Genomic DNA, 57,671 nt, shown 5'->3' with positions numbered 1-57,671 from the left:
TTCCACTGCCGGATATCGGGCTAAAATAGCTGTCGGTGAGTGGCTCAAAAGATACTGTTTTTGTCCTGCCGTCTTGATACAGCCAAAAATCTTTTTTAAAAAGCTCCAGTACTTCCGGAGCTTTTGCGGGCAGGTTGGTGTTGGGTTTGGCAAGAAAATAAAGCCCAAAGGAGCTGTTTCCGAAGCTGGTCAATAGTTCGGGCGAATGCCCGAAATCGGCTAGCGCCCTAAAGTTGATGATAGCATCCCAGGCTATAAAGTTGGATGTTTGCGAAATATCTCCGACCACTCCATTTACAACACAGGAGACGCCATCAATTTTTATCAGTTGGTGCATGGGCGAGTCCGAGCCAAAAATGCGGTTGGCAAATTCGCGGCTCAGCACCACAGAGTTACGCGTTTTCAGTGCCGTTTCTTTCTCACCTTCGATAAGATCGAAATTAAAGATATTGAAGAAGGTAGAGTCGGCAAGCAAATAATTAAACTTGACCTTTACATCATCAGTGGTGATCAATATCCCGCCGTTTGTAGAAATACGTGTAAAACTTTCTATTTCCGGAAACTCCCCTTGTAGCCATTCGCCGATAGGTGGCGCGAAGCCGGCATAATTTTCGTTTATCAAACGGTAAATCCTGTCTTTATTTGGTTGCGTATCGTTTACGGATAATTCATTTTTGATGTAAACGCTCAGCAGGATTACAAAGCTCAACGAGATGGTAAAGCCCAAAACAGTCACCGCTGTGTAAAGCTTGCTATTATAAAGATGCTGCGTAAAAGACTTCAAGTTTTTTAGCCACATGGTTTTGTTTGTTTGTTGTTAAGATTTTAATAAGTATCCAGTCCACCGTCTTCAGTCCGGCGGGGTTTTAATTCGACATTCAATCGGTCATCGTTGATTGTTAATCGTCAATGATCAATAGTCCTTCGTCCTTCTAAATTGATGTCGCCCATTTGGGGCTTTAATTCAAAATTCTGTATTCGATATTCGATATTGAAAACACTTCATTTGTCAATCGTCAATCGTCATTAAAGACGCATGGCCGTGCGTCTCTGCATACCAAAATCATTTGTCATTTTTAAATATTTATAATTTATCGAACATTATTCGTCATTTGTCCTTCGGCTGGCTACTGCTTTTTCCGTAATTACCTCCCCATCGAACAGGTTAATTATGCGGTGTGCATAGCTGGCATCGCGGTCGGAGTGGGTAACCATGATGATGGTGGCGCCCGTTTGGTTGAGTTCTGTGAGGAGGTTCATCACCTCGGTTCCGTTTTTCGAGTCGAGGTTTCCGGTAGGCTCGTCGGCCAGGATGAGTTTCGGGTTGGCCACCACCGCGCGCGCAATAGCAACTCGTTGCTGCTGTCCGCCCGAAAGCTGCTGCGGGAAGTGCTTGGCGCGGTGGCCGATTTTCATTCGCTGCAGCACGTCGTTCACTTTTTGGCGGCGCTCGGAGGCTTTCATTTTGAGGTACATCAGCGGAAGCTCCACATTGTCGAAAACATTCATCTCGTCGATCAGATTGAAACTCTGAAAGACAAACCCGATGTTGCCCTTGCGAAATTGCGTGCGGTCTTTCTCTTTCAGATGCGTTACATCTGTACCGGCAAAGGAATACCGGCCTTCGGTGGGATTGTCCAGCAGCCCGACAATGTTGAGCAGCGTGGACTTGCCACAACCGGAAGGCCCCATTACTGCTACAAATTCGCCTTTTTTCACATGGATGTCCACATTGCGCAAAGCCAGTGTTTCCAACTCGTCGGTGCTGAATACCTTTGTTAATTTTTCTGTTTTAATCATTGTTTTTAATGTTAAATGTTACTTTTTAGATTTTTCAGTCTTACTCATATCGCAACGAATCCACCGGGTTTTTGCGTGCTGCCCTCCAACTGTACCAGCTCACGGTAGAAAGTGTTATCGCGAAAGCTACTATCCCGGCCACTATAAATATCCACCAGCTTAGGTTGGTTCGGTAGGCAAAATTTTGAAGCCATCAGTCCAATACCAAATAGGAGATGGGCACAGCGATGCAGAAAGCGATGAACACGCCTTTTACAAAATCCATGTTGAGCATGGTGACAATTTCCGAAACTTTGGCGCCATTTATTTTCCTGATCCCTATTTCCTTCACCCGATATTCACACATAAAAATGATAACTCCCAGCGCACCTATTATTGAAATAATAATAGAAATCATACAGAAGATAAAGATCAGTTGTGCTTGTTTATCTTCTTGTTTGTACTGTGCATCGAGTTGTTCATCCAGAAATGAAAGCGTGACGGGGTACTTGCTTTCAAATCGGGCATATACATCCCTGATATGATCCAATGTTGCTCCTTGATTTTCTTCTTTAATTTTCAGGCTCATGAGGTCATGTTGTGTTTTGGTCAACCAGAAAGCCATGGGTTGAACTTCTTCGTGCAGAGAAGCGTATTTCATGTTTTTGACTAAACCGATGAGCTTTCCCTGAAAATCGAAACCAGGGATGATCTTACCCAGATAGCCTTCATTCCAGCCAAATTCATCCAGGGCTTTTTGATTGAAAATAAAGTTGTTCTCGTCGGCATCTACGTTCGATGAAAAGGTGTTTCCTTCAATAACATCGATTCCCATAAAGTCTAAATACCGTTCATCCACAGGCCAGCAATAAAAACTCACCTGTTTACCATCAATTTCCCCGCCCCAACTCATGCCAACTCTTCCCGGCTCAAATTGCGAAAAGGCATAATCTGTGATGTTTGGGTTTCTCATTATTTCATCTATGAAAGCTGCTTTCTGGCTCTGTATCGAAGGGGTAGTTTCCAGTAAGACGATGTTTTCTTTATCGAATCCAAGGTCATAATTTTTTAGAAATGAAATTTGCTTTTCAATCACCAAAACACCCAGGATTAATAAAATGTAAATGGAATACTGAATTACTGTCAGTATTTTGCCTGAATAGGATCGCTTTGCCGAAAACGTAATCATGCCTTTGAGCGCGAGGGCAGGCTGAACGCCAACAATAATCCTGGAAGGATAAACCGAAAACAATACACCAAGCACGACGAATAACAGCCAACAAGTCAGGAACAGCGGTTTATAAAGATTCAGGTCGAGTACGTAACCAAAAATATCCGGCCAATAATGTATGGTGAGAAAGCAGTAAAAGATAGCCAGTAAAAATGAAAGCGTCATAAGTACCACCGATTCGATGCCAAGCATCACCAATAAACTGCGCTTCGATTCTCCTACAATTCGCCGCATATTGACCGACCGGATTAGCTTGGGTGCATTGGCTATGGCAAAGTTGAGGTAGTTGATAAAGGCCATGAAAAGGACCAGGATTGCAACAAAAATGAGTGTTTTGGCAAAAACAGAATTTCCATTTCCGCCCTGGCTGTCAAAGTGATAATCTTTAAGTGGAGTAAATGTAAAAATGATGTTTTCGTCAGGATTTCCCTTGACTATATTTTTTACTGATGGGATTTCAAGTATTTTACCCTTCATCAAGGTCATGTCAGCATTCGGCCTGACCTTGAAAAAATGATTAAAACTATATTCTGACCAATTGTCTATCCAGTCTGTAGCTGGAAATGAGCAAAATGCATCGTATTTAAAACTGGTGTTTTCTGGCAAATCATAAAAAACGGCGTCAATAATATAGGGTTCCTTGTGGTTGGCCAGCAGTGTTTTTCCAACAGGATTCTCGTCGCCAAATACTTTTTTTGCTGTTTTCTCGGAGATGATCATGCTGCTTTTTGCCCTTAGCGGGTGCTGATTTCCGCTTTTGATGCGGACGGTAAAAATATCGGTAAAGGTGGGATCAACGGCTCGGGTTTTTATCTCAAAATTGGTGAGTTGGTCTGATTCCTTCGCATAATTTGAGGGTCCCCACCCAAAAGAACATTGGCTTTCAAATTCTGATAAATTATCGAGGATATCATCGGCTAAAGGGTTGGGAAGAAAAGAGCTCAAATGATGCTGTCCATCAAACTCCATTTCCATATTCAATCGATAAATCCTTTCGTAGTCTTTGTTGAATCGGTCGTAGGTAAATTCGTTGAATACATAAATAGAGATAAGCATAAATGCGGCAAACGACACCGATAATCCAATCAGATTAAACACGGTTGTTTTACCTGATTTCTTTAAATTATTAAAGATAAATTTTAAATGTACTACCCTCATAGCCGTTTTTTTTATAGTTTTAATTTATTTGAGTACGATCCGTTGGTTGTCACCAAAATTCTCGTAACCCGACACAATGACGCGCTCGCCTGGCTGCAGGCCTTCCAGCACTTCATAATAGCCGGGGTTTTGCCTGCCGATTTTTATCATTCGCCTTTCGGCATATTTGCCATCGGGCGAAAGCACAAAAATCCATTGCCCTCCCGTTTGTTGGAAAAAGTTGCCACGCGGCAGCAGCAGTGCTTCTTCGGGGCTGCCCAGTTGCAGGCGCGTGTAATAAGTTTGTCCGGTGCGCATATTGGCGGGTGTTTCGCCCGTAAAAATCATCTCCACCGAAAAACGGCCATCACGCACTTCGGGCAATATTTTTCTAATTTTTAATTGGTATTCCTGTCCCTGCCGGTCAAGGATCGCCATCAGGCCGGCTCGCACCTGGTCGATATAATGTTCGTCGATTCGTGCCACCACCTTGTACGACGACAATACATGGATTTGTCCGATCCTGCCGCCTTTGGGAACCGATTGCCCAAGCTCTACCTCCAGCGTGGTTAGCTGCCCATCAACCGGAGCCGTTACATCCAGGCTTTCCTGGCTTTGCCTGATCAGCTTCAGGTTCATCTCCATATTGCTGAGGTTATCCTCCATCTGATCTACCTGAATTTTTCGATAAATCGAATCCTGCCGCTGGCGCTCCTGATAAAGCTCGAAACTTCGCAGTGCAAACTGATAATCTTCCTCAGCCATCAGGAACTCTTCTTTCGATATTAGTTCATCCTGATACAAAACCTGCTTTTGGCCATACACGCGCTTTTTGCGTTTGATGTCGAATTCCAGGTTCAGCAGCTCGCGCTTGATCTGCAGCTTTTCCTGTTCCATCACCACCATGGTATTGCGCAAAAAATTGCTCTTTTCGGCCAGTTGTGCTTCACTGTTTAAAATGTTTAGTGTCAGGTCGGGATTGCTCAGTCGCAGGATTACATCGCCTTTGGTGACCATACTTCCCTCTTCGATCACTTTTTCCTCCACGCGTCCGCCTTCGCGGGCATCCAAAAAAATGGTTGCAATGGGTTCTACATTTCCGGTAACGGTGATGTAATTATGAAAAGTCCCTGCCGACACCGTTTCGATCTGCAACTTGTCGGCATCCACATTCAATGTCGACAAATGAACTGCAAAAAAGGACTGATACGCAAGGAAAGCAAATAGTAGTGACACCAAAATTATTACCAGATGTTTCCTTTTAAAACCTTTTTTCTTCACTTTTGGAATATCCATGATCTTACTTTTTTTGCTTTTAATCTCAATCTGCTCAATCGCGGTGCCGCTAATTGTAAAGCACTGACAAGGTGATGTTTAAACCTAAAACATAAATTTTTTGTAGAAAAAAGTGTAAAGAACCCTAACACCGGTGTGTCGTTCATTTACAAATTGTATAATTTCGCTGGCTATGAAAGGCAACATTCTCATCCTCGACGACAACAAGAGCGTGCTTACCGCGCTGGAGATGCTGATGCAAACGGAATTTGATCAGGTTGTTGCGCTCAGCAATCCCAATGTGCTGCTCACGACGCTGCAGCAGCAAAACATTGATGTAGTGCTGCTGGATATGAATTTTAAGGCGGGCATTAACACGGGCAACGAAGGGATTTTTTGGTTACACCAAATTCAAAAACACGACCCTTCGGTTGTGGTGGTTATGATTACAGCTTATGGCGACGTAGAGCTGGCCGTGAAAGCTGTTAAAGAAGGAGCTTTCGATTTCGTCCTGAAACCCTGGGACAACCACAAATTGATAAGCACACTCCACGCAGCCATGAAATTGCGCAAGAGCCAGACGGATAATCGAGCGTTGGCCAAAACGGCGCAAACATTAAAACAAGCGCTCCGGCCTCCAGCACAGCCCCTTATCGGGGATTCAGAAGCCATGAAAAAGGTGATGACTGTCGTAAAAAAAGTGGCTGCCACCGATGCCAATATTCTTATTGTGGGTGAAAATGGTACCGGTAAAGAATTGATTGCGCGTGAAATCCATCAACATTCTTTACGAAAAAATGAGGTTATGATGAATGTGGACATGGGCGCCATCACCGAGACACTTTTTGAAAGCGAACTTTTTGGCCATACCAAAGGTGCTTATACTGATGCCAAAGAAGAGCGTGCCGGCAAATTTGAGGCGGCACATAAAGGCACTTTGTTTTTGGATGAAATCGGGAATCTTCCTTTAGCATTTCAGGCCAAATTGTTGGTGGTTTTGCAAAGCAGAAAAATTGTAAAACTGGGGAGCAACAAACCTATTCCTGTCGACATTCGGCTGATAACGGCCACCAACATGGATTTACCGAAAATGATTTCCGAAGGTCTTTTTCGTGAAGACTTGCTCTACCGCATCAATACCATCACGATAGAGGTGCCGCCACTGCGCGAACGTGGAAACGACGTGGTGCTGCTCGCCGAATTTTATCTGGAGAAATATGGAGCGAAATACAACAAGCCCGGCATCAAATTAACGCGTAAAGCGGCCGCGAAACTGCTGCTGCACAGTTGGCCCGGCAATGTGAGGGAATTACAACACAGTATCGAAAAAGCTGTGATACTGGCCGACAACGATCAGCTGACCGAAGAGAGTTTTGCTCTTCAGTCTCCAAAATCCTCTGCCAGCCATCTTCACAACAAAACCATCGAAGAGATGGAGAAGGAGATGATACAAGCCGCCATACAAAAGGAAAATGGCAACATGAGTGCAGTGGCAAGAAATCTGGGCATTTCGCGGCCTACGCTTTACAAAAAACTGAAGTCGTTTGATGAATAAAGTTTAAGAAGGAAAACCATGCCGTACAAACATTTTTACCGGGCAATCTTATCCAGACTGATCATAATTATCCTGCTGGCTGCAGCGGCAACTTATTTTTATATCGACGATCAGACGACGCTGAGCCTGCTATTGGTTTTGGTGTTAATAGGCGCCGTCATCAATATCATCAACTATTTTAACAAAATAAACCACTGGATTGCCTCCTTTTTGATGGGAATTGAAAATGACGACACCACCCTGAAAACGCCTCGCAGATCAGGTAATAAAGCCATCGATGATATTTATAAAGGCATCGACCGGCTGAACGAGATTTTTAAGAAAACAAAAATCGACATCAACTCCCAGGAGCAGTATTTCCGTTCGGTGATCGACCAGTCGGCTACAGGGCTATTTTCGGTAAACGAAAAAGGCCGTGTGATAAATATCAATCCTGCTGCTACGAGGCTTACGCAAATTAGCGCGTATCATCATGTGAATACCTTGCTGGCCATCGACGAGGTATTGCCGGGGTTTATTTTGGAAAGCTCCGGCAAAAACCTGCAGTCGGCAATATTCGAAAATAAATATGGGCAGAAATTACTCTTTAAGCTTTCCGAAATAAAAACCCACGACGAAACGATAAAACTGGTGGCGGTTAGCGATATTACCAAAGAACTCGACAACCGCGAAATCGACGCCTGGATAAAACTGGCGCGCACGCTGGCACACGAAATCATGAACAATATTGCGCCCATCACTTCGCTCACGCAGGTAATTTTGGGATATTTTACGACCAACGACCAAATAATAAAGCCTGAAAATGTGGATGCCGCCATGATTGCAAACACGGTGAAAGGTCTGGGTGTGATTGAGGAGCGTGGCGTAGGGCTGATGAGCTTTGTAGAAAACTACCGGAAATTTACCAAGCTTCCCGAGCCACATTTTAAGCCAGTCGATCTTTCCAGTCTCATCGAGCGTATGCTGATTGCCGCCAGCGCGTATCCGGGATTTACAGAGATACAAATCCGAAAGTTGATACCCGAAAACATGATGATATCTTCGGACGAGCAGCTTTTGTCGCAGGTAATTTTAAACCTACTGAAAAACGCCTGCGAAGTGCTCGTTGATGAAGGGGCCGAAACGCCCTTCATTTCGATCAGACTCACACAATACGGAAACAACATAAAACTGGAAATCGGCAACAATGGTCCACACATACCGCCCGAAATAAAAGAGCAAATATTTGTACCCTTTTACACCACCAAAGAAAATGGATCGGGCATTGGCCTAAGCCTGAGCAGACAAATCGTTTTGCAGATGGGTGGGGATATCACGGCTTCGGAAAGCAGGGATGGGCTTACAATTTTTACCGTGAATTTGGTTGATAGGGTGGGGTAATTGATACTTATTCTCTACCAATCGTTTTTGTGTTATTTCCCAATTATCATCGGTATTTTGGTCTTCTTTGAGCTATTTTACCTAAAGAGCAGAAAATCATAAAAGGTCTCCAATTCCTTTCTGGCTTCCTGGGAGAGCAGGTCGAGATTGATAAATGCTGAATGTTCCATAGTAAAATGTTTTGAGCAAAAATAATCAATTTCAAAAAATGGCTGCATCAATCATCCAGAAAATTAAGACGTCCAAACAGATTTTTTGTCGAAATTTGGCGCTTGATCAATTTAAAAGATGAATTAATTTTTGCTTCATACTGAAAACGCTACACTTTACTCTGCCCGAAAATGCCTGTTTACATGCTCACCGATGATTTGATTTTTCCGCCGCCGGAACTTGCGGAGGACGACGGGCTGTTGGCCATTGGCGGCGACCTGAAACCTGAGCGGCTTTTGCTTGCTTATTCGATGGGTATTTTTCCGTGGTTTAGTGATGACTCGCCAATTATGTGGTGGACGCTGGATCCGCGTATGGTTTTGTTTCCTAGTAAATTAAAGGTCTCTGCCTCACTTCGGCAAACCTTGCGGAGTGGTCGTTTTCAGGTTACTTTTGATGAGGCTTTCGATAAGGTAATCACTGCCTGCGCAGAAATAGATCGCCCGGACCAGGATGGCACCTGGATCGGTGATGAGATGATAAAAGCTTATCAGGCGCTGCATCAGGCCGGTTATGCACATTCGGTTGAAGTTTGGAGAGAAAATCATTTGGCGGGTGGACTTTACGGTGTATCTTTGGGCCGGATTTTTTTTGGCGAATCGATGTTTTATCACGAAAGCAATGCCTCTAAAGTTGCTTTGTGGCATCTCGTCGAACGCCTCAGGGGATGGGACTTTCCGCTCATCGATGCGCAACAGGAGACACAACATCTGCGAAGCCTCGGTGCCGAAACAATCCCGCGAAAGGCTTTTGAGAAACACCTTCAGCAGGCCTTGCAGCATGAAACAATCAGCGGAAGCTGGTCATTAAAAATAAATAGAATATTTTATAAAAATAAAAAGTACGATCCATGAGCTACGAAATTACAGGTACATTAATAGAAAAGTACGATGCGGTGCAGGTTACCGACCGCTTCAGGAAAAGAGAATTTGTAATCGAAAAACGCGAGACAGTAGGCGTTAATGAATTTATCGAGACCATCAAATTTCAGCTTACGCAGGATAAATGCGAAGCCATCGAAAATATTCCTGTTGGTCAGCAGATAAAAGTTGTCTTCAACATTCGGGGACGCAGGTGGGAAAAAAACGGTCAGGTTTCTTATTTCAACAACCTGGAAGCCTGGCGTGTGGAGCCACTCCAATCGCAGGCAACGCAAGCCAATACGGCGCCACCGCCATCGATGAATGAAATACCTCCCGAAGGGCCTACCGACGATCTTCCATTTTAACTAAGAGCTCTTTTATTCATCATCATAACTTTAGAAACTTGAAGCAACCCAAGCAACCCAAGCGATCCAGGCCTCCCAAGCGATCCAAAGCACCCAGGCGATCAACGCCTATGAACAGGCAATCGAAAATAGCCCTTGTTTTTGGAGCCACAGGCCTTACCGGACATCACCTTACACAGCAGTTGCTCACCAACAAAAATTATCGTGAGATAATTTGTATCAATCGCCATGCGATGGGTGGAAAACATGAACGACTCACAGAGATCATCGATGATTACAGCAATTTGCAAAGCTTAAACTTAAAGCCACCCATCGACGACGTTTATTGCTGCATCGGCACCACCATCAAGAAAGCCGGTTCAAAAGAAAGTTTTAAAAAAGTCGATCTCGATCTGTCGCTGGCCATTACAAGGCTTGCCGCCGACAAAAAAGCCGGGAAGCTGCTGGTGGTATCTTCCATTGGCGCTAAAGCAAAATCGGGCAACTTTTATCTGCGTACCAAAGGCGAGATGGAGCAGCAGGTTCTACAAATAGATGGGCCGCTGAAAACGATCGTGCGTCCGTCGATGCTGCTAGGCGAACGAAACGAAAAACGCACCGCCGAAACCCTCGGCCAATGGCTGATGAAAACAATTAGTTTTTTGATGATTGGCAAACTGCGAAAATACAGACCTATCCCGGCTGCCGACGTCGCTCGCGCTATGATTGCCATCGCCAATAGTGAACCAACAGCGCAGATAATCTTTGAATCGGATGATCTGCAGGAAATTTCCAATGGAGAATAGTATCACTGCTGGATGTTTTTAAAAAAGCAATTTGGGCGTAGCAGGGATTACGAATCCAACACTCGATAAAATGTAGAGACGCCCAATTTGAGCGTCTCTACGTTAAATCTTTATGTGAAGATTCATGTTCTTTATTCCTTTATCACCTTTTGTACGAAAGTGCGATTTCCATCATCAAAAACGATAAAGTAAAGTCCCGGCACAACAGCCTCGCCCGTGTCGGTAGTTCCGTTCCATTGCAAATCGAGAGTCGTTTCTTTAAGAGTGATATCGCCCAGATCGGCAATGCGTCTTCCTCCGGCGGTAATCACATACAAACTCCCATTGACCGGCTTTACGGATGATAATGTTACGGTTGTGAAAGTAGCGAAAGGATTGGGCGAACAGTGCATGCTAAAGGCTTTCTTGACGGGTTCTTTTGCAGGAATAGAGGTCCAGGAATCGAGACCACCCGAAAAGCAAGTTACCAGTCCTTCGCGACCGCCAGCCACCACTTCCGGTGAGATGTCGCCGGTGATGTCGGGAATCACGGCCAATGCATCTAGGGCCTGGTTGTAATTGATCCTCATAATTTCTTCGCCGGTAACGCCATTAAGAAATACTACCTGGTTATTTTGAAAAATAGTTCCTACTACCACGTCGTTGATGGCATCGCCGGTGATGTCGCCGATGCGATCGACGCTGAAACACTGATCGGGTAGAGATGCATACCAAATGTTGGTGCCATCCAGCCCGCTCACGGCCACGCAGCTGCTATTGCCCGACGAGAGCGTAAAATCGGCTATGCCGTCATCGTTCAGGTCGTCGAGGAGTATCATGTCACGAATAATGGTGAAACCGCCACCCAGGCTGCCACTGAAAAGTATTTCGCCATTGGTAGCGTCGTAGGCGTTAAAGTCGCCGCTGCCAAAGTTGCCTGCAGCCACATCGGCAATGTCGTCGCCATTGATATCTTCGAGCTGCAACAGTGCCCACACGGAGGTGCCACTGGTGTTTTGTCTCCATATTTCGTAACCATTGCTACCGCTGATGCATACCACTTTTCCCACCGTTTCGCTGGCATTGGAAGCGCCGGCCAGTGCGTCGGGGATTCCGTCGCCATTTACATCGTCGATAGCGATGACTGAAAATCCAGGGCCTTCCAGGAAATAATGCCACAGTAGATTACCGTTTTCACCATCGAGCAGAAAAGCACGCACTGGACCATTTCCACTGCCGTCGTTGCCGGCACAGGCCAAAACATCGATGATGCCGTCGCCGTTAAAGTCGCGACTGCCGTCCACCTGATATACCCAGCCGCCGTCGCCCCAGTATGTGGCTGTGTAAAATTTCCAGAGCTGTTCGCCAGTCCTGCCCGAAAGCATCGTTACGCTGCGGTCGCTACCCGTGGTGCCAACAACTACATCTTCATAACCATCTCCATCGATGTCATCTACTATCATTAATCCTTGTTTCCGATACACGTTGCCCGAATAAATTTCGTGCTCCCACAGGACATCACCCGTTACGTGGGCATTGCCATTAAAACAACGGATAAAATTATCTTCAGAAGCTACAATCACGTCGCTGATTTCGTCGCCATTGATGTCGGCTATCGGGCTGATGGCTTTGGGGCTGTTGTCGTAGGCCACATCAATGGTGTATTGCCACAACGCATCGGCAATAGGATAGGCCTGTATAAAACCAGTACCGGAAACAGTAATCTGCACAGCAGGGTTTTGCGGATCGTTGTTTTCGATGGTAAAAATGCCGTTGTAGGTTTCCTTACCTGTCGGATGAAACCAGATTTCAAGCTCTGCGGAGCTGAGCGGAGCAATCATCAGCGGAAGCTGTAACTGCGGATCGGAAGTAAAATATTCGCTGTTGCTGTCGAATGAAGTGATAATGAGCGTTTCGTCGCCATCATTTTGAGCCGTGACGGTGCGGCGTGTCATTGCACCTTTTCTCACCTGACCAAAATCGAGATTGGTGGAAAGCATGTGGATGACAGGGCCGTTAAGCACGCCTTCGCCCATGAGATCTATTCCGACTTCGGGGGTCACCGGGTCGTTGGATTGTATGAGGATGGTTGTGCTGAGCGTATAAACTTCTGTAGGTCTAAAAATTATTTCGATTTCTATGGAACTATCTGGCTCTATTACCTGCGGGAAGGTTTCTCGTGTAAATACCGGCACAGCATTTTGTATCACCAGATCGTTGATGGAGAGATCGGCGGTGCCGGTGTTGTGTATGGTGATGTTCCACACCGCTGAGTCGCCGGCAGCCACTGTTCCAAAATTATATTCTGTCACCGGCACGTTTATTTCAGGCGTGCCAGCCCCACCCAGGTCAATTTTGTAAAGCACACTCTGGCTGCTCAATTGTCCGTCGACATACCACAAATAGCTGCCGTCGTAAACAACACCGGAGGGTTTTATATTTTCGCTTGGGTGTTCTTCGAGAAGCGCACCGGTGAGGTCGGTTTTGTAGATTAGGTGAGCGTTGTAATCAACAAACCACAGAAATTCATCCTGAAGACACACATCCCATATTTGATTGGCAACAGGAGGTGCAAACTGACTAAGCACATTGCCCTCAGCATCCAGATGATACGTCATGCCCGGATCGGGATAATAGGTGCAAGCCCACAAAGTGCCGTCATCGTAAGCAACGCCCGACATGTAATGGTCGGGTAGGGGCAGGCTGGTGATAATATTTCCATCAAAATCAAGCTCCATAGCCAGTGACGGATTAGAACTTCCCGAAGGCTGGTGTCCCACCCACAGGTGTCCGTTGCCATAGCTCATGCCGTAGCTGTCGTCGATTGTTGGGTGGTTAAAAAGAAGGGTGGCTAATCCGCTGTCGGTGTCGAAACGATAAAACTTATCGCCACCGGAGCCATAGATGCCAAAGTATAGGTATTCACCGTCAAAAGCCAAGCCTGAAGCTTTACCCGGAATGTCGTAGGTTTTTACAATCGTCCATTCACCTTCCGCGGGAGCTTTTTGTGCCTGCATCGAGCAAAGGCAAAGGGATAAGAACATTACAAATAGTGTAATTTTTTTCATTGTACTAAATCTTTTGAGGTTACTAAATTTGAAAATCGAAGTAAAGGTAAAAAGTTTTTTCAGGATGCTGCTGATTTAAGACACAACATTTTTGTAGAGAAGAATTAAAAGTCGCTGCAAATGGCATCGGGACGAGGAAATGGTATTATGTTACTCGTTGATAAAACCTGTGATAATCCAAACCAAACTTCAACACACAAGCCTGCCAATGACAAATATATTTCAAGACACAACTTTCAAATAATTCGAAAAAAACTCTATTTGTAATTTTAATCCATTACAATTTACATCTGAATAAGATTTTTATCCAAATCGGTCGTTTGAAGAAAAAATAGTTCTATTTTTGTTTTTTTCCACATCACTCATGAGTAAATACCATTTTCTAATGAATCCTGCTACGCTTGGACAACTGCTGGGAATAATACTTAACGACCTGAACACGAATAATGAAGTATTTGACATTCCTGGGAAACTTTTTTATAAACACTGGCACAATCACGTTTTGTACTCCAAAAAGTATGGTCAGGAATTACACAATCCCATTGGCCTTACTTCGGGGCCGCATACTCAATTGGCGCAAAATATCGTAAGCGGCTGGCTGTGTGGTGCCCGCTATATCGAATTGAAAACAGTAACCCCTGCGCCGGCTACCGGCATTATCAAGCCAAGTATCAGTATTTATGAGGGCGCACATCATTGTGAAACAACTATCGAATTGGATGTTGAGCAGGCTTACGATCAATTTCTCAATGCCTGGATCATTATTCATATTTTAAATCATAAACTTTTTACACGCAAAAAGCATGTAAATGCCATCGGAACCATTTTTAACATGAGTCTGGGCAATACACTTGCCGACATTCGCAGCGAGAAGATGCAATGGTTTGTGGACAAGATGATTGATTGCAGTGTGGAAAAAACTGAGAAGTTACAATCAATCAAAAGCATATATCCTGATATTGATCAAATAAGTATACCGGATCAGATTTCCAACAGTTTTACGGTTAACACCTCCAAAGATTGTTCTGCACGCGAGATCGAATATATCTGCAAACTCCTGATGGTGGATAAAAAACTGCATCCTGTTATAAAATTTAGTCCCACCTTATTGGGTTATCGTTCGGTGCGTGCCATTGTGAGTGCTGAGGATGCTTTGTATGTAGAAATTGATGAGGAACATTTTGAAGAAGACGTTCAGTATGGTGAAGCGATCGATCTGATTGATGCCATCAAGGCAACTGCCGCCGAAATGAAGCTGGAGTTGACAATAAAAATATGTGGAGGCCTGCTCTGTCGCAATGTTACCACTCAAATCCCTGAGGCTGCCAGCGATGTTTATCTCACCGGCAATGCGCTTCATCCGGTTGCTGTGAATCTTGCTGCAAAGTTTCAAAGCCGTTTCGAGGGTTCGCTCAATATCTCTTTTTCAGGTGGAGCTGATTGCTACAATGTTTCGCAGTTACTTCTCAATGGATTTAGCACCATAACGGTATGCACCGACCTGCTGAAACCCGGTGGCTATGGGCGGCTTGCACAATATTTCCAGGAGCTTAGCCGTACCTTCGCTAATTATCAGGCCAAAAATATACGCGAGTATATTCTCAAATCGGGAAGCGCCTACAGCGTACAGGAAACGGCACTCGAAAACCTGCGCAATTATGCGATTCGTACCCTTAACAATCCGGCTTATAAGAAAACAGAGCTTACTCATCTTAGCATAAAAAACCAGCGTCCGCTATTCCTGTACGATTGCGTGCATGCTCCCTGCGTGGATGCCTGCGACACCCATCCCAATATTCCGGGCTATTGCTGGTTTGCTGCCAACAACGATCCCGAAAAAGCCATCAAAACCCTTCTAACGGATAACCCGTTGCCTTCGCTCACGGGCATGCTTGCCAGCGATCCCTGCCGGCTTAAATGCACCCGCATCAATTACGATTATCCGGTGTTGATGAAAGAGATCGAGCGATTTATAGCGGAAAACACTTCCGGAGAGGCGCTTGGCGCGATGCCCGCACCCTCCAACGGAATAAAGGTAGCAGTGATCGGTGGGGGCGTGGCCGGACTGTCGGCGGCATGGTTTCTTACCAAATATGGTTTTTCAGTTGAAATCTACGAGGCTGCTGCCGAAGCTGGCGGCATGGCGCGTAACGTTGCACCTGATTTCAGGCTCGACCAGGCTGCCGTCGAAAAAGACATCGAGCGCATTAAAGCGGCCGGCGTTAAAATTCTGAACAGTGCCCGCGTCGACAGCGAGCGTTTTGAACGCATCCTTGAGAGTTCACAATATATATTTATTGCCACAGGTGCTTCCAAGCCCCTGATGATGGGGATTCAGGGAGAAGATTCCGAAGGCGTTGTTGACGGAATCAGTTTCCTGCAGCAGATCCGCGCAAATACCTTACAGCTCACAGGGAATCATTATGCTGTGGTGGGCAGCGACGATTTGGCTGCTGATGCGGCACGTGCAGCTCAGCGACTGATAGATGACAAAGGCAGCGTTACTTTGATATCTCCTGTTCCCGCAGAGGAGATGCATATCGATCAATCGATAAAAGATGCGCTTGCCGACGAAAATATTGAGGTGATTGACGCCACCGATACGGTTCGTGTTATTGCACGCGCCGGTCAGGTTTCCGGACTGGAGCTTGCCGAAATCTATGAAGATGACTACGCACAGTCTTATATTCTTGAATTTGATACCGTCATTACCTGTCTGGGCACAGAGGCCGACATCGACTTTTTTGACATCTACAAGCTGAATCCGCGCAAAGGCTCCAACGCCACCCGGATGAAGCGCGTATTTGCAGGAGGCTCGTTGCTCGACCCGTCGGCTACTACCTTGCAGGTGATTGGCGATGCCCGGCGCGCTGCTTACGAAATAGTAATGGACTCAGGCGTGGTGCTTCCGGCCAATCTATTCAGGCAAACCAAAGATGTGGACATCAATAAACTAAAAGTACAAAAGTCGCAGCGTGAAAACCCTTATTACGCTGAGATTGTCCCTGTTGCAGAGCGAAGAGGTTTTGAGCTGATCACCAAAACACTCAAGCCGCCCCGCGCCGTGAAGGAAGCCGCGCGTTGTCTGCAATGCGATACCATCTGCAACGTGTGTGTGGCAGTGTGCCCGAACCGTGCTATGCTGGGTTTTGAAGTTGCCGACGACGACCGGCTGATACCTGCAGTAACTTTTGCAGGTGAGAAATTTAAAGTCGCATACCATCACAAAATTCCCATCAGGCAAAGGTTTCAGGTACTCAATATCGCTGACTGGTGTAACGAGTGCGGCAACTGCACTACTTTTTGCCCCACTGCCGGCGAGCCCTATCGCGACAAATATCGCTTGTATTTCAACCACCAGAAATTTAATACCGACAACAACCCCGAGGCATTGCTGCTTACCGGATCGGGGAATTACCGTGTGCTTACGCTAAAAAAAGATGGCAATCTGACCACGCTCACCGAAAACTGGGACGCCCTGATTTTTGAGGATGACAACTGCATGGCAGTACTCGACAAGGTGAATTTCAAGATTCAGCACATCGACATGTTTATCGATGTTGAGGGCATCTATGAAATTCCCGCAATCGCCGAGATGAAAATCCTTTTTAAAGCTGTAAAAGATTTGGCTGCAACGGCATAGACTGGTTGCTTCATAATTTCATAACTCCTGCTCCAGCACGATTTGTAGATTTCTCCCTCCAAATTACCTTCGCGAATTTTTCAGTCGGAATGACATAACTTTTTGTGTAAATGGTGAGCCGGGATCGGGCGCAAAGCGCCCGATCCCGGCTCACCACAGATTTGCACTCGCGCGTGGTCATTCCAAACGAAGAGAGGAATCTCATAAACTTCCTCATCAGCTTAGAGAAAAGAGGTCTAAATGGCATTTCAATCCATAAAAGGATTACTTTAGTACACTCTTTTTATTATTAAGAAATCAAAATCATGAAAAAATTCTACTTCTTTTTGTTTGCCCTATTTGCAATAAGCGTCGCAAATGCCCAAGGCTGCCTGCCCCAAGGTATCACCTTCACCACACAAGCACAGATTGATAATTTCCAAACCGATTATCCGGGATGTACGGAAATCGAGGGAGACGTTACAATAACAGATTATTCGAGTGGTGCTATTTCTAATCTTAACGGATTAAGTGTTTTAACTTCCATTGGGAAAACTCTTAGAATTTTTCGTAACGATATCCTGATGAATTTATCTGGGCTGGACAACCTCACTACTATCGGGGAAAATCTTGATATTGATCTTAACCACTCCCTGACCAGTTTATCGGGGCTGGACAACCTAACTTTCGTTGGAGGGGACTTTGGTATTACTTTCAATAATGCCCTGACCAATTTAATAGCGCTGAATAAACTGACTTCCTTAGGAGGTTATCTTTTGATTGATGTTAACAAAGCCCTGATCAGTTTATCGGGGCTGGATAACCTGGTTTCCATTGGAGGAGAACTTAGAATTAGTTGGAACCCTCTCCTGACCAGTTTATCGGGGCTGAGTAACCTGACAACCGTCGGGAATGATATTACTATTGAGTATAACGCTGCACTGACCAGCCTAACGGGATTGAATAACCTGATTTCCATTGGGAGAAATCTTAATATTGGTGCCACCGAAACCCTGACCAGTTTAATGGCACTGGGTAACCTCGCTTCCATTGGTGGGAGTCTTGATATTAACACTAACCTTTCCCTGACCAGTTTAGCTGGGTTGGATAACCTGACTTCCGTTGGTAATAGTATTTCTATTCGATCTACCTCTATTCTGACCAGTATAGCGGCGCTGGACAACCTGACTTCGATTGGAGGAGGTCTTTTTCTTGCTTATAACAATTCCCTCAACAGTTTAACAGGGCTGGATAACCTCACTTCCATCGGGGGGAATCTTAGGATTGGCCTTAACGATGCACTGACCAATTTAACGGGGCTTGAAGGTTTAACTTCCATCGGAGGGAATCTTTGGATGGAGCAAAACTTTGTTCTGACCAGTATAGCGGCGCTGGATAACCTCACTTCCATCGGGGGGACGATTAGGATTAGTGATAACTCTGTTCTGACCAGTTTAACGGGCCTGGGTAATATTGCAGCAAATTCCATAGAGGGATTAACAATTATCGCTAATGATTCTTTATCAACCTGTGAAGTACAAAGTATTTGTGCTTACCTGGGCAGTCCCAATAGTACCGTCGAAATTTGGGGCAACCTCACTGGCTGCAATAACCAACAGGAAGTGATAGAGGCTTGTGCACATGCAGCAGTAGAAAGTACCACCATTGGTGAGGGATTTAGCACTTATCCCAACCCCACCACAGGGCTTATCATTATTTCACAGCCCGAAAATTCAGCACAAAGTCATCTTTCCATCATAAACCTCAGCGGACAGGAAGTGTTGCAACAAACCATTACGAAACCAACAACCAGTATCGACATCACCTCGCTGCCACAAGGCGCTTATTTCGTGCGGATTCAAAATGAGAAAATCGTGACGGTGGAGAAATTTATAAAACAATAGCCATTCATATCGCATTTATTCTCAGAGTTTGGACGAGGTTGTACCTCGTCTGCTTTATTTTTCCAGGCTTTGCCTGTTTCCATGATCAGGAAAAGCAAAGGGAAAGTTACTCGTGAATAAATCCCAGCAAGTCCTTTTTTTGAATAGCTATGAATAGGATATTTCAATCCATAAAAGGATTACTTTAGCACACTCTTTTTTTTGTTTGAAAATCTGCCATGTGAAATGAAATATTTCCACCTCTTTATTTTCCTTCTTATTGCCAACCACCTCCTGGCCGATTCGCTGAGTGTATCCGGCTTCAGGGAAGTTCCCAACGATATTTCAGCAATACAGCATCAGCGACTCGATGCCAACGACAAAGCTTGTTCGTTGATCAAAATAAATTCTGATCTTGACGGACTCTATTTTGATAGCGGAGTACGCATCGTGGGAGATATCGAAAAGAAATCCGGCGAATACTGGATTTATCTTTCTCCCGGAGAGCGCCGTCTGAGTATTTGGGGAGCTGATTTGTTAAAGTACCACTTCAATTTTCCGGTTGTAATAAAACCGGGTGTTGTTTATCAAATGGTGGTAACCCGCCATGGCGCAGATGGGGTAGGGGGGCTGACTACCGGATTTATCCTGCTGAAATCTCATCCATCCCATGCTAAGGTTTGGGTTGAGGATGAGTACATGGGCTACACTCCTTTTACCATGGAAACCTCAAGTGGATATTACGAATACCGCCTCGAAAAAGAGATGTTTCATTCCATAGAAGGAGACTTTACCGTAAAAGTGAATGAAACGGAAACGCACGAAATGATTCTTAATCCAAACTTCGGTTCACTTTCCGTTAAGAGCAGCCCGCGCGATGGCGCAAAAATATCCCTGGATGGTGTTCCTACAAATTATTCTACCCCGCATACTTTCGATACTTTGAAAAGCGGCAGCCACACCATTTCGCTTTCGCTTGAACTTTACGAACCCGCGAGCCGCGAAGTTTCCATAAAGGATGGGGAAAGCACTCCGATGAATTTTGAAATGAATCCTGTGTTTGGAAACGTGCACATCACCACCAACCTTGCGGCAGATATTTACATCGATGGAGAGCGAAAAGCATCCGGCGCTTTCGATGATATTCTGCGCAAAGGCGTGCATACCATCGAGGTAAAAAAGGACAAGCATTACAGCCAGACACGAAAAATTGATATGAAAGCCGGAGCCACCGAAACATTGACTTTTACAATATTGCCCATCAATGGCAGCCTCTCCATAGCTTCCGACCCGCCCGAAGCTGAAATTTTTATTGATGGAAAATCTTACGGCCTAACGCCGAAGATTATTCCTGAAATAATTATCGGCACGTCCGAGATTACGCTTAAAAAGGCAAACTATGCCACCGTAAAAACTACCGCGGAGGTGAAAGAAAACGAACGCACCACAGTGAATGAGGACCTCAGTAATTTTAAAGAGATCACCATCACAAGCAATCCATCCGGAGCCAGCCTTTATTTGAATGGAAAAAACGAAGGAACAACAAGCAGAAAGTTAACCACCAACTTTGGCAAGAACACCATCCGGCTGAAGAGAACCGGTTACAACGATTTTGAGGATTCCTTCTCCGTTTCCGAGCAACAAAATACATACAACTTCACGATGGTGTCCGATCAGAAGGTAATGGCGCAGATAGATTTTGACAAATACAAAAAGCGGAAAAACATTTGGCTCACCGCAACTTTGGCAACAGCCACTACTGGTGCGTTTTTCGCTTACGCTTCCGATAAGGCCGGTAAAGACTACCCAACCGCTACTACTGAAGCAACCAAACTCTACGACCGGATGGAGCGAAATCAGATCATTTCTTATGCTGCCTTTGGTGCAAGTGGTTTTTGCGCCATCATGACCATCATCAATGCTTCCAAACAAAGCAAGGCAAAGAAAAGAATGGATATTTCGGCTGTGCCACTTGATGGCGGCGCAATGCTGAGTTTGCAAATAAGTTTTTAATTGTGATTAAACTATTGAATACATTTCTAAAAATAGCAGCCATGAATTTTAAAGGCATTCAACCAATCATTTTCGCAATATTGGTGCTACTGCTTTCCTGCGAAAAACCTGAACGCGACAACCCCTGGGACGAAAAAGCCAATATTGATCCTGCTGCCTGGGCACCTCAAAACCTGCAAGTTGAGGACATTTCACCAGTTGAGAAAAAACTCTACTGGACTTATGACAATAAAAGCATTGAAGGCTTTAAACTTGATCGCAAAAAAGGCGATGAAGCATGGCAGATTGCATATCAAACGTTTCCTAAAGAAGTCCGAAGCTGGAATGATACGGAAATCATTCCCGATTCTTCATACACCTATTCTTATCGGATTTATGCTTTTGCAGGAGACCACAGCTCTATAAAACAATCTGTATCGGTGTCTGCTGAATTTGTAGTACCAGCCAATTTAAAAATAACTAACAACTCAATTACCTCCATAACCCTTTCCTGGCAGGTAATTTACAGTGGTGATGTTGGTTTTATAATTGAGCGGAAATACGAAGGCGGCAATTGGGAATTGATTACAACTGTTACTGGAAACAGCGTGGAAGATAATAATTTCGCCCTTAACACCCAGGTTTATTACCGGGTTTGTGGATTTTTTGGATCATACACCTCAAATTGGTCTGAAGAAAATTTTGATTCATCCATACCGGTACCTGAAAACTTTAATATTATTCCAAACTCCGTAACTTCAGTACAATTAACCTGGGAATACAGCCATACAGGCCATGATGGTTTTAAAATCGATCGCAAAGTGAATGCAGAAGCATGGGTAAGTATTGCAAGTGTCATTGCGGGACAAAATGATTTCGCCGATGACGGAATTAATTTAAAAAATAACAGTTATTCATATCGTATTTGTAGTTTTCATAAAAGTTACTCATCACAATATAAAGAAAAAGCAATTGAATTCGTCTGTGGATTCACATTAATTACAGACAACAGAGATGGCAAGCAATACGAAACTGTACAAATAGGGAATCAATGCTGGATGAAGGAAAATCTGGTTTATCTGCCCAGTGTAAGCCCTTCGTTTAGTGGATCAGTTGCGTCACCCCATTATTATGTTTATGGTTATGAGGGAACAAGTGTGCCGACAGCCAAGGCTACCAGTAACTATCAAACTTATGGTGTACTTTACAATTGGCAAGCAGCATCCACCGCATGTCCTTCAGGATGGCATTTACCAACAGATGATGAATGGGCAGTCTTAACAAATTATCTGGGTGGTGAAAGCGTAGCAGGCGGTAAAATGAAAGAAACCGGCATGTCCCATTGGAATAGCCCTAATGAAGGTGCAACAATAGCAGTGGTTTTACAGCTCTGCCCGGTGGCCTCCGCAGTATTAGTGGGTTGTTCGACTATCAGGGCAGCGTCGGCTACTGGTGGTCTTCGTCCGGGTACGATGCTTCCCGTGCCTGGTACCGCTACCTGTCCTACAGTAACGCCCAGGTGTACCGCAGCAACTACAGTAAGTCGCACGGCTTTTCGATCCGATGCCTCAAGGACAATTGATTTTTTTTTTGACTATTCGACTATTTTCCTGCTAAATTCTGATAGGCTATACTGGTTTACTGTTACTTTTTATTGAGAGGAAATAGTGAAACATTCTTCTGTGCCGTCAGGCACAAAATACGGGTAGAAAAATCGTGTCTGCTCAAAACCTCGTCCTGTATGGGACGAAATAATTCTTTGTAATCAATCATTTCTACCCATATTGGATCCCTACGGGATAATTGTCTTCAGATTAAACCATGAAATGGCCGCAATCTGAATAGTAATCAATAAAAAAATAGATAGGCAATAAAGATGGCGGCAACGATTCCGGCAAAGTCAGCAATGAGGCCGCAGGTTACGGCGTAGCGGGTCTTGCGGATGCTTACCGAACCAAAATAAACAGCCAGAATATAAAAGGTGGTGTCGGTGGAGCCTTGGAAAGTAGAGGCCAGGCGCCCTACAAAAGAGTCGGCGCCAAAGGTATTCATGGCGTCCACCATCATGCCGCGCGCGCCGGCGCCGCTCAGAGGTTTCATAAAAGCCGTGGGCAATGCCGGCACAAAGTCGGTGTTGAGACCGGCTGCTCCTGCCAGCCAGCCTATTCCATCAATCAGCCACGACATAGCTCCCGAAGCCCGGAATACGCCGATAGCCACCAGAATGGCTACCAGATAAGGAATGATTTTAATAGAAATCTTAAAACCATCTTTGGCACCTTCGATGAAAGTTTCGTACACATTTACACGCCGGTAAAGCGCAAGTCCGATAAACGAAACGATGATAGAAAACAGGATGAAATTGCTTGCCACCGAAGAGATAAGCTCCACCCGGCCCTGTGGGATGATGGTAAAATACCAGATGATAGCAGCCACCAGCAGCGTGAAACCGCCCAGGTAACCCAGCACTACTTTATTGAATAAATTAAGTTTTTGAAAAAAGGACACCGCAAGTATGCCGGCCATGGTCGAGAAAAAGGTGGCCAGCAGAATGGGCAGGAAAACATCTGATGGGTCGGCGGCGCCAAGCTGCGCACGATACACCATGATGCTGATAGGGATAAGCGTAAGCCCCGAAGTGTTGAGCACCAAAAACATGATCATGGGATTGGAGGCCGTGTCACGCTGCGGATTGATGCTTTGTAACTCATCCATCGCTTTCAGGCCGAGGGGCGTGGCAGCATTGTCGAGCCCCAGCATATTGGCTGCAATATTCATAAGAATGGAACCTGTGGCGGGATGATCGGGCGGAATGTCGGGAAATAATTTGCGGAACAGCGGGCCAACCCATCGCGCCATAATTGCTACTACGCCGCCGCGTTCGCCAACTTTCATCAGTCCCAGCCACAGCGTCATCACTCCGGTAAGGCCGAGCGAAATCTCAAACCCCAGCTTTGCCATCTCGAAAGTGCTGCCAACCATTTCCGGAAAAACCTGCGCATCGCCAAAAACCAGCAGCTTGACCAGTCCTGTAACAAAGGCAATCAGAAAAAATGCAACCCAAATGTAGTTGAGTACCATGCTTTATTTGTAGCAGCTTCCGCAGATGATTATTGAAACATTCTTTTATGAAAATCCAAAAGTAGCATTCTTTGCGAAAAGCGGACATCAGTGGTATTGTTGTTACCAAAATCAGGAATCAATAAATGTCCTATAATTAATATTATGTTAAATAAAGTATTTTAAAGTTTACCCCCATTGGTATTATCGGTTGTTTTAATCTAGTAGTGATTTCCTAATAGAAAAAAATGGCGCGGCACAAGAAAGCCTATGCGTTTAGCCTCTCGTTGATGCCTTTCGCCTTGTCGGAATGGTTCGTTATGGTATAAATCTCGCGAAGCATTGTCAGGTTGTCGCGATTGCCGGGTTTTATCTGGTCGGCTTTCTCGAGATGTTCAGCCGATTGTTGCAGCAATTGTTTAGCCGATGATTCCGGGCTGCCTTCCCTGGAGGCCTGCTCATAATAGAGTTTTCCCATCGCGTAACGAGGCTCAAATTGTGCAGGATTGTTGTCGATTTGTTTTTGATACTGTTTCCGTTTTTCTTCAAAAGTTTCCATAATGTCAGGTTTTAAAATGTTAATATAAAAAAAATGGAGAGAATCATTTCTGATCTCTCCATTTCGTTTTTTATTAAAAACAGTATTTAGTTTTAATTGTTCAGGCGTTCGTTCACCCCTTTCACCTTATCCATCATGCCCAGGCGGGTGTAAATTTCCTTGAGTGTTTGCAGGGTGATCTGATCGCTTTCCTGTATAGAGTCGGCTTTTTCGAGGTATGGCAAAGCTTTCTGCATCATTGCCTTACCTTCTTCCATCATCTTATCGTATTTGGCTGTTTCGTTGAGCGGCAGGTTTCCGGCTTCTGTAATTATTTCGACAGCTTTGTTAAAGTAAAGCGCACCCAGGTTGTAGTTGGCGTCAAAATAATCGGCGTCAACGTTAATAGCATCCTGGTAAAGGTCGCGTGCCTTCTCAAAGTTGCCCATTTTGTCGTAAATAGTTCCGGCAGCGAAAAACAGCGATGGGTTGGATTTATCCTTTTCGATGGCCAGCGTCAAAACATCCAATGCCTCCTGACTAAGTCCTGTGGCAAGGTAAAGATTGGCAGCGTCGATAATCAAAGCGTAATCATCGGGAAATACTTCGCGGCCTTCGTTGATTACCATAATGGCTGCGGCAGTATCGCCTTCCACTTTGTGCACACTGGCCAAAATACTGTAGATGGCAGGTTCGGGATAGTTTAAATCCTTCGCCTGAATCATGTGTTTTCGTGCATTCTGGTAATCTTCACCCAGAAAAGCGCTTTGCCCGGCATAAAAGATTGACAAAGTGTCGATGGAACCCATTTCCTGACGCGTCATTGCTGATTTCGCAAAAGCTTCGGCGGCTTTTTTGTAATCCTTTTCGTTGTAATCGGAGACAGCATTGTTAAAATATTGCTCCGAACAAACCAGGATTCTGTCTCTAACCTGATCAACATATTCGTTCTTGGTGTCGAGTTCAATGGATTTTACATACGCCTCATAGGCTTTATCCAAAGGATTTGGGTCGAGATCTTTGTACTCTTCTTCATCGGTCAGTTGTATCGATAAATACACATTGCCATAATAAAACCAGGTTTTAGCATCAGTCATTGTTTTTTGATGCTCAACGGCTTTGTCAATGGCCTCTTTTGCTTTGTCGAGTTTGCCCCGGTTCAGGTAGTTAAAGGATGCAACCACGTTGTTTGGCTGGGCATAAACTCCTGAAAAAGCAAGGACTGTAATTAATAACACTACGAATTTTTTCATTTTCCTGAGAAGTTTAGTTGTTAAAGTTTATTTGTTTTTCAATAGTCGTGCCAGAATGAAACATTAGGCTGACTTTTATTTTTAATAATACTATCCTTTATTCTTCTGCTGGTGTTTGCTCGTCGTCGTCAGTCACCATATCTTCTTCATTCAATTCAATATCCTCCGTAATGACCTCCTCTTCTTCTTCCTCTTCGCGCATCACATTGGCCACAGCAGCTATGGAATCATCGTCGCGCAGGTTTATCAGACGCACGCCCTGGGTAGCTCGTCCCATTACGCGCAGCTCGCTTACAGCCATTCGTATTGTAAGGCCTGATCTGTTGATGATCATTAGGTCGTCGTTGTCTGTCACGTTTTTGACGGCAATGAGTTTTCCGGTTTTTTCGGTGATATTCAGCGTCTTCACTCCTTTTCCGCCGCGGTTTGTTACGCGGTAGTCTTCAAGTTTGGAGCGCTTACCGTAGCCATTTTCCGAAACTACAAGAACATCGTAATCCTGGGTTTCCATGCAAATCATTCCTACTACAGCATCATTTTCGTCGGCCAGTCTAATGCCTCTTACGCCGCTGGTATTACGCCCCATCGGACGCACTCTATTTTCGTTGAAGCGAATGGCGCGTCCTGACTGCAATGCGATAACAATTTCGTTCTCTCCGTCGGTCAAGCGTGCCTCGAGCAAAGCATCTCCTTCGCGCACCACGATGGCGTTGATACCATTTTGCCGTGGCCGTGAATAATTTTCAAGTTTGGTCTTTTTGATAATACCCTTCACCGTCACCATGGTGATGTAATTGCTATTTACGTAATCCTCATCTTTCAGGTCTTTGGTATTGATGAAAGCTTTGATTGTGTCATCCGGGGCGATATTGATCAGGTTTTGAATTGCTCTTCCTTTGGAGTGGCGGGTGCCCTCAGGAATTTCGAAAACCCGGAGCCAGAAGCATTTGCCGCTTTCGGTAAAAAAGAGCATATAGTTGTGATTGGTAGCCACAAAAAGATGCTCCAGGAAATCCTCGTTACGCACAGCCGAAGCTTTCGATCCGCGACCTCCCCTACCCTGCACTTTATACTCGGAAAGGTCTGTACGTTTGATGTAACCCATATGTGAAATGGTTACTACCACCTCGTCATCGGGAATGGTATCTTCAATGCGGAAGTCGCTGGCGGCATATTCTATCCGTGTGCGCCGTTCGTCTTTGTATTTTTCTTTTATCTCGAGCAATTCGGTTTTTATCAGCTCCATGCGCATAGTTTCATCATCGAGCAGACTCTTCAGATAAGCAATGCGTTCCATTAATGCGGCGTAATCTTCCTTGATTTTGTCGCGTTCGAGGCCGGTAAGACGTTGCAATCTCATCTCGAGAATGGCTTTGGCCTGCACTTCTGACAATCCAAAGTTTGTCATCAAGCCACTTCTTGCTATGTCGGGAGTCTGCGAATTTCGGATCAAAGTAATTACTTCATCAATGTGATCTAATGCTATGAGCAGGCCTTCGAGAATGTGGGCACGTTTCTCAGCTTCGCGCAGATCGTATTGGGTACGCCGTATTACAACCTCATGACGATGATCTACAAAATGCCGGATCATATCTTTCAGGTTGAGCTGCATAGGCCTGCCATGTACCAGTGCGATATTGTTGACACTGAAGGAAGTCTGCAAAGCTGTTTGCTGATAGAGCTTGTTGAGCACCACATTGGTAACGGCATCTCTTTTAAGTTCGTAAACAATACGTATGCCGTTGCGGTCAGATTCATCGCGGATGTCAGTGATTCCCTCAATTTTCTTATCGTTCACCAGGTCAGCCGTCCTTTTGATCATATCAGCTTTATTTACCATATAGGGAACGGAAGTTACAATGATTTGATCGCGTCCGTTGCTGGCTGTTTCGATGATGGCTTCGCCTCTGACAACAATACGGCCACGGCCTGTCAAAAAGGCTTCTCTTACGCCGTCGTAGCCATAAATAATTCCTCCGGTAGGAAAATCAGGAGCTTTTACATATTTCATCAATTCCTCGATGGTAATGTCACGGTTGTCGATGTAAGCAATTGTACCATCCACCACCTCTCCCAGATGATGCGGCGGCATATTGGTAGCCATCCCAACTGCAATACCGGAAGCTCCGTTGATGAGCAGATTAGGAATCTTGGAAGGCAGCACAGTGGGCTCTTCGAGAGAGTCGTCGAAGTTGAGCTGGAAGTCGACAGTTTCTTTATTGATGTCATCGAGCATGTCCTCGGCCACTTTGCGCAGACGCGCTTCGGTATACCGCATGGCTGCCGGGCTGTCGTTGTCGATAGAACCAAAGTTTCCCTGCCCGTCGACGAGCGGATAGCGCAGCGACCATACCTGTGCCATACGAACCATGGCATCGTAAACCGAAGAGTCGCCATGGGGGTGATACTTACCCAGCACTTCCCCTACTATTCTGGCTGATTTCTTAAAACCCCGGTTGGAAAGGATGCCCAGATCGAACATCCCATATAGAATCCGGCGATGTACCGGTTTTAAGCCGTCACGAACATCGGGCAAAGCCCTGGAAACAATAACCGACATCGAATAATCGATGTAGGCCGATTTCATTTGATTCTCAATATTTACTCTTACTATTTTTTCGCCTTCTTGATTGTTTTCCATCTACTAACTTATTCAATAATAATACTTTAATACAAAAGTGAAATGACCAGCAAAAGTAGGCATTTTTATGGTTATCAGCTACAGCTAAATCTTTTATTAACTAACATCCTTTGTTGATAAAATCAGCATTGTGAAAGCAATTACCACCATCAAACTCCCTTACTTTTGCCAGATTATCAATTGGAAAAGTAAAATCATCGCCGGGAAACTATTTAACAGTTGGAACGTTATTTGATTTGTACAACGTTTTTAAGCTTATAATAACGAAAGGAATAAAAAATAATGGAAGCAAAATTTTCACAACGCGTTAAGGATGTCCTTAATTACAGCCGGGAAGAAGCTTTGCGTCTGGAGAACGATTATATTGGAGTTGAACATCTGATACTTGGCATTCTTCGCGAAGGCGAAGGTCTGGCCGTACAAATATTAAATTATCTGGGAGTCGATCTGAAGAAATACCGGGGTACCATCGAAACTTCTATCGGGAAACAGGGTGCAGCCATTAAAGGTGAGAAAAAAATGGTGAATCTGCCTTTGGTAAAGCAAGCCGAACGTGCGCTCAAGCTTACCTATCTCGAAGCCAAACTCTTTAACAGCGATCTTATCGGCACCGAGCATCTGCTCCTGGCCATTCTCAAAGATGAAGACAACATTGTGACGCAGGCTTTTGCCTCGTTGGGTGTTGATTACGAAAATGTAAGGGAAGAATTACAGGCCATTATGACAGGCAACCATCCCGACAAGACCGAAGAGAGCAGCGCTAATCAGCAATCAGGACCGGTGGATGAATTTCCCGGATCGATGGACGACGACTTTGAAGAAGGCCGTGGCTTTGAAAAGCAAAGTAAAAAGCCCGGTGAAACGAAATCAAAGACTCCTGTTCTCGACAATTTTGGCCGCGACCTTACCAAGGCTGCCGAAGATAACCGGCTCGATCCCATCGTGGGCCGCGAAAAAGAACTCGAGCGCATTGCACAGATTTTAAGCCGGCGCAAGAAAAACAATCCTATCCTGATTGGTGAACCAGGCGTAGGCAAAAGCGCCATCGCCGAAGGGCTGGCATTGCGAATAGTAGAACGAAAAGTGTCGCGGGCTTTGTTCAACAAAAGAGTTATAACCCTCGACCTGGCCTCTATTGTAGCAGGTACCAAGTACCGCGGCCAGTTTGAAGAACGTATGAAAGCTGTTCTGAATGAGCTGGAAAAAAACCCTGACATCATTCTTTTCATCGATGAGATACACACCATTGTGGGTGCCGGTAATGCTTCCGGTTCGCTGGATGCATCCAATATGTTTAAACCTGCGCTGGCACGTGGCGAGATACAATGTATCGGTGCCACTACCCTCGACGAATATCGTCAGTACATTGAGAAAGATGGTGCGCTGGAGCGCAGATTTCAGAAAGTGCTGGTCGATCCGACCACTGCTGAAGAAACTGCCGTCATCCTGAATAATATTAAGGAAAAGTACGAAGACCACCACCTGGTGAAGTATACTGATGATGCCATTAAAGCATGTGTGCATCTTACCAATCGGTACATCAGCGATCGTTATCTGCCCGACAAAGCCATCGATGCACTCGATGAGGCCGGCTCGCGCGTACACATTACCAACATGCATGTGCCGTCGCAAATTATCCAAATTGAAAGCCGTATCGAAGAGGTGAAAACTGAAAAAGCCAAAGCCATCGGCGCGCAGAAATTTGAGGAAGCCGCACGGTTTAGAGATCTGGAGCGCAAACTGCTGCAGGAGCTGGAGGTGGAAAAGAAAAAATGGGAAGAAGATTCACGCATCAATCGTGAAGCAGTGTCAGAAGAAAATGTGGCCGAGGTAGTGGCCATGATGACAGGCATTCCCATCAAGCGTATCGCACAAACGGAGGGCAACCGCCTGGTGAAAATGGAGTTTGAACTACAGGAATCAATAATTGGTCAGGATGATGCAATCCAAAAAGTGGTTAGTTCCATCCGCCGTAACCGCGCCGGACTAAAAGACCCGAACAAACCTATTGGAAGTTTCATCTTCTTGGGACCGACAGGCGTTGGTAAAACATATCTGGCAAAAGTGTTGGCACGCTACCTTTTCGATTCAGAGGAAGCACTTATCCGCATCGACATGAGCGAGTATATGGAGAAATTCTCCGTTTCGCGCCTGGTGGGTGCTCCTCCGGGATATGTTGGATACGAAGAAGGCGGACAGCTTACCGAGAAAGTGAGACGCAAGCCCTACTCCATCGTACTGCTCGACGAGATAGAAAAAGCACACCCCGACGTGTATCACCTCCTTCTTCAGGTACTCGACGACGGTATTATTACCGACAGCCTGGGGCGTCGTATCGACTTCAAGAATACCATCATCATCATGACCTCCAACATCGGGTCACGTCAACTGAAAGATTTTGGCCTTGGTGTGGGCTTTAACACCGCGGCACGCGAAACATCAAAAGGAAAACATTCGCAAAGTGTGATCGAAAACGCTTTGAAAAAAACCTTTGCCCCTGAGTTTCTCAACCGTATCGACGACGTCGTAATCTTCGACCATCTGGAGCGTGAAGATATTCATAAGATCATCGACATTGAGCTTCGTCACCTTTACAAACGCGTGAGAGAAATTGGCTACACCATCGAAATTTCGGAAAAGGCCAAAGATTTCATCGTCGAAAAAGGATGGGATGCCCAATACGGTGCACGTCCGCTGAAGAGGGCCATACAGAAATATGTAGAAGATCCGCTTGCCGAAGAGATCATTAAAACTAATCTCGCCGAAGGCGACCACATCATGGTAGATATGGAGGAAGGAAAAGATGAACTGATAATAGGTATCAATAAAGAAAAGGTTGTAGCCGAAAAACAGTTGCCATCCGCCAATTAAAATTTAAGATTATTTGATTAACAAAAAAAAACTGCATCGTTCCACTTGGAGCAATGCAGTTTTTTTATTGGATACAGAAAACGCACGAATCGGGCGCCTGTAAGTTTTATAATTTATCCATCAGTTCGGCCTGTAGTGATGGCTGCTGGATGGTGTGGCTCTTGATGCTGCTGTTCCAGTGTTCATCCACCAAAGCAATGAGGTCGGCATCAGCACGCGAAATGTAGCTGAAGATGAGATAAAACCCGTTGTATTCGCTGCGCAGAAAGCTCTGGTTTTTGCCTCGAATCAAAAAATCTGTTGCCGGAGTTTTTAGTCCGTTGAGATATTTTTTTTGCAATACGTTAATCACCTCAGCGCGGCTTTCAACAGTGGAGTGGTTGAAAGTAATTTGTCCCAGAAAAAATCTGCCATTGGCAAAAAAGAAATATTTCTTCATTTCATGGCCAAACACCTCACTTTTATACCCCAGCACCTGGAGTTCGAAAGCCTTTAGACGATTAGCATTTATGCAAATGGGCGAAGGGAAGGCTTTGATAATTTCCTTAAATCTTTGCCCATATTCTGCATCCGAAAACTCAATTTCTACATCTGTATCGAAAGTTGGCAGCTCAGGTGAGAGTTTGTAGTGGCTCGCCAGATGATTGATAAAATCATCTTTGATGCAGTAAGAATAAGGGCTTTGGCGGATGTATCGCTTGTAAGTGGCTACATAATTTGCACTGTATTTGCCAAAGAATAAGCGCGCTCCCAGAATGTGAAAACGCGGATACATTCTGATCAATATGACCAATACTAAGAGAGCAACAGCGGCTATAATAATAAGTTTCATTTCTATTTGATGATTTTGTCCGTTGCAAAATAAATCATTTTCCCGATGCCCAAGAGCGTTCATCATTACAAATGATCAAAAAGCGGTTTTTAAAGATTTATCGCAAAAAAACCGCCGGAGCTTTTGAGCGTCCGGCGGCTAATATTTTCTGCAATAGCAGTATGATCTTATTTCACGATGTCGATAAGTTCAACGTCGAATATCAGTGGAGAAAAAGGTGGAATATCGCGTCCGGCACCACGTTCGCCATAACCCATTTCACTCGGTATGATCAATCTGGCTTTGCTGCCCACGTTGAGCATAGCAATGCCTTCGTCCCAACCTCTGATCACACGACCCTGTCCAAGCACAAACTCGAAAGGTTGGCCGCGGTCGACGGACGAATCGAATTTAGTACCATCGAGCAGCATGCCGGTATAATGCACTTTCACATTGTCGCCGGCAACAGGTTTTGGACCATTGCCCTGTTCGGTTACAATCACGTACATGCCCATTTCGGTAGGAATAGCGTCGATATTGTTTTCCTGCACATAAGCCGCAATTTTTTCGCCTTCTTCGTCGCGCATTGTGTTGCGTTCGGCTTCCATTTCCGCCATCACTTCTTCTTCAGTTTGAATTTTGGTAAGCATCACGTGAAACTCCAGATCTTTCAGATCTTTGGCAAAGTCGGGAAGTTTGGGATATCCTGCTGTCTTCACAAAGAAAGAATCGGCATTCAAAATAAAAGTAGCGCTGTCGCCCTGGTGCAGCATTGCCATCATTTCATAGAAATCACCGGGATAGGTCGACTCCTGCATGGCCAGCATCATATTCTGTTCGGGCATCTCAGTCGAGTTAAAAAACAAAGTGTCAGGAGTTCCGTAGGTCATTTTCATCGAAATGATGTCGCCAGCCTCAGGAACAGGATTATCTTTGTTTAACACATGAATTTTGTACTGCAGGCCGCTGTCAGTAGTTTTGTAGGCTTGTCCGTTACACGAATTCATCACAGTCATCAGGCTGACTGCAACCATCATAAGCATCAGTTTGCTTCTCATCATAATTTTACTTTTTAAATTTACTAATAATTGTCAGTTTATAAATAGTTAAATCAATTCACAATTTCGATTATCTCTACATCAAAAATCAGTGGGCTATAGGGTTTCACACCTTCGCGTTCGTAGCTTCCGTAGGCCAGCGACGAGGGCACTATCCATCGTGCTTTGCCGCCTTGCTTCATCATCAGAATAGCTTCTTCCCAGCCTGCCAGCATCTCGCCGCTGCCGGCCACAAAAGTAATTGGCATCCCGCGGTCGTACGACGAATAATAAACCGAGCCATCGAGCAATGACCCGATGTAGTGAACTTTAACGGCGTCACCATTTTTCACATTTGGTCCGTTGCCTTCCGTCATGGGGATATAATACAATCCACTTTCGGTGGGATTTTGTGTGATGCTGTTTTTTTCGACATAATCGGCGATTGCCTTATTCTCCGCCGACTTGCGTTCGGTTGCTTCCAGGCGGCGGGCTTTCACCGCAGGTGTTTCGGTGATAATATTTACCACCTTCAAATCAAAATATAATTTGTCTTCGCCATTAGCATAATCCGGAATCTGCGGCGATTGCATCATTTTAATAAAAAAATCTTCGGTATCAATAATGAAAGTGGCGCTGTCGCCCTGATGCATCAGCATGATGCCTTCGAGCAAATCGCCTTCGTAAATAGGATCAATTTGAAATGGTATTGTGTGGTAACCGCTTTCAAAGAGCACACTGTCCTTTGTGCCATAGTTCATCAATACTTCCACAATGTCGTAGATTTTCACTGCTCGCGCCGTGTCGTTTTTGATATGAAACTTGTATTGCAGTCCGCTGGCTGTTTGCTCAAATTGCTTCTCATTACCACATCCGAACAACAAAAGGATAGCTGAAATCCATAAAAATTGCTGTAGCAAAAAACCTTTTTTCATCATTATTTTTTAAAATTATTTAAGCTCAACGAGCTGTATATCATAGATTAAAGTTGATTTTGGAGGAACTTTATTTTGATCACCAGTAAGCCCAAAAGCAAGGTGCGAAGGTAGAATAAATTTGGCACGGTCGCCTTGGTGCAACATTAATATTCCCTGATGTAACCCCGATGGAACGGCGGCATCCTGCCCGATTCGGATGGTCAGCTGCCTTGATTTACCGGAGCTGAGAACGGTGTCTCCATTGAGCAAAGTTGCCTGATAATCGATGCTCGCAAGCATTCCATCCAGTGCCTGTTTGCCCTTGCCGTGTTCGTAAATCATGTAACGCAACCCGGTGCCTGTGGTTTTCAAATCCCATTTATAGCGTTTAACGAAATCATCAATCTGTTGCTCCTCTATCTTCACAGCCCGACGATTGGCATCGAAAAGCTGTTCCTGAAGGGCTTTGCCTGTTGGCTGATGATTTTGGGATTTGTCATTTTGTGAATGCTGATTGCATCCGAAAAAGATAAATTCAGAAATCAACAGAAAAAAGATCAGTTTTTTGAGAAACATCCGGCTTTTATCAGATTTGATATTGCAATTCATTTAGATACAACGGCAAAACGGTTTTAATCTTTTCGATGGTTTCCTGCATAGAAATCTCTGAGTTGCCTCCAGCCGCATTGCGATGCCCGCCTCCGTCGAAATGTTCGCGCGCCAGCTTGTTCACTTCAAAGCTACCCTTAGACCGGAACGAAAGCCTTACCAGACCATCACGCTCGGTAAGTAAAATGGAAACATTGATGCTGCTGATCGACAGAGGAAAATTAACAATTCCTTCGGTATCGCCGGGTTTATGATCAAAACGCTCAAACTCTTCTTTGGTGAGCCAGATGATGGCCGTACGAAAAGGATGCAGTACGAGCAGCTTCTGATCAAAGGCATAGCCCATCAGCCGTAGTCTTTTTTCTGAAAAGGTGTCGAATATGCGCCGGTGGAGCAGCTCAGCATCCACACCGCGCTTTATCAGGTCGGCTGTGATAAGATAAACGTCGGGATCGTTGCACGCAAAACTGAATGACCCGGTGTCGGTAATAATGCCTGTGTAGAGGCTTTCTGCTGCCGCTTTATCAATGTGTTTTTCCAAATGCAACTGCTGCAGAAATTTATAAACCAGCTCGGCAGTAGACGATGCCGATGGCTCAGAATACAAATAATCGAAAGCGCTGATATCAGGCTGCGGATGGTGATCGATAAGTATTTTAACGGCAGGCGAGGCTTCTAGTGGCTTTTGCATCTTTTCGCCCACGCGCCGGGGAGAATTGTAGTCAAGACAAAAAATCAACCCAGCCTCTTCAAAAACCTGTTCAATTTTGGAAGAATCCTGCTCATCAAAAATGAGGATTTTGTCACCGCCTTCAATCCAGCTTATCGACTTCGGAATAGTGTTGGGCACTACAACCGTGCTTTTTATTCCCGCATTCTTCAGCGTATGATACAGTGCCATGCTGCTGCCAATGGCATCGCCATCAGGATTGTGATGTGTGGTGATGAGAATGTTTTTGGTATTTTCCAGCAATTTCTTAATGGCAGCGATTTGTGTAGTAGTCAAAATGAACAGATTATTGGCGGTTTTCAATAATAAAAAGAAGGCAGCAAAAGTATAATAAAAAACGTTAAAACACTGACCCCGTTGGTGGTTTTGCTATTTTTGTCCAAACAAAAACTTCCCACGATGAAAGGCAACATAACCTTCACAATGATCAAACCTACGGCCATTCAAAGAGGCCATGCAGGTCATATTCTGGCCAAAATTACCGATGCCGGGTTCCAGATCACAGCGCTCAAACTCACGCGTCTTACTGAAGAGCAAGCCAAAAAGTTTTACGAAGTCCATATCGACAGACCATTTTATGAAGAGCTTGTTAGTTTTATGTCGTCAGGGCCAATTGTGGCGGCTATCCTCCAGCGCGATAACGCCGTAGAAGAGTATCGCCATCTTATAGGTTCAACTGATCCTGCCAAGGCTGCAGAAGGTACAGTCCGCAGACAATTTGGTACCAGTTTGCAGGCCAACGCCGTGCACGGCTCCGACAGTGATGAAAATGCACAGATCGAAGCCGGCTTCTTTTTCTCTACATTCGAGCGTTTCAGTTTTCAGGCGAATACACCGTAAAGGTTTTGTCGTTGTAGAAAATCACAATCTTTTCAGTTTTTTTCCCCGGAGCCTCCATCAAAGGTTTTTCTGTGTAATGTTTTTGTTCCTGTTCTAAAGGCTGTTTTGGAGTATTATCCTCTTCATTACCAACTTCTTCCCTCTTTTCCTTAGCACTTTTTGCCTCTGTAGGTTTCGATATTTCCGGCACAGCCTGCCGGGACACCGTTGTTTCCGATTCTTCGATAGGTTTACGCACCATCGATATTTGCGCCGGAGAAACATCTTCATCAAATAAAGTGTAATCGCGTGTCATTGCACCTATGCCATCGATCAGCCATTCGGTACGCACCTCTTTAAAACGATCCAGAACTTTTTTTACCAAATCCAGGCTCGGCTTATTCCTCCCGGAAATAATGTGCGAGATGTTGCTTGGTTGTACACCGATGCTTTCTGCAAATTCAGCATTGGTCATTCCTTTGGTCGCAATTAACAATTCTATTCTCTCTTTAAGCTTATCCATTTCTTGATTTCTTTAAGATTACAAATGTACATTTATTTATCAACCACAGCCTTTCATGTGTTAATTTACATTTCTGTTAGTGATTTACATTTGTGTATTTCTACTATTGTACTTTAAGTAGTTATGTTAATATGCAGAATACCAATGATATAGCTGTATGCAGCTACCCCACTGCTAGAGACATTATTATTCTAGGTACGTTCTGATGCATACGTTAAGGTAAATCAATAGATGCACTGGTTATTAGCACATTAAACTTTAGACGTTTACTATCTTAAATATTAAGCCTCTTTTAGGTAGTAATTTACAAACGTTAACAGCTTTACAAATGTTATTATTAGTTACATTTGTGTATTTACTTAATCTTCACATTTGTAACGATAGGCTGGTCTACAAATGTAACGTCTTAGGGGCGTTACCAAATAGACTAATGACTAGACTTCTGTTTGAGAAAAGTAATCTGGACTGTAGCAATGAGCATAAAGATGGGAAGCCTCTCTCCTATTTATCCCTGCCTTAAACATTTCATCGTAAATTAAAAGAAACGATTTGTTTAATTAAAGTTTAGACTTTTAGGTAAAGGGCTGTAGTTGGATTAAAGAAAAGAGCCTAATCTGAGGCTAGATTGCGCAGCGTAGAATGAATTTCAATGGGGGATTTCCTTTTGATGCAGTGAATATGCTCCCTATTTGAGGATAAAAAGGCTTGTAATTGCTTTCTTATGAATCGTAATCTATTCAATCATAGTTAACTACGACTGGAATTATAGAAATACCATTTGCGCTTTAAAGGACATAAAAAAAGCCGGAAAAATCCGGCTTTGCTAATATTTATGTTTTTGGATGTAATCCCTTACTTCTACAGCGACTTAAGAATTTTGCGAGATAGCACCTCCCCTACCGAAGAAATCCTGACAAGGTAAACGCCCTTTCTGAGCGATTGGAGCTGTGGTATTTTAAAATAGTTAAGACCCGGCTTAGGAATCACATTTTCTTTGCTGTAAATCTGTCGCCCTGCAATATCCACAATCTGAATAGTGACGGTTTGCGTGTCGCTTGAGTGATAAACTATGTTGATCTGGTCGGTAAAAGGATTTGGGTAAAGTTTTATTCGATTTTCCCTGGTCACGCGGCTGGCGTTGAAATTCGACAGAATAATACCCGCCACGGCATAATTAGGGATACCATAACCCAGCAGGTAATCAGGATTGGTCGACTGTGAAGCACTTTGCTGAATGGCATTCATGATGTCGGTATTACGCAGGTCGGGGGCCATCTGCCACAGGCAGGCGGTCATGCCGGCGATGATGGGCGAAGAAAAAGAGGTGCCGCTTGCCGCGGAAATACCACCACTCGTCGAAGCCACTACAGTGCTGGCACCCTGCGCGACCACATTGGGTTTCTGGCGCCCGTCGGCCGTTGGCCCGATGGAACTAAAACTCACATACTGCCCGGTGGCATTTACGGCTCCAATCGAAAAAACGCTGTCGCCATCGGCAGGCGAACCTACCCAGGGCCAGTCGGTACCGCCTGAGTTGCCGGCACTATTTACTACAATCATCCCGACGTTGGCGGCATAATCAGCGCCAATGGTCGCTGGTGCTGTGTTTCCATCCATATCAGAATACACATGGTTTTGGGCTGGATTATCAAAAGTCTTGTAGCTCAGTGAGGAGTTGATGATGTCGGCACCGGCGCTGTCGGCATATTCAGCACCAGCCACCCAATTGTATTCTTCGATGAGATATTCAGTGGGTGTGTATTCGGTGCGGATAAGATGGTAGGCTGCTTTGGGAGCAGTGCCTACAATCTGTCCGGGCAGGTTGGCTCCCATTGTAGAGAGCACCGATGTGCCGTGTGTGCTCTTCTGATAAACATTGTTGCCAGGCTCAGTAAAATCGCGTGTGCTCAGAATTAATCCGTTGAGGCGCAGACTGTCGAAGGCTGCCATCTGATCGGTGTAAAGAAAACCACCATCCAATACGGCGATCACCATTCCCTGACCCTGAAAACCATCGTCGTGGAGTGCAACGCCACCGATCATCTCTATCTGGTTCAGACTTGGACCATACTCGAGACTGGTGGTAGCTGAAGCAGATTTAAACGTAGCCTTTCGTTCGGCGAGGAACTCCTTCATCTCGTAAGGCTTATTCATGGCAAACAAGTCAGCTTCCTCTGTTTTCACTTCTTCTTTTTTAAATCCTACATTTTTAACGGTATTTTTAACAAAAGGAAGTGCTTCTATCTCGATGATCTTCGCGGGATCGTTGGTTTGAATCACTACCCCGTTGAGCCATTTTACAGGATAAGTTATCATCACACCGACATCGGCTACAGCCTGCAAATAATTGGGATTAACAGGCAAATCGTTGACGCGCACTGGGATGTAATATCGCTCACGACGCTCGATGGCACGTTCTGAAAGAAATTCCTGAGGATTTTCGATGGAATAGGGCGAGTTGGCTTTGTTAATGAAGGCCACGAAATATTTATCGCCCTCATTGATTTGCGCCGAAGCAAACAATATCGACAAGCCAAAGAAAAAAAGTAGTGATAGCTTTTTGATCATAAGATATGGATGTTAGAAATTGGTTAGTAGATTTTTTAATTAACGAAACCGGACGATTTTTGGTTCACCTCCGGAAGTTTGAATATTCACAGTCTTTTATTATTAATAAAGGAGCAAAGATAACACAAGCTTGCAATTGTTGGTTGCGGCATTTGGGTAGGATCAGCGCTGTTTGGTAGGATAAAAAAAGCCATCTGCAAATTAAAATTTACAGATGGCTTTTCTTTAAATCAAATATTATTAGAGAAGACTAATAGTAACGGTTAAACCAGCCATTACCACCGAAACCATTGTCATCAGCTTAATTAAAATATTCAAAGAGGGTCCCGAAGTATCTTTAAACGGATCGCCAACGGTATCGCCAACTACGGCAGCTTTGTGAGCTTCGCTGCCTTTGCCACCGTAATTTCCCTTTTCAATGAATTTTTTGGCGTTGTCCCATGCGCCTCCGGCATTGTTCATAAACACAGCCAGGGTGAATCCGGAGGTGAGAACACCTGCCAGCAATCCAACCACACCGGCTACGCCCATGGCAGCACCAACAATTACAGGCACTGCAATAGCTACCAGCGAAGGCAGCAACATTTCGCGTTGAGCGCCTTTGGTTGATATTTCAACGCATCTGGCATAATCAGGTATTGCCGTTTCATCCATAATCCCTTTAATTTCGCGGAACTGCCTGCGTACTTCATCTACCATAGCACCAGCTGCACGGCCAACAGCTTTCATGGTCATGGCGCTGAAAAGAAACGCCATCATGGAGCCAAGGAAAATTCCTCCAAGAAACAATGGATTAAATAAAGTAATATCGTAGGCTGCTGAAAAATCTTTTACCGACGCTGTTGAAATTTTAACCACTTGAAACCCTTCCTGCACTACCGGAACTATATCGTGATAAAAGACATAACTACCTTTGGTAACAAACCCTTCACCATTTATAGCAATTTTATCAAACCACATCCTGATTTCTTCCATGTAGGCTGCTATGAGAGCCATCGCGGTAAGTGCGGCCGAGCCAATGGCAAAGCCTTTGCCTGTAGCTGCAGTTGTATTTCCAAGCATATCGAGAGCATCCGTACGTTCGCGCACTTCGTGAGGGAGGTGGGACATTTCAGCATTCCCGCCGGCATTGTCGGCAATCGGGCCAAACGCATCGGTGGCAAGGGTAATACCCAATGTTGAAAGCATACCAACGGCAGCAAAACCAATTCCATAAACACCCATCGCAAAATGATGTGCACCACCGGCAGCCCAAAATGCACCCATAATACCTAACACTATGGTTACAGCCGGAATCCAGGTAGAATACATCCCCACTGCCAGTCCATCTATTATAGTTGTTGCCGGGCCTTGCTGTGCGTTTTTGGCAATGCCTTTTGTAGGTTTGTACTCATCCGAAGTAAAATACTCTGCTGCCTGACCGATGATAACACCGGCAGCGAGGCCTATTACCACAGCCCAGAAAACTCCCCAGGTTACCCAGCCCAGCATTACCAGTCCTATCATTGCAAAAAGAACGAGCAGTGAGCTACCTCCTGTACCAAGCAGCAAGGCATTGAGAAGGTTCTTTTGGGTAGCTGTTTCTTTGGTTCGAACCATGAAAATACCGGCAATGGAGAGAATAATTCCGATGGCGGATACGATCATTGGAGCCAGAACAGCTTGATATGCCGTAAGTCCAGCATCTTTAATAACCAAGGCGGGCAGCGAAGCGCCCAGCGCGGCCGTTGCCAGAATGGATCCGGCATAGGATTCATAAAGGTCAGCTCCCATGCCAGCAACATCACCCACATTGTCGCCCACATTGTCGGCAATGGTTGCGGGGTTGCGTGGATCATCTTCCGGAATACCGGCTTCCACTTTACCCACCAGGTCGGCACCCACATCAGCTGCTTTGGTATAAATTCCTCCACCAACTCGGGCAAACAATGCCTGGGTGGATGCGCCCATACCAAAAGTAAGCATGGTAACGGTAATTTCAATTAGTTTAAATCGCTCACCGTCTGCGTTAATCATCCCGTTCGTGATATAGTTTGGATGCGCAGGCACCAGGTTAAGCCCGGCAAAATGAAGACCGGTAGCCATATTTTCGGCAGTGTAAACATATTCGTTCAAAATCCAGAACCAGGCGGCAATATCAAGAAGCGCAAAACCAACCACCACCAGGCCCATCACTGCGCCGCTGCGAAAAGCAACCTGCAATCCTTTGTTTAACGACTGCATTGCCCCCTGGGCTGTGCGCGCCGATGCAAAGGTGGCAGTCTTCATTCCCAAAAAACCGCACAAACCCGAGAAAAAACCACCCGTTAGAAATGCAACCGGCACAAAAGGATTCTGCACATTGAAGTAGGCCATAATAATCAGCAGCACAAACAAAATGAAAAACACAATGGCCACCACTTTATACTGCCTTTTTAAATAGGCCATGGCCCCCTCCCGCACATATTGTGCAATCTCCTTCATGCGGGGAGTGCCTTCTGAATTTTTCATCATCGACTTGAAGAAAAACCATGCAAATGCCAGTGCTAGCAATGAAGCGATAGGAACAATTAAGAAAATGTTGCTCATAACATGATAATTTTTGTGTAACAAATGTTACGGTTTAGATTAATGAATAAAAAGTCGGCCAGTGTTACCAGAAATCCCCAGTATAGTATGTCTCCTTCTTTTATCCCAGCGGGAATAGCTAGGTTGGCTTCGCTTGCAAACGACATTGCAGGTAGCAGCAGTGCAAACATAAACGTGAGGATTCTTCTTCATGATTAAAAGGATGTTTTGTACTTAATTTGCTTACAAAGCACAAATGTAATTTTATTGATCATAAGGAAACATTTTCTCACATTAATTTAACGGAATTTAGATTTTTTCTATGAAAATGGCTGCTGGAGGAGTAAAATCAGTGCTGATGAATCGTTAAAGCGGAAATGCTTCTAAGCATCAAAATCTTAAAGTTTTCTTGATCTTTAGGCAAATCCAAACTTCAACTTTGGATTTGCATAAAAAAGAATTGCTCCAGGCTTTCTGGAGAAGCTCGCTTTTCGATGGATTTTAAATTCCCAAAGTATTTGAAGAATTTGTAACCAGAGCATGTTTTTAGTCCCGGTCAGTAATAGCTGAGTTACAGAAACAGGCAGTAATTCATCGTTTTTCGACCTTCTTTAAAAACTTCCGGTTTCGCCGCTTTTTATACTTTCGTAAAAATTTGCTGCCATGGCTGCTGTTGTTAAAAAGATTTTGACGATTATTAATAATGTCTCCCAAATAGGATTGGTGATTGCGCTGATCGAAAAAATGGGCAACGACAACAATCTCCGTAAGGACAAAATTATGGAGATGATGCTTGCTGCCGAAGAAATGATCTGTAACATCATCAATTATGGTTATGATGATGAAAAAGTACACGAGATTTCTGTAAGCGTGGTTCTTAAAGAAGATTTGTTGCGCGTTGAGATACGCGATGATGCTTCTGCTTTCGATCCTTTAGATGTTCCTCCGCCGGAGAGTCTGGAGCTGCCTGCGCAACAGCGGCTGCCCGGCGGACTGGGGATTCATCTGGCACGAAAGCTCACAGACCGGATAACCTATCGGCGTAAAAAAAACAAGAACGTTCTGATACTTGAAAAAGATATGACGCTCGCAGACAAGTAGTATTCATTCATTTTATCGCCAAGCAACATATTAAAAAGAGGGGAGTGACAGATTTTCCTTCACTCCCCTCTACTATTCTGAGGATGATCTTCAACCAATCGACCACACTATTTTATTTTTTCATCCACAAGCGCTACAATTTCACGTTCGAGTGCTTCGGCGGCTTTTTCGATCTCTCTACCTTCGCTGAGCAGTTTTTCTACAAATACCTTATCATTAACACCTGAAGCATTGATGCGCACATTCATGTAGGCGCCGCGAACAGCAACCCTGGCGCATAATGCACCTACGCCTGCATCCGATACCGAACTGGGGTTTCCGCTTATGGCCATGGCTTTCATCACCTGCATCGACGCGTACGATTTTTCCATTACCCTGAACGGAATCTGCATAGCATATTTGGATGCATCTTCGATAGCTTGCTTGCGATCGGCTTTTTCCTGTTCGCTATTTTTGGGCATCCCAAAGGCATCCATAATTTTGTTGAAGGCGCGCGTATCCTCATCCACCAGGTGAAGCAGCTCATCTTTGAATGCCTGTCCTTTTTCGGCCCAATTGGAAAACTCTTCCCAGCGCTCGTCCCAGCCACGTTTGTGTGCGCTTAGGTTTGCCACCATGGTGCCCAGCGAAACTCCCAGCACGCCGGCATAGGCTGCAATAGAACCACCTCCCGGCGCAGGCGACTCTGAGGCCGTTTCGTCGGCAAATTCCGCCAGGTTTAGATCTACCAGCTTTTTACTTCTCTCCTCGGCAATCATGTACTCGATGATTTTTTCTTTTGGATTGAAAGGTTTCAGATCATCGAGTCCGAGGGATTTCACAGCAATTTTTATCAGCTCCGATTCCGAAACACCGGCAGATCGTTGTTGCTTATGCAAAAAATATTTTCCTGCATCAAGCAAAGCTTTAAGCGGCACCAATCCCACCAGCTCTGAACCAGTGACACGAATGCCGCGTTCGGTGGCTTTGCGGCTTGCCTCTTCAAAAGCTACATGAACCGGGGTAATGCAAATGTTGGTAAGATTGAGCGAAATCTGTGCGATTCCATATTCCTCGATGTACCAGCCAATGCCTTTCACCGACTTGAGAGTGCCGGGTGTAAATATTTTATTTCCATGCTCGTCCACCGCTACCTTTCCGATGATGGGATGACCTTCGCGTTTTACGCGGCCTCGCTCACGAATGTCGAAGGCAATTGAGTTGGCGCGGCGTGTAGAGGTTGTATTGAGATTGATATTGTAAGCCACTAAAAAATCGCGTGCTCCAACAGCAGTAGCGCCGCTGTGTGCGTTGAACTTAGCCGGACCGAAATCGGGTTTCCACTCGGGCTTTGACAACCTGTCGGCCAGTCCTTCATATTCACCTGAACGGCACACTGCCAGATTGCGGCGCTTTTCGATAAGGGCTGCACTTTCGTAGCAGTACACCGGTATCTCCAATTCTTCACCAACGCGCTTGGCAAGTTGGTGTGCGTATTCCACCGTTTCTTCCATCGTAACATTAGCCACCGGCACCAGTGGACACACATCGGTAGCGCCCATGCGTGGATGCTCACCTCTGTGCTTGCTCATGTCGATAATGTGCGATGCTTTTTTTATGGCAAGAAATGCCGCCTCTATAACATTTTCGGGTGTGCCCACAAAAGTTACCACCGTGCGGTTGGTGGCTTTGCCCGGGTCTACGTCGAGCAGCTTTACGCCGTCTACCGATTCTATTGCTTGGGTAATTTGCCGGATAATGTTCATATCACGGCCTTCGCTAAAGTTGGGAACACATTCGATCAGTCGTTTCATCTATCTTTTATTTTATGATTTTTTAAATAATGTCTAAATCTTAATAAGGCGGCAAAAATAACCAACCCTGAGCAGGTTGCGAAATGTTTTTTATAAGTAGCTGTAAATGTCAGGAAAAGCAATGCAGCAAAAGGTTGTCATTAGCAAACATTAAAATAAAATCGAAAAATAGGTTATTAAAAAAAAACTATCTTTGCCAACGATTTATAATTTTGTGCTTTAGTTACTACGTTACCTTGTTGTTCTTAGTACCCCACTGCTCGCTTGCGTAAATCCGAATTAAACAATTTGAAGATTTTTGAGTTATTATCTCAGACATTTTGAATAACAAAATTACTTTTAAATTAAATTTTATCAAACAATGAACATTTATGTAGGAAACCTTGATTTCAAGGTGAATGAAAACGACCTGGAAGGGTTATTCGAATCGTATGGCAACGTAAGTTCCGCCAAAGTTATCGTCGACAAATTCAGTGGCAGAAGCAAAGGTTTTGGTTTTGTAACTATGGATGACGATGAAGAAGCCAAACAGGCTATCGCAGAGTTAAACGGCACTTCTTTTCAGAGCCGCGACATTATCGTGAACGAAGCACGACCCAAAAGAACCGATTACGACAGATAGTCGGAGAGAAATCAGGATGGGTGATTTGCAAACATTTGAAATCAGTTTATCCTGAAAACACAACAGCCGGCAATAATTACTGGCTTGTAAAAACCGAAAAGAACTTTAGAGAGGACAATACAACATTTGAAACCTTTAAATCGGAATTGACAACAATACCCATTCACGGCTACGGCACGGGATGGGTATTGCTTTATTACCAAAAAGATTTTATTAATAGTTAAAATTCATAATTAAAACATCGATTCAAACAAACATGGGAAGATCACAAGACACCTTTAACAAAAAAGAAGTAAGAAATAAACAGGAGAAAAAACGAAAAGAGAAAGAAAAAAAACGGCTCGCAAAGCGCGAAGTTGACAAAAAAGGCGATCTCGACGACATGATTGCTTATGTTGATGAATTTGGCCGACTTAGCGAAACAGCTCCTGATCCTTCCCTAAAACAAGAAGTAAACCTCGAAGACATCGAAATAGGCGTTCCCAAACGCAACAATGAACCTCTGGATCCCATACGTACCGGTACGGTAACATTCTTTAACGATAGCAAAGGCTACGGGTTTATCCGCGACAGCGAAACCAAAGAGAGCGTTTTCGTTCATGCCGTCAATCTGCTCGAAGATATTACAGAAGGCAATCTGGTGCGGTTTGAAGTGGAGATGGGAATGAAAGGCATTGCCGCCGTGCGGGTATCCATCAAAAAATAAAAACACTGAATGTATAACCATTCACCGCTGACCTTTGGCAACATTCTGCCGGAGGTTGTCAGCAAATACAGCCAGCTGCCTGCTCTGGGCTTTGTCGGCGAAACTCCCCTTACTTATCACGAATTGGGTCTGCACATGGATGCAGTGATGGCTTATCTCGAAGAATTGGCCATCGTGCCCGGCGACAAAGTGGCGATCCTAAGCCAAAATATGCCTCATTGGGGCATTGTTTATTTTGCGCTTCAGCGAATGGGAATAGTTGTGGTGCCGCTGCTGCCCGACTTTAGTACGCACGAAATTTCTAATATAATCCTACATTCCGGCCTGAAAGCCATTTTTGTGTCGGAGAATCTGCAATATAAAATTGACAGATTGGAAACCCCTTTCGAGGGAACAGTAATTAGTCTTGATGATTTTAGTCTGACTAAGGGGAATTTAGCAAAAGCGGTTTTTGATATTACAAAAAAACCTGCCGGAACCTATTCCCCTACCGAAGACGAGCTGAGCATTCTGCTATACACTTCCGGCACCACCGGTGAGCCAAAAGGTGTTATGCTTTCGCAAAAAAACGTGATTACCAACGCCATCCAGTCCAACGCTGTGCAGCCCATATTGCCAGGCGACAAATTCCTGAGTGTGCTGCCACTGTCGCATACCTACGAAAACACACTTGGCTTGGTGCTGCCCATAATGAGAGGCGGCAATGTGAACTATTTGCTTAAGCCACCCACCGCCAGCGTGCTGGTACCAGCCATGCAGACTGTGCGCCCCGACATCATGCTCACGGTACCCTTGATCATCGAAAAAGTTTATAAAACAAGCATCCTTCCGGAGATTCAGGAAAAAGCAGCTACCCGGCTGCTAACAAAATTTGCCCCAACCCGCCGGATTATCCACCAAATGGCAGGACGTAAGCTGATGAAGAAATTTGGAGGAAGGATCAAGTTTTTTGGTATCGGCGGCGCCAAGCTCGATGCCACAGTCGAACGATTTTTGCGTGAAGCACGGTTTCCGTATGCCATTGGTTACGGACTTACCGAGACGGCTCCGCTGCTTGCCGGCACCAACCCGCACGGCACACGACTGCAAGCCATCGGCCCGGCAGTGATAGAATGTGAACTAAAGATTGCCAACCCAAACCCGCGTACCGGAGAAGGCGAGATTTGGGCTAAAGGTGCTAACATCATGCTTGGATATTATAAAAGCCCTGAGCGCACCAGCGAGGTGTTTACCGAAGATGGCTGGTTTAAAACCGGCGACCTGGGCGTGTTCGACAAAGATGGCTACCTGAGCCACAAGGGTCGGCTCAAAAATATGATACTTGGCGCTAACGGCGAAAACATCTATCCCGAAGAGATTGAAACACTCATAAATAACTTCCGCCACGTAATCGAATCGCTGGTGGTAGAACAAAAAGGCAAACTGGTAGCCATGGTGCATTATAATCGCGAGGAGCTGGAGCTAAAGATGAAAGAGATGAAAGCCGATTTTTCGCAAAGGATGGATGAGAAAATAGAAGAAATTACCGCACGTGCTGATAAAGCCATCGAAGAGCTTTCGCAGGAGTTGCAAAACTATATTAATAGCAGAGTCAATAAAATTTCGCGTATCCATGTGATGGTAGAACAACGCGACCCGTTTCAGAAAACCGCCACCCAAAAGATCAAACGATACCTTTACGGATAGAAGAAGTTGTCGGCTAGTCAAGGAGTGGATGTTTGCAATGCGAAAACTTTTCTGTTCCTTATTTTCCTTTTACAAAAAAGCGATACACGTTGGCGAAGTTGTTTTTTTTCGCATTCATCTGAGACATCATTACGCCTGTGATCACCACCACCATTCCCAGGATTTTTTGCATCTCGAAGAGTTCGCCCAGAATGATGAATGAAAATATTGCTGTAAAAACGGGGATTAGGTTTGTAAAGAGGTTGGTTCGGCTGATGCCAATTTCGCGTGAAGAAATGGTGAAAAAGACAAACGCCAGAGAGGAGGCAAACACAGCAAGCAACAACAGTGAGGTGATGAGCTCCGTGGTGGGCTGTACGGTGATAAAATGCCGGAAGTCGAAGATGAAAAATAGTGGAAGGAAATAAAGCGCACCAATAAGATTTTGTACAGCGATGATAAAAAATGCGTCGTAGCGAGCAGCAAGCTTTTTGAGTAGCACCGAATATAAAACCGCTGTAACCACAGCCAGCGACAACCAAGCCACCCCGACGGGTGAAACCGACAGCGATAAATCCCGTTCAAGTAGCATAAATAGAACGCCAAGAAACGAAACGATCAGCCCAATAACATTAAGCAACGACAGCCGTTCGCGATATACCAGATAAGCCACTATGGGCGTAAACACCGGAATGGTGGCAATGATTACCGCAGTAACCGTGGGCGTGGAATGCTTCAGGCCATAGTTTTCGCCCAAAAAATACAGAAAAGGATTGAATGCTGCCGAGAGCAGAAAGAGCCGCAGGTCGGCACGCCGCAGGCGCCGCAATCTTCCAAACACGGCAAGCCCGGCAAAAAGCAGTGCCGACGACAGGATAAGTCGCAGCAGTACAGTTGTAATAGGTTCGTAATAATCGAGCACGATCTTGGACCAGACGAAGCTCATGCCCCAAAACACCATCGCTAGCGTTATCAGGATGTAGGTATAGACAGGTTTCAGTTTCACTTTTTCAGAATTCATAAAGTCATCTACCTGTGCTGGATGTTCGTTTTTTGTTCAGGTTTGCGCTCGCAGAAGGTTCCCTGTGCAACCCATAAAATACTTGTTACGGGGCGGTATATTCCGGATTTGACAAATGGATCGTATTCCAGGAAATGATCAAACTTGTCCGCATCGGCATTAAAAGCTACCAGCACTCCCCCTTTGCCTGAGCCAAAATCGGCATCAGCAATTAGTGAACTTTCATAAAAATTCATTTTCAGATAACTGCTGTGACGCTTGCTTAGTTTTTCAAGCTTCTTCTCAGATTGTTCGGCCATAGCTTCCGGTACGGGAACATAGCGGATGAACTGATATTCGACCATTTCATATTTTTCGGGAGTTGGACAAATCCCACCGATGGTCATGCTAAAAGGAAATGCTTCGGCAACAAATCTGCCGGCGGCTACTGCCGGATCATTGTTGATGATGGCCAGTGTTTCGTCGAGTGTGGCCGCCGCCAGCACAAACATGCCGCCACCGCCATGAAATGATCCTGATGCCAGCAGGCACCGGGCTTTTTTCAGACTATCAATGTTGGCCAGATGGGCGGCCTGTAGTGCGTCAACCTCTGCTTTCGATAACTCTGCTCCGGCAGGATTGCTGGTTAGAAATACAAAATATTTCCCTGAAGGACTTTGCGCTCCGACGCTTAACATCAGCGTCATAAAAATCAGAAGAAGCTTCATCCGCCGTGATTGTCTTACAAACATCATTACAGATAATCTTTTGTAGCATTGATGACAGCCTGCAATTTGTCGTCGAGCGACAGGTTCCCCTCGATCCAAATGATGGTAATGCCTTTTTTCTCCATTCTCCTGAACCAGGTAATTTGTCGTTTGGCATATTGATGAATGGCTGTGTTGAGCTGCTTGAACATGTCGTTGTAATTGGTTTCGCCGGTAATATAGTCGGTGATGTGGCGATATTCGAGGCCGTAAAACGACAATTGATCTGCGGTGAGTCCACTTTCCATAAGCTTCTTCACCTCGTCGATCATACCGTCGTTGAGGCGATGGCTCAGGCGCTCGGTGATGCGTTGGCGCAGTTGGTTACGCTCCATATTAATGCCGAATACCGTGTGGCGGATAGACGGAAACACGACATCCTCGCTGTTGTTGTCCTGGCGATATTTGGCAATTTCGATGGCGCGGATGGCCCGGTCGCGGTCGGTGCTATCGGTGGTATTGTGCGTTTTGCGGTAGATTTCGAGCACTTCCACGAGTTCCCGCAGCGATTTTTTGTCAAGCTCGTTGCGCAGCTTTTGGTTGCGAGGCACATCGTCGAGCAGATAACCCTGAAGCACAGCTTCGAGATACAAGCCGGTACCGCCGCACATCACAGGAAGTTTTTCGCGTTTCACAATATCCTCAAACACGCCTAAAAAGTCGCGTTGAAATTCAAAAACATTATATTCAGTGCCTGCCTCTACTATGTCGATAAGATGATGTGGAATTTTTTTGTCATCCACAGTATAATCTACATAATCTTTGCCGGTGCCCAGGTTCATGCCACGATACACCTGGCGCGAATCGGCGCTGATGATCTCGCCCTGCAGTTTGTCAGCCACACGCGCGGCAAGTTTCGTTTTTCCGGTGGCAGTTGCTCCCAGAATAGTAATCATCATCGGAGGAGTTTGGTTTTCTGTCGCCATAGTTTTTCGTTTATAGTTAGAAAATCTCTTATTTTATTTAATTGATCAACTGTAGCCGTGCTGAAGTTGAAATATGTTGGATGGACACCTTGTACGATGGTGTCGTTGGGATAAAAAGCAAGCAGGAAATCGTAGAGGTTTTGTTCGTCGGAGGCATTTTGCTGTTGATGACGCCACCTTAGAAACTGCAAAATGCGCAATGCATCTACTTTTTGAAAAGCAGCACGTGCAAATCCTGCTGCATCGCGGTTGTTTTGCCGCAGCGCATTCCAGTGGTCGTGGCCAAACTTTTCAGCGAGAAATGCGGTCATGGGAAGTTCCACATCACCGCCGAAGAGTTCATCAAACCGGTCGAACGTAGTTTTCACTTCATCAAAAAGATGATAGTTGTATATTGGATAAGAACTCCAGTCGCCGGCATCGCCACGAATCATTGCCGGGCCGGTGCCAAAGAGCACTCTGTCGCTAAAGCGTGCTGCCGGAAGCGCAGCAGCATTGGTATGAATGAGTATGGGTGTATATTTCCTAAGTTTTTGAATAAAATAAAAATCCTCGCCACTGCGGTGAGGAGTTATGCCGCCCACGGCCCGATAGGCTTCACGGGTGCATGCCATAGCCGATCCTATCGCCGTAAAGGCATAAGGATTTTCGATGCGCAACATATTGAGTGCATAGTAGCGCATGTAAATTTCGTAACGCAACACGGCTCGATCGGCAGCCTGCTCACCGGTGAGGGGATGATAATACCATTGCGCCGCAGCGCCCGCCTGCTCGTTGTCAGAAAAATCGTCGGCTACAGCCTGCAAAAAATCGGGATGGTAATGTGTGTCAGCGTCCATGGTTTGGAGTAAATCGCCAGCTTCGGACTGTCGCGCCGCCTCATCCATGGTAGTTTTGCGCGCCCAGCCTACTCCCTGATGTTTGGCGTTCCAGCCATTGCCCGGCGAGCAGCGATCGATAACCTGTAGCTGCGCATCCGACTTTTCCTGCAGCAGCTCAAGGGTGCGCCTGTTGCTTTCGCAGATGGCGCGACGCTCCGGGTCGTTCCACCATTGGTCGGGCTGATTAACACAAAAAATAGCTTTGTAATTGGGATAGGATTGCTGCCGGATGCTGTTGAGCAAATCAGGAATTTGTTCATACTCATCCATGAGTGGAATGGTTAACAATATTTTTGGCGCAGCTTTCACAAATCTTTATCTCACATTTTTTTCTGGCTGCAAAGGTAGTGGATAATGATGATTCACAAAAGAATGGTTTGATTTTAAATTTTAATCCCGCGAAAAAATAACATGGACAGAATCCAATACTCATTCATTGTCTGATTATCATTCATGGGCATTTCAGAAACATGGCCGTGCATCTCTACTTCTGTTTCACGTTAATAATTCCAAAATAATCAGCGTGGCGATTCTTTGGTGGACAAAACCATTATTTTTGGCAATCTGCTATTTTTATTTATTCAAAATAAAAGCATTGTTTTTATGGAAATGAATCATGTGCTCGATAAGCTCCCCCGGTATCTTTTAAATCTGGTCATCGACCAGCCTTACAATAGTTACACGCCACAGGATCATGCGGTATGGCGTTATGTGATGCGCCAAAACATAAAATATCTCAGCCGCATGGCGCATGGCAGCTATTTGGAAGGCTTGCGCAAAACGGGCATCTCCATCAATGAGATACCGCATATGTACGGCATGAATCGCATCCTGAAGGAAATTGGCTGGGCGGCGGTGGCTGTAGATGGCTTTATTCCGCCGGCAGCGTTCATGGAGTTTCAGGCCTACAATGTGCTGGTAATCGCTGCCGACATTCGCCCCATCGATCAGATAGAATATACTCCTGCCCCCGACATCATTCACGAAGCTGCCGGACATGCGCCTATCATCGCCGACGCCGACTATGCTGAATATCTGCGCCTTTTTGGCGAAATTGGCGCCAAAGCCCTCTCCTCCGCCAACGATTACAAACAGTACGAAGCTATTCGCCATTTGTCTATCCTCAAAGCCGACCCATATTCGAACGTTGACGCAGTGAGGCTGGCAGAGCAAAAACTCGAGGCTATCAATGCCAATTTGGGCGAGCCGTCGGAGATGTCGCTGATTCGAAACCTGCACTGGTGGACGGTGGAATATGGCCTTATCGGCGAATTGGAAAACCCAAAAATCTATGGCGCCGGGCTGCTCTCCTCCATCGGCGAGAGCTTCAGTTGTTTGCGTTCGGATGTTAAAAAACTGCCCTACACTTTAGATGCTGTTAAAACAAATTTCGATATTACAACCCGCCAGCCACAGCTATTTGTTATACCTGACTTTGCGCATCTTACCGCAGTGCTCTACGAATTTGCCGACACCATGGCCCAGCGGAGCGGCGGCACACAGGGGTTGCAAAAAGCCGTTAAATCTTCACATTTGGCTACAGCCGTTTACGCTTCGGGATTGCAGGTTTCGGGAACCTTTTCTAAAATAATTACAAAACAGCAACAGGCTATCTATCTGCAAACTTCCTCCCCTACCCAACTCTGCTATGCTGATGCACAATTGAGCGGACACGATAAATCGTACCATAAAGATGGATTTGGTTCGCCCATCGGGAATTTTAAAAATAGCAACACTCCTCCCGAAAATCTTGACATAACTCCACTGGAGGCGCTGGGCGTACGCTTAGGTGAGCATTGCCTGCTTGAGTTTGTTTCAGGCGTGGTGGTAGCGGGCAAGCTGCGGGGCATCCTTCGCCAGGAAGGGAGAAATTTGATTTTTTCTTTTGATGAATGCACCGTACGCTATCAGGATCAGGTGCTCTTTGAGCCACAATGGGGAATTTACGATATGGCCGTAGGAAGTAAAATTGTTTCGGTCTATTCCGGAGCCGCCGATCCGGAAGCGTATCAGATGAAATTTGCGCCTCCCGAAGAAAAAACCCATAAGATCACTCATTCAGACGAAGCCCGCCGATTGCATTCGCTTTATCAGGAGGTGCGCGATGTACGGGAACAAAAGCAATCTGCTGATGTGCTGCCCGATATCTGGAAAACTTTGCAGCAGGATTTCCCAAATGAATGGTTGTTACCGCTCGAAATATTGGAAATCGCCAGAGAAGGCGACTCTTTTGATCATTTGCGCAAAGCAATCACCGATTTTTTAGCTGAGCTTCAAAAAAGAAAACAGGAGCTGGCGGATCTTATCAATAACGGATTGAAGTAGATTCATGAATCGAAACCTGCACTTTAAAGGGTTAATGTTTTGATCTTGCTTTAGCGAAAAATTTGTATTTTGTCAATCACTTTTAAAACTATCTGCAATGAGTAATTTTCTGGAAGAATATCTGAAAGAAAGATTCCGGCAGGACGAACTTAAAAAAGAAGTTCCCGGCCCGGTGGTAACTCTTTCGCGCGAATACGGCTGTGAAGCAAACATCATTTCAAAAAAACTCGCCAAAAAGCTCAACACCAACTATCGTGCTTTCGGCCAGAAAGGCGACTGGAGGATTATTAGCAAAGAGGTATTGGAAACCTCGGCGCAAGAGCTGAAAACCGACAGTAAAAAACTTGAACACATCTTCGAAGAGAGTCGCACAAGTATCGACGACTTTCTGATGTCGCTCGCCGAACGGAAATATTACAGCGGCTGGAAGATAAAAGAGGTCATAAAAAAAGTAGTTCATGCTTTTGCCGTCGATGGATATGCAATTATCGTCGGACGCGCTGGAGCTCAAATCACCAGAGACATTGAAAAGTCTTTGCATGTGCGCCTCATCGCCCCAGTTCAGTGGCGCGTGGATCACATCGCCCATAAACATAATCTCTCACCCAAAGAAGCCAGCAAGAAAGTTAAGGAGATGGACGAAAATCGCCGGCAACTTCTCGATACCTTCTCAAAAGATCGCGGCTGCTACCAATGTTACGACGTGCACTACAATTTGAAATTCCTCAACACCGATCAAATCGTCTCGGACATCATCCACATGATGCAGCTCAAGAAGTTGATCTAAATTTCTAAAAGCAGTTCTACCGCAAATTTTGCCAAAGAATTCTGGCCTCTGTCGATTGCTTCCCGATAATTCCAGAAGTTTTTCGCTTTGTGATTTTTAGAAAATAGAACACCGCACGCCAAATATCTTTTACTTTTGCCAGCCTTACAAACATTCTTTAGCCACCAAATGCTTCAACTAACTATTTCATGAAAATAATCTGTATTGGCCGCAACTACATGGAACACGCTCGCGAACTTAACAATCCGCTGCCCCAGGAGCCGGTGTTTTTTATGAAGCCCGACACTTCGCTGATCATCCGAAACCGGCCTTTTTTCTATCCCGACTTTACCAGTGATTTGCACTACGAAGGTGAGCTGGTGCTGAAAATTTGTAAAAATGGCCGTCACATCGTAGAGAAATTCGCCCATACCTATTACGACAAGGTCGGTTTTGGTATTGATTTTACAGCGCGTGATCTGCAGCAGCAGCAAAAACAAAAAGGCCTTCCGTGGGAAATCGCCAAAGCTTTCGATGGCGCAGCACCAATTGGCACTTTCCTGCCCGTCGATTCGTTTGAGGATGTCAACAACATTCCCTTTCGCCTTATTTTGAATGGCGAGACCGTTCAGGATGGCAACTCTTCGCTAATGATTTTCAGCTTCGACAAGATCATCTCATACATTTCGCGCTTTGTATCGCTAAAGATGGGCGACCTGATTTTTACGGGAACACCTGCCGGCGTTGGGCCCGTCAAGATTGGCGACACACTCGAAGGATACATCGGCGAGCAACAAATGCTCCGGTGCATGATCAAATAAAATGTGAGGCAGCAGAACCTGTCAGGATGAAATTATTTTGGCGGTCACTTTTTTAATGATAAAAATAAATTACTTTTGCAGCCGTCTCAAAACAAATCGTTCTTTGTTAGTAACGACGACATAAATTGGCTCCGTAGCATAATTGGATAGTGCACCTGACTACGGATCAGGAGGTTCGGGGTTCGAATCCCTGCGGAGTCACTTACAAATCAGCCACTTACAAAATTATTTGTGAGTGGCTTTTTTTAATTCCGCACACAGTTCCGCACACAAAAAATGCTTTCACAGGCATATTACATGAAAACACGCCGTCAGAAATTACGAGAACCCAACAGGGCGGCGTAGGGTTCCATCATCGCGCCACTTGACTATACCGCACAAAAAAACCGCTAACCGGTATAATATCAACCAATTAGCGGAAAAAGCGCAATAATGAGGCAATTAATTAAGGAGATAGACGCCTTTTTTGGTAATTTCAATGCAGAAAAGGCAAAGTAGGCACGGCCTATTACTGGCATAGCATCTCATCCAGGGCTTTCATATTCTCATCCCAAGCCGCCAAATCAAATTCAAATTCCGACCGGCATAGCAACTCATCCAGGGCTTTCATATTCTCATCCCAAGCCGCCAAATCAAAATCAAATTCCGACCGGCATAGCATCTCATCCAGGGCTTTCATATTCTCATCCCAAGCCGCCAAATCAAAGACAAAGAATGAGTGCTCCATGGGGCGCGCATTCATTTCAAGGTTCCATTTTAAAGAAACTCCTTGCCCACCCGGTTTACATTTTCCATAAAAGAGGATGGACTGTTTACGGGAGGTACCGGAGTCGCCAAGCTGGGAGATATTTTTTTTGGTGCAGGAGTTGCCGCACCTGGTGAAAGAATTTCTACCAAAGCTGTTACTGACGCCATATCCCAAAATGGTTTGTTCGGGTGCCGTCTGCTCGATTCTGCCACAATGTATTTTGCAATGATACGGGCGCAATTTACCTTCGTCACTTCTTCAATGCCGCTCAAGCCTAAATTTTGGTTAACCTCGATAACAAAACTTTTGCCTTGTGTAGGGCTTCCGGGTTGTTCATCTCGAATTATATCAACGCCACTAATCCCGGCACCAACTGCCTTTGCCGCTCTGATAGCGTCCTGGCGTTCAATATCGTTTAACGTGATAGGCCGCCCGGATTTGTGAATACTAAAATTTGAGCGTGTATCTTTGTTTTCACTGATACGCTCGTAAGCCACAATTTGAGGATTTACCGTTTCCGGGCCGACAACCAGGGCGCGAATATCTGAGCGTTTGCCGACCTTGTTTTTATTAATATCCCGCTGAATAATTAGCGGAATGGAGTTGAAACTTTCCATAATTTGATTCGCAGATACTGGCTCTGTAAGCTGAAAAACGCCGACGCCTTTGCTCCCCCTAATTTGCTTAATCCAAACGGGAAAAGTTTTGTCCACCATCTCGATCAACTCACCAGGGTTTTTTGAGTGCCAACTCAAATTCTGACGTGGCACCGGTACTTTTGCGCGGCTCAATAGCTGGCTTGTTCTAAACTTATCGGTGCAATTTTCAGCAGCGAAGGCAGGGCAGGAAACAAATATCCCTAAGTTTTCAAATTGGCGCAGGATGTACATTCCATAAAGGAAAACGCTTCCGCCAATCCTGGTGACAACGCCTGCATAATCTTTGGCAATTAGCCTTTCAGATTTTTCGCTTTCGACATCTCGAAAATAAAGCCGATCATGGCCGTTTGCATCTGAAATAAACGGCACAAAGTGCATAGGGTTTCTAATCTCGGCTTCATGGCCTAAATTTTGAATCTCCGCTTTGATACGCTGATTGCTTTGGGAATTTTCATCCCCCGTTAAAATTAGAAATTTACTCATGATTTTTTAATTTAGAATGATTATTGATTGTGATTAATTTCAAGCCGTTGGCGCAAATACTCTGAAACGGAAATTCCTGCCTTTCGCGCGGCCTGTTTTATTTTTTGATAATCGTATTGGCTTACCGTTGTGGCAACCGTGCATTTAATTTTAATTGGCAATTCGTTTGGATTCATGGTTAATGTTTTTTGTTATCGTTCCGTTCCATCGGAAAAACGGAACGGGTTGTTCCTGGTTCCGAAAGTGGAACGGAACGATTTATTAAGGCTTTTTAACATTCGTTCCGTTCCGGGATACCGGAACGCCAGCGGAACGATAAATAAATAAAATATGATAAATAATTGATATACAGATAGTAAC

42 protein-coding genes and 1 tRNA gene (1 of these 43 running past the window's edge) are annotated in these 57,671 nt (G+C 45.0%); 19 read left to right on the top strand and 24 right to left on the bottom strand.

Features of this window, described 5'->3' with window-relative positions; all coding sequences use genetic code 11:
* The 4 genes from VFC92_12315 to VFC92_12300 all read right to left on the bottom strand — a co-directional run.
* Positions 1-799: the beginning of an FtsX-like permease family protein gene (locus VFC92_12315; GenBank protein HZK08965.1), read on the bottom strand. 1,517 nt of this gene lie to the left of the window's left edge; the window shows 799 of its 2,316 coding nt (coding positions 1-799); the start codon lies at positions 797-799; the stop codon falls past the left edge of the window.
* Between the two features lie 302 nt (positions 800-1,101).
* Positions 1,102-1,800 carry an ABC transporter ATP-binding protein gene (locus tag VFC92_12310; GenBank protein ID HZK08964.1) on the bottom strand — a complete coding sequence of 233 codons (699 nt, stop codon included), beginning with the start codon at positions 1,798-1,800 and terminating at the stop codon, positions 1,102-1,104.
* 193 nt (positions 1,801-1,993) lie between these two features.
* Entirely contained in the window at positions 1,994-4,168 is a 2,175-nt protein-coding gene (locus VFC92_12305; GenBank protein HZK08963.1) for an ABC transporter permease, read from the bottom strand.
* Between the two features lie 24 nt (positions 4,169-4,192).
* Entirely contained in the window at positions 4,193-5,443 is a 1,251-nt protein-coding gene (locus VFC92_12300; protein HZK08962.1) for an efflux RND transporter periplasmic adaptor subunit, read from the bottom strand.
* Positions 5,444-5,615: 172 nt separating this feature from the next.
* Between VFC92_12300 and VFC92_12295 the strand changes: the two genes are divergently transcribed.
* The 5 genes from VFC92_12295 to VFC92_12275 all read left to right on the top strand — a co-directional run bounded on the left by VFC92_12295 (position 5,616) and on the right by VFC92_12275 (position 10,580).
* Positions 5,616-6,977: a sigma-54 dependent transcriptional regulator gene (locus VFC92_12295; GenBank protein HZK08961.1), complete on the top strand. Its 1,362-nt coding sequence runs from the start codon at positions 5,616-5,618 to the stop codon at positions 6,975-6,977.
* A gap of 18 nt (positions 6,978-6,995) precedes the next feature.
* On the top strand, positions 6,996-8,357 hold the full coding sequence (locus VFC92_12290) for an ATP-binding protein (protein HZK08960.1): 1,362 nt from the start codon (positions 6,996-6,998) through the stop codon (positions 8,355-8,357).
* Between the two features lie 341 nt (positions 8,358-8,698).
* Complete coding sequence (gene aat / locus VFC92_12285) at positions 8,699-9,421, top strand: leucyl/phenylalanyl-tRNA--protein transferase (protein HZK08959.1); 723 nt, start codon at positions 8,699-8,701, stop codon at positions 9,419-9,421.
* On the top strand, positions 9,418-9,795 hold the full coding sequence (locus tag VFC92_12280) for a DUF3127 domain-containing protein (GenBank protein HZK08958.1): 378 nt from the start codon (positions 9,418-9,420) through the stop codon (positions 9,793-9,795). Before aat ends, VFC92_12280 begins: the two co-directional genes overlap by 4 nt.
* Before the next feature lie 110 nt (positions 9,796-9,905).
* Positions 9,906-10,580: an NAD-dependent epimerase/dehydratase family protein gene (locus VFC92_12275; protein HZK08957.1), complete on the top strand. Its 675-nt coding sequence runs from the start codon at positions 9,906-9,908 to the stop codon at positions 10,578-10,580.
* Positions 10,581-10,711: 131 nt separating this feature from the next.
* Here the strand turns inward: VFC92_12275 and VFC92_12270 are convergent, their stop codons facing one another.
* Positions 10,712-13,627, bottom strand: a complete 2,916-nt coding sequence (locus VFC92_12270) for a choice-of-anchor D domain-containing protein (GenBank protein HZK08956.1) — start codon at positions 13,625-13,627, stop codon at positions 10,712-10,714.
* Between the two features lie 385 nt (positions 13,628-14,012).
* On the opposite strand from VFC92_12270, the gene VFC92_12265 reads away from it, so the two are divergent.
* The 4 genes from VFC92_12265 (at position 14,013) to VFC92_12250 (ending at position 22,782) form a co-directional block, all read left to right on the top strand.
* On the top strand, positions 14,013-17,270 hold the full coding sequence (locus VFC92_12265) for an FAD-dependent oxidoreductase (GenBank protein ID HZK08955.1): 3,258 nt from the start codon (positions 14,013-14,015) through the stop codon (positions 17,268-17,270).
* 305 nt (positions 17,271-17,575) lie between these two features.
* Positions 17,576-19,153 carry a T9SS type A sorting domain-containing protein gene (locus VFC92_12260; GenBank protein ID HZK08954.1) on the top strand — a complete coding sequence of 526 codons (1,578 nt, stop codon included), beginning with the start codon at positions 17,576-17,578 and terminating at the stop codon, positions 19,151-19,153.
* Positions 19,154-19,378: 225 nt separating this feature from the next.
* Complete coding sequence (locus tag VFC92_12255) at positions 19,379-21,145, top strand: PEGA domain-containing protein (protein HZK08953.1); 1,767 nt, start codon at positions 19,379-19,381, stop codon at positions 21,143-21,145.
* Between the two features lie 41 nt (positions 21,146-21,186).
* The gene (locus VFC92_12250; protein HZK08952.1) at positions 21,187-22,782 is read left to right on the top strand and encodes an FISUMP domain-containing protein; all 1,596 of its coding nucleotides are present in this window, start codon (positions 21,187-21,189) and stop codon (positions 22,780-22,782) included.
* Positions 22,783-22,972: 190 nt separating this feature from the next.
* Here VFC92_12250 and VFC92_12245 read toward each other — a convergent pair whose 3' ends face one another.
* From VFC92_12245 to gyrA, 4 genes are all read right to left on the bottom strand, one after another.
* On the bottom strand, positions 22,973-24,205 hold the full coding sequence (locus tag VFC92_12245) for a nucleoside recognition domain-containing protein (protein HZK08951.1): 1,233 nt from the start codon (positions 24,203-24,205) through the stop codon (positions 22,973-22,975).
* Positions 24,206-24,452: 247 nt separating this feature from the next.
* Complete coding sequence (locus VFC92_12240) at positions 24,453-24,743, bottom strand: hypothetical protein (protein HZK08950.1); 291 nt, start codon at positions 24,741-24,743, stop codon at positions 24,453-24,455.
* Positions 24,744-24,835: 92 nt separating this feature from the next.
* A complete protein-coding gene (locus VFC92_12235; GenBank protein ID HZK08949.1) occupies positions 24,836-25,975 on the bottom strand; it encodes a tetratricopeptide repeat protein in 1,140 nt (379 codons plus the stop codon).
* 97 nt (positions 25,976-26,072) lie between these two features.
* Entirely contained in the window at positions 26,073-28,616 is a 2,544-nt protein-coding gene (gene gyrA / locus VFC92_12230) for a DNA gyrase subunit A (protein ID HZK08948.1), read from the bottom strand.
* A gap of 282 nt (positions 28,617-28,898) precedes the next feature.
* On the opposite strand from gyrA, the gene VFC92_12225 reads away from it, so the two are divergent.
* A complete protein-coding gene (locus tag VFC92_12225) occupies positions 28,899-31,487 on the top strand; it encodes an ATP-dependent Clp protease ATP-binding subunit (GenBank protein HZK08947.1) in 2,589 nt (862 codons plus the stop codon).
* A 106-nt stretch (positions 31,488-31,593) separates the two neighbouring features.
* On the opposite strand, the gene VFC92_12220 is transcribed toward VFC92_12225, so the two are convergent.
* The 5 genes from VFC92_12220 to VFC92_12200 all read right to left on the bottom strand — a co-directional run bounded on the left by VFC92_12220 (position 31,594) and on the right by VFC92_12200 (position 35,867).
* Positions 31,594-32,319, bottom strand: a complete 726-nt coding sequence (locus VFC92_12220) for a hypothetical protein (protein HZK08946.1) — start codon at positions 32,317-32,319, stop codon at positions 31,594-31,596.
* 167 nt (positions 32,320-32,486) lie between these two features.
* A complete protein-coding gene (locus VFC92_12215; protein ID HZK08945.1) occupies positions 32,487-33,359 on the bottom strand; it encodes an FKBP-type peptidyl-prolyl cis-trans isomerase in 873 nt (290 codons plus the stop codon).
* A gap of 50 nt (positions 33,360-33,409) precedes the next feature.
* On the bottom strand, positions 33,410-34,273 hold the full coding sequence (locus VFC92_12210) for an FKBP-type peptidyl-prolyl cis-trans isomerase (protein ID HZK08944.1): 864 nt from the start codon (positions 34,271-34,273) through the stop codon (positions 33,410-33,412).
* Positions 34,274-34,285: 12 nt separating this feature from the next.
* A complete protein-coding gene (locus VFC92_12205) occupies positions 34,286-34,828 on the bottom strand; it encodes an FKBP-type peptidyl-prolyl cis-trans isomerase (GenBank protein HZK08943.1) in 543 nt (180 codons plus the stop codon).
* A gap of 10 nt (positions 34,829-34,838) precedes the next feature.
* Positions 34,839-35,867 carry a bifunctional oligoribonuclease/PAP phosphatase NrnA gene (locus VFC92_12200; protein ID HZK08942.1) on the bottom strand — a complete coding sequence of 343 codons (1,029 nt, stop codon included), beginning with the start codon at positions 35,865-35,867 and terminating at the stop codon, positions 34,839-34,841.
* A 123-nt stretch (positions 35,868-35,990) separates the two neighbouring features.
* Between VFC92_12200 and ndk the strand changes: the two genes are divergently transcribed.
* The gene (gene ndk / locus VFC92_12195) at positions 35,991-36,431 is read left to right on the top strand and encodes a nucleoside-diphosphate kinase (protein ID HZK08941.1); all 441 of its coding nucleotides are present in this window, start codon (positions 35,991-35,993) and stop codon (positions 36,429-36,431) included.
* Here the strand turns inward: ndk and VFC92_12190 are convergent.
* The 3 genes from VFC92_12190 to VFC92_12180 form a co-directional block, all read right to left on the bottom strand.
* Entirely contained in the window at positions 36,406-36,933 is a 528-nt protein-coding gene (locus VFC92_12190) for a helix-turn-helix transcriptional regulator (GenBank protein ID HZK08940.1), read from the bottom strand. The genes ndk and VFC92_12190 overlap by 26 nt on opposite strands.
* Positions 36,934-37,791: 858 nt before the next feature.
* Complete coding sequence (locus tag VFC92_12185) at positions 37,792-39,501, bottom strand: S8 family serine peptidase (protein ID HZK08939.1); 1,710 nt, start codon at positions 39,499-39,501, stop codon at positions 37,792-37,794.
* Positions 39,502-39,741: 240 nt separating this feature from the next.
* On the bottom strand, positions 39,742-42,069 hold the full coding sequence (locus VFC92_12180) for a sodium-translocating pyrophosphatase (GenBank protein ID HZK08938.1): 2,328 nt from the start codon (positions 42,067-42,069) through the stop codon (positions 39,742-39,744).
* A 642-nt stretch (positions 42,070-42,711) separates the two neighbouring features.
* Between VFC92_12180 and VFC92_12175 the strand changes: the two genes are divergently transcribed.
* Positions 42,712-43,149: an ATP-binding protein gene (locus tag VFC92_12175; protein HZK08937.1), complete on the top strand. Its 438-nt coding sequence runs from the start codon at positions 42,712-42,714 to the stop codon at positions 43,147-43,149.
* Positions 43,150-43,256: 107 nt separating this feature from the next.
* Here the strand turns inward: VFC92_12175 and ftcD are convergent, their stop codons facing one another.
* Positions 43,257-44,942 carry a glutamate formimidoyltransferase gene (ftcD, locus tag VFC92_12170; protein HZK08936.1) on the bottom strand — a complete coding sequence of 562 codons (1,686 nt, stop codon included), beginning with the start codon at positions 44,940-44,942 and terminating at the stop codon, positions 43,257-43,259.
* Between the two features lie 361 nt (positions 44,943-45,303).
* On the opposite strand from ftcD, the gene VFC92_12165 reads away from it, so the two are divergent.
* The 3 genes from VFC92_12165 (at position 45,304) to VFC92_12155 (ending at position 47,956) form a co-directional block, all read left to right on the top strand.
* The gene (locus tag VFC92_12165) at positions 45,304-45,564 is read left to right on the top strand and encodes an RNA-binding protein (GenBank protein HZK08935.1); all 261 of its coding nucleotides are present in this window, start codon (positions 45,304-45,306) and stop codon (positions 45,562-45,564) included.
* Positions 45,565-45,820: 256 nt separating this feature from the next.
* Positions 45,821-46,270 (top strand): cold shock domain-containing protein, encoded by a 450-nt coding sequence (locus tag VFC92_12160; GenBank protein HZK08934.1) that lies wholly within the window; start codon positions 45,821-45,823, stop codon positions 46,268-46,270.
* A 9-nt stretch (positions 46,271-46,279) separates the two neighbouring features.
* A complete protein-coding gene (locus VFC92_12155) occupies positions 46,280-47,956 on the top strand; it encodes an AMP-binding protein (protein ID HZK08933.1) in 1,677 nt (558 codons plus the stop codon).
* A gap of 58 nt (positions 47,957-48,014) precedes the next feature.
* Here VFC92_12155 and VFC92_12150 read toward each other — a convergent pair whose 3' ends face one another.
* The 4 genes from VFC92_12150 to VFC92_12135 are packed head-to-tail and all read right to left on the bottom strand — an operon-like array spanning position 48,015 to position 51,779.
* Positions 48,015-48,956 carry a DMT family transporter gene (locus tag VFC92_12150; protein ID HZK08932.1) on the bottom strand — a complete coding sequence of 314 codons (942 nt, stop codon included), beginning with the start codon at positions 48,954-48,956 and terminating at the stop codon, positions 48,015-48,017.
* Positions 48,957-48,964: 8 nt separating this feature from the next.
* Positions 48,965-49,663 carry a YciI family protein gene (locus VFC92_12145; protein ID HZK08931.1) on the bottom strand — a complete coding sequence of 233 codons (699 nt, stop codon included), beginning with the start codon at positions 49,661-49,663 and terminating at the stop codon, positions 48,965-48,967.
* A 26-nt stretch (positions 49,664-49,689) separates the two neighbouring features.
* Positions 49,690-50,628 carry a tRNA (adenosine(37)-N6)-dimethylallyltransferase MiaA gene (gene miaA / locus VFC92_12140; GenBank protein HZK08930.1) on the bottom strand — a complete coding sequence of 313 codons (939 nt, stop codon included), beginning with the start codon at positions 50,626-50,628 and terminating at the stop codon, positions 49,690-49,692.
* Positions 50,598-51,779, bottom strand: a complete 1,182-nt coding sequence (locus VFC92_12135) for a glycosyltransferase (GenBank protein HZK08929.1) — start codon at positions 51,777-51,779, stop codon at positions 50,598-50,600. The genes miaA and VFC92_12135 overlap by 31 nt, the downstream gene beginning before the upstream one ends.
* Before the next feature lie 333 nt (positions 51,780-52,112).
* Here VFC92_12135 and VFC92_12130 point away from each other — a divergent pair, with 333 nt between their 5' ends.
* The 4 genes from VFC92_12130 (at position 52,113) to VFC92_12115 (ending at position 55,622) form a co-directional block, all read left to right on the top strand.
* Positions 52,113-53,834 carry an aromatic amino acid hydroxylase gene (locus VFC92_12130; protein HZK08928.1) on the top strand — a complete coding sequence of 574 codons (1,722 nt, stop codon included), beginning with the start codon at positions 52,113-52,115 and terminating at the stop codon, positions 53,832-53,834.
* 97 nt (positions 53,835-53,931) lie between these two features.
* Complete coding sequence (locus VFC92_12125; GenBank protein HZK08927.1) at positions 53,932-54,621, top strand: cytidylate kinase-like family protein; 690 nt, start codon at positions 53,932-53,934, stop codon at positions 54,619-54,621.
* 188 nt (positions 54,622-54,809) lie between these two features.
* The gene (locus VFC92_12120) at positions 54,810-55,421 is read left to right on the top strand and encodes a fumarylacetoacetate hydrolase family protein (protein ID HZK08926.1); all 612 of its coding nucleotides are present in this window, start codon (positions 54,810-54,812) and stop codon (positions 55,419-55,421) included.
* Positions 55,422-55,548: 127 nt separating this feature from the next.
* Positions 55,549-55,622, top strand: a tRNA-Arg gene (locus VFC92_12115).
* 307 nt (positions 55,623-55,929) lie between these two features.
* Here VFC92_12115 and VFC92_12110 read toward each other — a convergent pair.
* On the bottom strand, positions 55,930-56,148 hold the full coding sequence (locus VFC92_12110) for a hypothetical protein (protein ID HZK08925.1): 219 nt from the start codon (positions 56,146-56,148) through the stop codon (positions 55,930-55,932).
* Positions 56,149-56,177: 29 nt separating this feature from the next.
* Entirely contained in the window at positions 56,178-57,311 is a 1,134-nt protein-coding gene (locus VFC92_12105) for a RimK family alpha-L-glutamate ligase (protein HZK08924.1), read from the bottom strand.
* Positions 57,312-57,671: the final 360 nt, after the last annotated feature.

The sequence above is a fragment of the Bacteroidales bacterium genome, from assembly GCA_035647615.1.
Taxonomy (GTDB): Bacteria; Bacteroidota; Bacteroidia; order Bacteroidales; family 4484-276; genus SABY01.
The sequence above is the reverse complement of the archived record's forward strand: the minus strand, read 5'-3'. Positions and strand labels throughout refer to the sequence as shown.

What these genes read in the sequence shown, in the direction of transcription:
- VFC92_12160 (HZK08934.1), top strand. Translation starts at nt 45,821, where the DNA reads ATGGGAAGATCACAAGACACCTTTAACAAAAAAGAAGTAAGAAATAAA.
- VFC92_12240 (HZK08950.1), bottom strand. Translation starts at nt 24,743, where the DNA reads ATGGAAACTTTTGAAGAAAAACGGAAACAGTATCAAAAACAAATCGAC.
- VFC92_12175 (HZK08937.1), top strand. Translation starts at nt 42,712, where the DNA reads ATGGCTGCTGTTGTTAAAAAGATTTTGACGATTATTAATAATGTCTCC.
- VFC92_12190 (HZK08940.1), bottom strand. Translation starts at nt 36,933, where the DNA reads ATGGATAAGCTTAAAGAGAGAATAGAATTGTTAATTGCGACCAAAGGA.
- VFC92_12235 (HZK08949.1), bottom strand. Translation starts at nt 25,975, where the DNA reads ATGAAAAAATTCGTAGTGTTATTAATTACAGTCCTTGCTTTTTCAGGA.
- VFC92_12215 (HZK08945.1), bottom strand. Translation starts at nt 33,359, where the DNA reads ATGATGAGAAGCAAACTGATGCTTATGATGGTTGCAGTCAGCCTGATG.
- VFC92_12125 (HZK08927.1), top strand. Translation starts at nt 53,932, where the DNA reads ATGAGTAATTTTCTGGAAGAATATCTGAAAGAAAGATTCCGGCAGGAC.
- VFC92_12220 (HZK08946.1), bottom strand. Translation starts at nt 32,319, where the DNA reads ATGAAACTTATTATTATAGCCGCTGTTGCTCTCTTAGTATTGGTCATA.
- VFC92_12255 (HZK08953.1), top strand. Translation starts at nt 19,379, where the DNA reads ATGAAATATTTCCACCTCTTTATTTTCCTTCTTATTGCCAACCACCTC.
- VFC92_12105 (HZK08924.1), bottom strand. Translation starts at nt 57,311, where the DNA reads ATGAGTAAATTTCTAATTTTAACGGGGGATGAAAATTCCCAAAGCAAT.
- ndk (HZK08941.1), top strand. Translation starts at nt 35,991, where the DNA reads ATGAAAGGCAACATAACCTTCACAATGATCAAACCTACGGCCATTCAA.
- VFC92_12145 (HZK08931.1), bottom strand. Translation starts at nt 49,663, where the DNA reads ATGAAGCTTCTTCTGATTTTTATGACGCTGATGTTAAGCGTCGGAGCG.
- VFC92_12205 (HZK08943.1), bottom strand. Translation starts at nt 34,828, where the DNA reads ATGTTTCTCAAAAAACTGATCTTTTTTCTGTTGATTTCTGAATTTATC.
- ftcD (HZK08936.1), bottom strand. Translation starts at nt 44,942, where the DNA reads ATGAAACGACTGATCGAATGTGTTCCCAACTTTAGCGAAGGCCGTGAT.
- VFC92_12120 (HZK08926.1), top strand. Translation starts at nt 54,810, where the DNA reads ATGAAAATAATCTGTATTGGCCGCAACTACATGGAACACGCTCGCGAA.
- VFC92_12265 (HZK08955.1), top strand. Translation starts at nt 14,013, where the DNA reads ATGAATCCTGCTACGCTTGGACAACTGCTGGGAATAATACTTAACGAC.
- VFC92_12270 (HZK08956.1), bottom strand. Translation starts at nt 13,627, where the DNA reads ATGAAAAAAATTACACTATTTGTAATGTTCTTATCCCTTTGCCTTTGC.
- VFC92_12250 (HZK08952.1), top strand. Translation starts at nt 21,187, where the DNA reads ATGAATTTTAAAGGCATTCAACCAATCATTTTCGCAATATTGGTGCTA.
- VFC92_12260 (HZK08954.1), top strand. Translation starts at nt 17,576, where the DNA reads ATGAAAAAATTCTACTTCTTTTTGTTTGCCCTATTTGCAATAAGCGTC.
- gyrA (HZK08948.1), bottom strand. Translation starts at nt 28,616, where the DNA reads ATGGAAAACAATCAAGAAGGCGAAAAAATAGTAAGAGTAAATATTGAG.
- VFC92_12300 (HZK08962.1), bottom strand. Translation starts at nt 5,443, where the DNA reads ATGGATATTCCAAAAGTGAAGAAAAAAGGTTTTAAAAGGAAACATCTG.
- VFC92_12155 (HZK08933.1), top strand. Translation starts at nt 46,280, where the DNA reads ATGTATAACCATTCACCGCTGACCTTTGGCAACATTCTGCCGGAGGTT.
- VFC92_12280 (HZK08958.1), top strand. Translation starts at nt 9,418, where the DNA reads ATGAGCTACGAAATTACAGGTACATTAATAGAAAAGTACGATGCGGTG.
- VFC92_12275 (HZK08957.1), top strand. Translation starts at nt 9,906, where the DNA reads ATGAACAGGCAATCGAAAATAGCCCTTGTTTTTGGAGCCACAGGCCTT.
- VFC92_12310 (HZK08964.1), bottom strand. Translation starts at nt 1,800, where the DNA reads ATGATTAAAACAGAAAAATTAACAAAGGTATTCAGCACCGACGAGTTG.
- aat (HZK08959.1), top strand. Translation starts at nt 8,699, where the DNA reads ATGCCTGTTTACATGCTCACCGATGATTTGATTTTTCCGCCGCCGGAA.
- VFC92_12225 (HZK08947.1), top strand. Translation starts at nt 28,899, where the DNA reads ATGGAAGCAAAATTTTCACAACGCGTTAAGGATGTCCTTAATTACAGC.
- VFC92_12150 (HZK08932.1), bottom strand. Translation starts at nt 48,956, where the DNA reads ATGAATTCTGAAAAAGTGAAACTGAAACCTGTCTATACCTACATCCTG.
- VFC92_12110 (HZK08925.1), bottom strand. Translation starts at nt 56,148, where the DNA reads ATGGAGCACTCATTCTTTGTCTTTGATTTGGCGGCTTGGGATGAGAAT.
- VFC92_12305 (HZK08963.1), bottom strand. Translation starts at nt 4,168, where the DNA reads ATGAGGGTAGTACATTTAAAATTTATCTTTAATAATTTAAAGAAATCA.
- miaA (HZK08930.1), bottom strand. Translation starts at nt 50,628, where the DNA reads ATGGCGACAGAAAACCAAACTCCTCCGATGATGATTACTATTCTGGGA.
- VFC92_12295 (HZK08961.1), top strand. Translation starts at nt 5,616, where the DNA reads ATGAAAGGCAACATTCTCATCCTCGACGACAACAAGAGCGTGCTTACC.
- VFC92_12180 (HZK08938.1), bottom strand. Translation starts at nt 42,069, where the DNA reads ATGAGCAACATTTTCTTAATTGTTCCTATCGCTTCATTGCTAGCACTG.
- VFC92_12210 (HZK08944.1), bottom strand. Translation starts at nt 34,273, where the DNA reads ATGATGAAAAAAGGTTTTTTGCTACAGCAATTTTTATGGATTTCAGCT.
- VFC92_12130 (HZK08928.1), top strand. Translation starts at nt 52,113, where the DNA reads ATGGAAATGAATCATGTGCTCGATAAGCTCCCCCGGTATCTTTTAAAT.
- VFC92_12290 (HZK08960.1), top strand. Translation starts at nt 6,996, where the DNA reads ATGCCGTACAAACATTTTTACCGGGCAATCTTATCCAGACTGATCATA.
- VFC92_12245 (HZK08951.1), bottom strand. Translation starts at nt 24,205, where the DNA reads ATGGTACTCAACTACATTTGGGTTGCATTTTTTCTGATTGCCTTTGTT.
- VFC92_12165 (HZK08935.1), top strand. Translation starts at nt 45,304, where the DNA reads ATGAACATTTATGTAGGAAACCTTGATTTCAAGGTGAATGAAAACGAC.
- VFC92_12135 (HZK08929.1), bottom strand. Translation starts at nt 51,779, where the DNA reads ATGGATGAGTATGAACAAATTCCTGATTTGCTCAACAGCATCCGGCAG.
- VFC92_12185 (HZK08939.1), bottom strand. Translation starts at nt 39,501, where the DNA reads ATGATCAAAAAGCTATCACTACTTTTTTTCTTTGGCTTGTCGATATTG.